Below are 56,649 nucleotides of genomic sequence, written 5' to 3' on the forward strand. Positions count from 1 at the left end.
CACGTCCAAGTCACCCGCAGCCAAGCGCCCCATCGCCGAGGTCATCGCACCCAGAGGACGTGTGATGCCGTAAAGCGTGATCACAGCGATGAGGCTGATTGCGAGGGTCAGGCCGACCGCCGAGGCAACGATCAACTGAACGGCGGTGAATGCGGCCAGATCGGCGGCATCGCGCTCTTCCTGCTCCAACGTCGCGGCATTGGCTTCGGCGCGCTCGTTGAGGATCCGCAAGGCCTTCTGACGCATGTCGCGTCCCTCACCGCTCGCAAGCTTGAAGGCTTCGTCGGCTTCGTTGAGCTGCGCGTGAGCAATGGTTCGGCCCATAATGGCAAAGTAATCTTCGACAATCTTCTTCAATTGCTCACTGCTCGTGCGGCCTTCCGGAGTATCGGCTAGTGCAATCAGATCATTGAGGCCCTTCAGAGCTTCCTCTTTCGCTTCCCGAAAGGCCTGCTCGTAAACGGCCATCTCCTGGAAGCGCGTCTCGATGATCAGGTTCTTCTCCTGGACGGCCGCCTCGTTAACCGAGGCCTTGATGTCCAACGCCAGGCTGCGCCGGGCTGCGTGCACGTCGACGATCTGGTGAGTTTCCTCAGCCAAAGTGTCCAGACCTGTTTTGGCGAAGATGATGAGACTAACAGTGACAGCCATCATCACGATGACTGGGATGGCCAGCTTTGTGATGATTTTGAGATTGTTCAAGGCGCGCATCGAATGTCTATGGCCCGCCCGCATCGCCGCGGGAGGCGCGCGCCCCCACGACGCGCTTATCCAGGCTGCTTATGTTTAGCCGGTTACAGATGCGCAAGCTATTTCGGTTAATACGTATCGACGAAGTAAGTCTTTGTTAATGGCTTCAGGAGGCATAGCAGAGGCAAAGGTGAATTTACGAATTGTTAATCATGCGTATCTTGTGCACGGCTTCCGACTACAGAACCACAATGCCGGAGTGCTTGGCCTTGTTGTCCGGCTCCACGTGAATCGTGATGAGTGCGTCCTTCACATCGGCCTTGAGCGCGCGTTCCAATCGGTCGCAGATGTCGTGGGCATCGGTCACGCTCATGGCGCCCGACACCACGAGATGGAAGTCGATGAAGGTCATCCGGCCCGCATGGCGCGTGCGCAAGTCATGCGCTTCGATGGCGCCTTCCGCATTCAACGCGATGATCTCGCGGACGCGGGCGAGCGTCGTTTCCGGCAACGCCTCGTCCATGAGGCCGCCTATGCTCTCCTTGATTAGTCCCCAACCTGACCAGAGGATGTTGACGGCTACCAGGGCAGCAAGCACCGAGTCGAGCCATGCCCATCCGGTGAGCGGCACGAGCAGGAGGCCGATGATGACGCCTGCCGATGTGACCACATCGGTCAGGAGATGGCGCCCGTCCGCCACCAGTGCAGGCGAGCGCAGTCGCCGTCCGCGGTGGATCAGGAGCCAGGACCAGATCGCGTTGATCACGCCGGCGAACGCATTGATGGCAAGCCCTTGCATGGGAGCGTCGATCACCCTCGGCGACAGGAACCCGAAATAGGCTTCCCGCAGGATCGCCAGGGCCGCGACGATGATCAGCACGCCTTCGAGCACGGCCGAGAAATATTCCACCTTGTGGTGGCCGTAAGGGTGATTGGCGTCCGCCGGTGCGGCGCTCAGGCGAACGGCCATGAAGGCCGCCACCGCCGTCACCACATTGATGATACTCTCAAGCGCGTCGGAATAGAGCGCAATGCTTCCCGTGATGTAATAGGCGGCATATTTCAGGACGAAAACAATGGTTCCGACGAATATGCTGCCGATGGCAAGTTTTTGAATCTTGTCCATGGCACGACACTTGAAAAATCTGGCTGAGCGGGAAACGAAGCGACCTTATAGAGCGTGTTTCTTCAAGCGCAAGCTTTCGTTTTTACTTGCTATTCGTTTGCAAAATCATGATGCGCAAGTGGGCTGGCGAGAGAATGTCAAGCCTCATTCAGGGATCGCCGCCGCCCTGCTCATCATCTTCTTGTAATAGGTCGACAGGGTTGGAGAGAGCGTCTGGCAGTGCTGAACGAGTGCCAGGGCTTCAGCGCGTTTGCCCGCACTGATGGTGTCGAGGAGCGCGGGATGCAACTCCGTCAATTGTGCCAGCGCCGGGTCGTGCTGGCGCTGCTCGAGGGGCGCCACGATGGTGAAGATCGCCGATTTCTCGCTGCGGCCCTTGACGGCGATGCGGTCGAGTTCGATCAGCACGAAATGCTCCTGCAGGGCCTTCGCGGTGGCAGGCCCCAGCACGATGGAGACCCCATATTCCTTCGACAGGCTTTCCAGGCGCGAGGCGAGGTTTACCGTGTCGCCGAGCACGGAATAATCGTAGCGCCAGCGCGATCCCACATTGCCGACCACACAGTCGCCAGTATTGATGCCGACGCCGATGGCGAAGCGAGGAGCGTCCTCACCCATTTCCTGCCGCAGCTCCGCATTCAGCACCTTGACGGCCTCCAGCATGCGCATGGCGGCGCTGGCCGCACGCAGGGGATGGTCTGGACTCGGCAGCGGCGCGTTCCAGAACGCCATCACGCAGTCGCCGATATATTTGTCGATGGTGCCGCCTTCCGCGAGCACCGCCTCCGACAGCGGATCGAGCAGGCGGTTGATGAGCGTGGTCAGCCGCTCCGGCTCGTCCTTCAGTTTCTCCGACAGGGTGGTGAAGCCGCGTACATCGCAGAACAGGATGGACAGGTTGCGGCGTTCGCCGCCGAGCTTCAGGGCGCTTGGATCGCGGGCGAGCTGCGCCACGAGATCAGGCGACAGGTAGCGCGAGAAGGCCTCCGATACGGTGCGGCGCAGATACCGCTCGCGGGCATAGTCGAGACCGAACCGGGCTCCGAACACCGCCAGCGCCGCAGCTGCGGGCAGAGCAGGCGGCGTCCAGACCCGTCCGAAGCGCAAGAGAGCCCAGGCGCCGACGATGAAGAAGGTTAGCACGAAGAAGGCGGCAAACCCCGTACGCCATGTGACGCCTTTCACGGAAAACGCAGCCGCCACGAAGGCAGCAGCGATGATGAGGAACACCATCAGGAGGGGAGAGACGGGAAGCACGTAGAGGCCGTGACGGAGATTGTCGAGGATGTTGGCCTGCACCTCCACGCCGGGCGTCAGAGTATTGGTCGTCAGCGTAAAGGGTGTCGGAAAGGCGTCGGGAGTGCCGATATCAGCGGAGGTCGCCTGCTTGAGGCTCAAGCCCACAAGAACGATCCGGTCTCTGAAAGTGCCGGGCGGCAGGAAATTTGCCGGATCCAGAGCCTGGTAATAGGAGACGCGGGGATAGGTATAAGCCGGCCCGACATATTGGATCAGCGCTCCCTCGGGAGCGGGCGGTTTCGGTTCTCCAGCCAGACGAAGCGCTTCACCGGCGAAACTGTCCCGCATCTCCGGCATGCGGCGCAGATAAGCATCCCCATCGAGATGAACCGAGGCGACGCCTGCCACGGCTCCTGCATCAAGAAACGGATCGAGCGGGTTGACCCGTGTAACCTGGACACCCTGATTCAGCATTGTGGTAACGTCGTCCGCTGCCAGCACCACGTCCGGACCAAGTGCCTTGATGAGGGCCGTGTCCGCCTCCTCGGTCGACGGATCGGCGAAAATGATGTCGAAGGCGATCACCTTCGCGCCAGCAGCACGCAGGCTTTCGACCAGTTTCGCATGGATCTCGCGCGACCAGGGCCAGCGCTGGCCGATCTCGCCGATCGACGGCTCGTCGATGGCCACCAGGACGGCCCCCGGCTGTGCCGGGCTCGGCGGTGCGATCACCGAGAGAAGGTCGTAGAGCCGCGCCTCGATCAAGCGGAAGGGTGAGAAGAACAGGAACGGGATCAGCAGGGCCGCGATGATCCCCGCCATGGAGAAGTGGCGCCAGACGGGTTCTCCGCCGCCATGATCCCGTGCTGTCTCAGAGCCCTTCACCTCAGAACCTGGCTTTCACACTCGCCTCGATGGTGCGCCCCGGCCCGCGGATGTCGGGGGCCAGTTCGAAATCCTCGTCGAGCATGTTGAGCACGCTTAGGCCGAAGAGGAAGCGGCGATCCGGGGTTTCCCAGGTCAACGCCGCATCGGCCGTCCAGTAATCATCGATCGCGCGCCCCTCCAGGTTGCCCGTGATGTCTCCCAGGAAGGTGCCGGCGAGGGTGAACTTGAGGCGGCTCGGATGGACGAAGGTGAGGCCCGCGCGGGCGAATTTGCCGGCGATGAAGGGCACGTCGGCTCCCAGCGCCTCCTCCGAGCGAATGTCCGACGAGATCGTCCCGACGGTGCCGAACACACCGATGCCATGGGTCAGCCAGAGGTTGGCCGTCGCGGCAAGCCGGTCGACGCGCGCCTTGCCGATACCGATGTCGGTGACGGAGTAAGCCAACGGAAGGTTTAGGTTCTCCGCATCCTGGCGCTGATACTCCACAGAGGTAAAGACATAGGGCGACCATTCCGCATCCCAACGAAGAGCCAGGGTTTTGGTCTCCCCGCCAAACCCAGTGGGAAGCTCATTGGGAACGAGGCCCACAGTTGTGACAGGAGCTAAGGTGAAGGGAATTGGCTGCCTTGTATCCTGTCTGTAAGCGGCCCGGAGCCAATGACCTTCGAAGGGAGCAATGCCGATCCCGACGCGCGGCGAGATTGCGTCGTTATCCTCACCCCCGATCTCGATGCTGCTGCGCTCGATTCCAGCCTGAGCCTCGAACCAGTCGAACGGACGCCAGAATGCGTCCGCATAGAGACGAGTAGCGGTGAAGTTTGAAGCAGTGCGCTCGTTCGAATCAAAGAAGTCGTCACAAAGTCGAGTGGCTAGATTGAAGATGCACCCACGCCCTATCGTACCCGAGACGGTTCGTCCCCGTTGTGCCTCAAGCCCATAGTGAAGCGTCACATCGCCAAAGCCGATCATATGGGACAGGGTCGCCGAACCACCCTCGACTCGCGTACGGGTCCAAGTACTGCCAACCACGGCGAAGAGAGGAGTGAGCGGGTTCGTTTGAAGCCCTTCCTGTCGAAGCCGATCAATCGAGTTGATCCCGAAGACAGCACCCGTCAGCACATTCCTGTCACCGAAGCTGTGACTCCATCCGGCACCGCCCAGTAGCGCTGTGCTGTTCTGGGTTGAATCAGTGAGGCTGTTCGCAGTGCGGGCCTGAGCGATGGCAGGATCGTTGTTCGCTCCGGCCCCGAACACCAGGAAGCGATCGGCGGCCGTGGGCGCCATGCCGATGAAGAACGAGCCGGCGTCGGCACTCTCCTGGTCGATGAGATTGCGTCCGTTCGTCTTGAGGCGGTTTGCCGTGAAATTGAAGGAGGTTGGAACCGGCTCGTTCGAGAAGCCCTGCACCGTTGCGTCCGCGCCCCAGCCAAAGCGGCCGTTATGGTGCAGCAGCGAGCCGCCGACCTGCGCGTCAACGAAGGGGCGGCGGTAGAAGTCGGGCCGCATGATGCGGCCGGACACGGCCAGCGGATCGAAGAAGAGGCCCTGGATGGTGAGATTAAGCGACGAGAGGTCCACACCGACGCCGCTTTCGATGTTCGAAACGTCCGGCCGGCCTGTGACGAGATTGGGGCGCTCCACGACCGATTGGTCGAAATAGCTCGATGCCTCGAAGGGATCGAACACCCGGTCGCCGTAGAAGCGGGACCACTCGTTGAGGTTCAGGAAGCGGTAGGCCTGGACCGGATAGGAGCCGCCGTCCTTGTTGATGGCGATACCGGCGAAGTCGCCGCCGCGCTGGCGGTAGCGCCGCAAGGTCTCACGAGCCGCGAGCACGGCCTGATCCGCCTGGTACTGATCGATGGCGATTCCCGTGCGCACGCTCGAGACGGCAGGATCGTTCGGATCGAGCCGGTCCGCATTGTCGAGCGCCTGGATGGCCAACTCGTCATCGCCGTTCTGGTAATAGGCCGCCGCCGCCAGGAGCAGGCCTTGCGACAGGCCGGGATTGGCGGCGGATCCCGCGAGAATGGCCTCGAGTCCTTTGACCGGATGGCCTGTCTGCATCAGGTAGCGGCCCCGGGCGAGATAGGCCACGTGAAAGCCGGGATCGAGGGCGAGCGCCTTGTCGATCATCGCGCCTGCTTCCTCGACTCGGTACTGGTCGAGCAGGAAAATCGCCAGGTTGGCATAAGCGACAGGGCTGAATGGATCTTCCGCGATGGCCCTGCGCATGGCTTCTTCGGCGGCAAGCGCCCGGTCCCGATCGGACTCGAGAAGGCCGAGCGTGTTCCAGAGGCCGGAATTGCCGGGCGCGATCTCGAGAGCCCTGCGCATGGCCTCGACGGCCGCGTTGACCTCGCCGTCGACGTCGCCGCGGATGCCGCTCTCGGCGGCGATCACGTTGGGATCATCCGGGTCGAGGGCTTTGGCCCGTGCGATCGAGGCCCGCATCTCTTCGCGCCGGTTCAGGACATAGGCCACCGTTGCGGCCGTTGTGGCAATCCGCGCATCGTTCGGGAAGCGCTTCTCCGCTGCCCTCAGGACCTCGGCCGCGGCATTCAGGTCCTGCTTGAACGCGACCACATAGGCATGGGCCAGGGCCGCGAACGGATCGTTGCCGGGAGCCTTGGGCTCCGCATGGATCCGGTTCGGATCGGCCAGCGACTGGGTGATGTAGCGCCCGTAGGAGGCCAGCACGCGCCGCTTGGGATCGACGCCCCGTTCGGCTCTTGCAAACAGGGCCGTGGCCTCGGACCAGCGGTGCTGCGATCCGAGAAGAGCCGCTTCGACCATGTCCGCACGGGCGCGTTGGGTGGCGCTCATGCTGCGGCTGCGGGCCTCGGCGAGTGCCTGCGCGGCAACGGCTATGCCGTCATAGGAGGGGGCGATCTCCGCAAGGGTCAGCCAATCCTCGGCGCTGCGCGCCTGCGGAGGAACGGCTTTGATCCTGGCGCGCTCCGCTCTTAAATCTGGTCCCGTCAGGGGTGTGGTCGACAGCGACGAGAAGGTCTCGCGCAGGCTCAGATAGAAGAGCATCTGCTCGCGATCGTTCGAATTCGTGATCACGAACTTGGTGGGAGCCTGCCCGATCGACACGACCGCACCCTCGCCCTGGCGGACCGTCACGGAGCCTTGGGCATTGCTGAGTTCGACCACGCCTTCGAGCACGATCAGGGAGGTTCGGCCACCCTCGACCGAGAGCGACCAGTCGGTGCCGCGGATGGCTGCGACTGCCGCCGGGGTCTTGACGTCCACGCCCGAGCCGCCGCGGGCCGCGCGGGCCCAGATGTTGCCGCCCTGAAGGCTGAGCTGTGTGTTGCCGGTCTGGCTGCCGGCAACGTCATTGACCGTCAGGGTCGAATTGCGCCCGACGCGGATCTGGGTCTGGTCGGAAAATAGAATCGCGAGATTACCGATCTCATTGGTGCGCAGGGTGTCGCCGCCAACCACGCTTTGCTGGACCGGGGCCGAGCGCCAGAGATCCTCGCGCACGAAGCGCATTTCCTCGCCGCCCTTGGCAGCCACGATGGCGCCCGCCGCCGGGACCGGACGCGGCACGGGAGACTGGGCCTGCGCATGCACGAGGCTCAGGACAAAAGCGCTCGTTGCACTCAGAAGGCGGAAAGATCGTACAAACATGACGGACCAGCTTGATCGGAAGCTACCTGCTCTAACGTTACCTGAGCTTAGCAGCAAGGGCCTCGGATCAAAGCCGATTCACATCTTGTCGGGTGTGTTTTGGAACACAGGGTAAATCACTGCAGCATATTGGCCACAGGTGGAGCCATGACGCTGCAGGAACTGGCTGAAATTACGCCGTCTTGCCGCGGGCCATGAGAAGCTTCTGCTTCAGGTCGTGCTGGGCAAAAGGCTTTTGCAGAACCGGGCGGTCGCGGAAGGTGTCGCGGATTCCGGCACTGCCGTAGCCCGTGGAGAACACGAAGGGAATCGAGCGCTGCGCCAAGGCCTCCGCCACCGGATAGATCGGTTCGCCGGCCACGTTCACGTCGAGGATGGCCAGATCAACCTGCTCGCGGGACACGGCGTCGAGAGCCGCGGACAGCCGGGCCGCCGGACCGATCACCTCGCAGCCGAAATCGAGGAGCATGTCTTCCAGCAGCAGGGAAATCGCAGCCTCGTCCTCGACGACAAGGATTCGCAGGCCATTGAGATCGCCGTCGCTCATTACGCTATCGGTCACGGTTTTGCTTTCTTTCGGCTAGGCGCTGGTAGATTGTTCCCTAGAGAACGGGACACATGCCCCGGATGTTGTGAACTTCAAGCCTTGGGACTCAGACGCTTCTATCACTTTTGCGTCTTCATGCAAAAGGGCCTGGAACCGTCCTGATCCATGATATCGTTATAGGGCTGGATCTTAGGGCCGGACAGCTCCATTTCCTAGCCCCGGATCTTCAAGGCGATTGGCTGACGTGACAGGAAAAATCAGACTTTCCGCAATCTTTAAGCGTCTTGCACCTCTTGGCGTCCTGCTCATGCTGTCGAATACGCCAAGTTTCGCTCACGGGCATCATCCCATCGTCATCGCCTCGAAGGCGGATACCGAAGGGGTCCTGCTGGGCAGCATGATCGCCATCGTGCTGGAGCGGGAGGGCATTCCGGTCGAGACCCGTCTTCAGCTCGGACCGACCCAGCAGGTGCGCAAGGCGATCCTCCAGGGAGAGATCGACATCTACCCCGAATACACGGGCAATGGCGCGTTCTTTCACAGCCTCGAAAGCGATCCGGCCTGGAAGGTGCCGGCCTCGGCCCATGAGCTGGTCAAGCGTCTGGATGCGGAGCGGCACCGGCTCGCCTGGCTTGATCGGGCTCCTGCCAACAACACGTGGCTGATCGCTGTCAGGGGTGATCTCGCCCGGCGCTCCAACCTTACGACCATGGATGATTTCGCCCAGGCCGTTCGGGCTTCCATGAACCTGCGGCTGGCCGCTTCCGCCGAGTTCGTCGGAAGCCCGGCGGCGCTCGCCTCCTTCGAGGCAACCTATGGCTTCCACTTTCCCCGGGACAGAATCGCGGTCCAGCCTGGCGGCAACACCATGACCACCATGCGCGCGGCGGCGCAGAACATCGGCGGGGTTAATGCCGCCATGGTCTATGGCACCGATGGGGCCATCGCGACCCTCGACCTTGTTGTCATGAAGGACACGAGAGGTGCCCAGATCGTCTACGAGCCCGCTCCCGTCGTGCGAGCCGAGGCTCTGGAGCGCTTCCCGAAAATCTCGAAAGCGCTGGCTGGCGTGTTCGCCTCTCTCAGCACGGCGAAGCTCCAGGCCCTCAATGCGGAGATCGTGGTCGAAGAACGGCCGGCCCGGGATGTGGCCGAGCGCTATCTGGACCAGCTCCATCGTCGTCCGGGAGGGTAGTCGCCCGTCTGGGCTCTTGCGGAGAGCAAGGCTTGTCCTGAATAATCGGCCCATGGTCTCGCGTATTTTTACCCTTTCTCCTGCTGACGCTTCCGCCCGGGGTCGCAACCATGCCTAGGCGGCGTTCCAATGCACCCATTCTCATTGTCCTGCACCAGGAGCATTCGACCCCCGGCCGGGTCGGACGCCTGCTCGTGGAGCGCGGCTACCCCCTCGACATCCGTCGCCCGCGGTTTGGCGATCCTCTGCCGGAGACGCTCGCGGAGCACGCGGGCGCCGTCGTGTTCGGCGGGCCGATGAGCGCCAACGATCCGGACGATTTCATCAAGCAGGAGATCGACTGGATCGGCGTGCCGCTCAAGGAGCGCAAGCCCTATCTCGGCCTCTGCCTCGGGGCGCAGATGATGGCCAAGCACCTGGGCGCCGGCGTCTGGGCGCACCCAGAAGGCCGGGCCGAGATCGGCTATTACCCACTTGTGCCGACACAGGCCGGCGAGGCCCTGAGCACCGATTGGGGCGTTCCGTGGCCGAGTCATGTCTATCACTGGCATCGGGAAGGGTTCGACTGCCCTGCGGGCGCCGAGACCCTCGCCACCGGCGACGATTTTCCGACCCAGGCCATTCGGGTGGGTGAGAAGGCCTTCGGCCTGCAGTTCCACCCGGAGGTGACCCATGCCATGCTCTGCCGCTGGACGGTCGTTGCCGAGGAGCGCCTGTGCATGCCGGGCGCCCAGGACCGGGTGCGACAGCTCGAAGGGCGCTTCCAGCACGACCCGCACGTCTCCCGCTGGCTCGACCGGTTCCTGGATCACTGGCTTGATGAAACACGATAGGGCCGACGATGGAGATTCCGGTTCTGGCGGGTGAGCGTCTGCGCTTCCACCCATGGGCGGCCGAGGATTTTCCGCTCCTCGCGGAGCTACACGCTGACCCCGAAGTGCAGCACTTTCTCCAGATGGGCGATCCGCCCTGGGACGAGGCGTTCCTGCGCGCGAAGTTCGAGGGCTTTCGCGCCGATTACGCGGCCCATGGCTGGACGAAGTTCAAGGTGCTGAACATACAGGGCCGGTTCCTCGGCCGCGCCGGATTCGGCTGCTTCGACGAGACCGGTGAACTCGAACTCGGCTACAGCTTCATGCGGCCGTTCTGGGGCCACGGTTATGCCAGCGAGGCTGCCCGCGCGCTCCTGGACTGGGTCTATCGCAGCGTCTCCGTTGATCACGTGATCGGCTTTGCGGTCGCCGACAATACCGCGTCACGCAGGGTGCTCGAGAAAGCCGGCATGAGGTTCACGGGCCTGCGTGATCTGCATGGCATCCCGAATGCGTTCTACCGGCACGAGAGACCCGCCTGAGGGTTTCATGTGGCGTCAAACTCGAAGGGCGAGACGCCGCGCTTCATCTCGTCCACGATGAGAGCATGCATCAGGGGCGGGGCGGCGCGCTGCGGGCAGGCGACGCGCTCGCACAGGCGGCAGTTGATCCCGATCGGCGTGGCCTCGGCGGACGCCAGGTCGAGGCCGCGCGCATAGACGAGGCGGTGGGCGTATTTCAGCTCGCAGCCGAGGCCGACCACGAATTGCGGGTCGGGCGCTCCCCAGGGATTGAAGGCGCGCTTGACGGTCCGCGCCATGGAGAACCAGCGCGAGCCGTCCGGTAGCGCGATGATCTGGGTCGCCATCTGGCCTGGGGTGCGGAAGGTGGAGTGCAGGTTCCAAAGTGGGCAGGTGCCACCGAACTGCGAGAACGGGAAGCGGCCGGACGAGAAGCGCTTCGACACGTTGCCGGCCGAATCCACCCGCACCAGAAAGAACGGAATGCCCCGCGCGCCGGGGCGGGCGAGCGTGGTGAGGCGGTGCGCCACCTGCTCGAAACTGGCGCCGAAACGGGCGCCGAGCACCTCCACGTCATAACCCAGCGCTTCCGCGGCCGCGTGGAACTTGGCATAGGGCATCATAAGGGCACCGGCGAAGGAATTGCCGAACGAGACCCTGAGCAGGCGCCGGGCCGGGCCGTCGACGGGCTCCAGGCGCGCGGCCAGCGCATCGATGGTCTCGCGCATCTCGGCGAAGGCCAATTGGTAGGCGGCCTGGAAGGTCCTGCCGGAAGGATCCACCAGTTCCGAAATCAGAAGCTGGCGCCGGTGGTGATCGTAGCGGCGCAGTGAATCCGGCATCACGTCGATGGGCATCACCCGCACCCGGATGCCGTGCTTGGCGTGCAGGCGCTCGCTGATGGCGAAGAACAGGTCGTGCCCGCTCGATGCGAGCTCCGAGGCGAGCGCCTCGGCGGCCTCGTCGAGCTCCGGAAAATGGTTCTTCGCCTCGTGGATCAGCTCGCGCACCCGGTCGACCGGGTTGACCTGCGGGGCGTCCTCGGCGCGGTCGCGGTCGTTGAGGCTGGGCGTCACCGCCTCCCTGGCGCCGCGCATCGCCTGATAGGCGCGGTAGAGGCGGTTGATGGCGTCGACCAGCGAGGGAGCGCTCTCCACGGTTTCACGCAGCTCGAGCCGGGCCACCGGCGTGGAGCGGAACAGCGGATCGGCGAAGACCTCCTCCAGCTCCGAGATGGTGCGCTCGTGATCGTCGTTGGCGAATTCGCGCGGGTCGAGGGCATAGGCATGGGCGAGGCGGATGAGCACCTGGGCCGTGATGGGGCGCTGGTTGCGCTCCATGAGGTTGAGATAGCTCGGGGACAGCCCGAGCTCCTCGGCCATGCGGGCCTGGCTCAGATTGAGGTCCCGCCGCAGGCGCTTGAGGCGCGGGCCGACGAAGAGTTTTCTGCTCTCATCCATGTGTAAATCTTTTTACAACTTTACTCGTCAGAGGCTGTCGGAGATTTACAAGGCGACTTTTCTTTCCAAATCAGCCGTTGAAACAAAAGCTTCTTCTGGAATTATATCTTTCAGACGCCCCGCCGATGCACAGACTTTGTGGGTTCAAAGGGCGCTTTGTCAACGGATGTAAACTTTATGATGAGGCTCAGACGCGTGACACGCGGAAGGTCCATCGCCTGACGAATGGAGATCGATCATGTTGAAGTCACGGTTCTGGGTGGTTGGCGGCGAGTACACCTCCTGCGATTGCGAGACCATCGTTCAGGGTACTGAACGCGTGGTCGGTCCCTTCGAGAGCCGCCACGAGGCCGAGCGCACCTGGCGCACCCTGTCCGAGGATCACCGGCCACAAGCCCAGGTCCGTTTCACCATTGCGCAGGAACCTCCGGCGACCCTGAGTGCCTGAAGAGGCCATAGACGGTGCTGAAAGGTCGCCCCGCCGGAGGACGAAAGTGCCCCGGCGGGATCTTTTGTGACAACACGAAGTTTTTATCCTTCGGCTCAAGTCTTCTTGAGACCCCCTCTGACTAAATCCCCGGGCTGTCCTAAAAACAGCAGGGCAAGATTTCGCAAGGGGGTTCACATGAAGTCCATCCTCAAGCCGGCGGCGTTCGCCGTCGCCCTCGGTCTGGCGGCGATGGGTGCCGCCAGGGCCGATGTGGTCGTCTCATCCAAGATCGACACGGAAGGCTCGGTTCTCGGCAACATCATCCTGCTTGCCCTCGATGCTGGTGGCATCAAGACCCAGGACCGGATCCAGCTCGGTGCGACCCCTGTCGTCCGCAAGGCCATCACGGCGGGCGAGATCGACATCTACCCCGAATATACCGGCAATGCGGGCTTCTTCTTCAACAAAGCGGACGATCCCGTCTGGAAGGATGCCGCCAAGGGTTTCGAAACCGCCAAGAAGCTCGACTACGATGCCAACAAGATCGTCTGGCTCGATCCGGCGCCCGCCAACAACACCTGGGCCATCGCTTTGCGCAAGGAGGTGGCCGAGGCCAACAAGCTGAAGACCATGTCCGATTTCGGCCAATGGATCGCCAAGGGCGGCAAGGTGGTGCTCGCAGCCTCGGCCGAGTTCGTGAATTCCGAATCGGCCCTGCCGGCCTTCCAGAAAACCTATGATTTCCGGATGAAGCCGGAGCAGCTCATCGTGCTGTCCGGCGGGGACACGGCGGCCACCATCAAGGCGGCGGCCGAGCAGACCAACGGGGCCAACGCGGCCATGGTGTACGGCACCGACGGTGGCATTGCTCCCTCGGGCCTCGTGGTGCTGGCGGACGACAAGGGCGTTCAGCCCGTCTATGCGCCTTCTCCCATCGTGCGCGAGGCGGCCCTGAAGGAAAACCCGAAGATCGCCGAGATCCTGAAGCCCATCTTCGCCTCCCTCGATCTCGCCACGCTCCAGCAGCTCAATGCTCGCGTGCAGGTCGGCGGCGAGCCCGGGAAGACAGTGGCGATGGATTACCTGAAGTCCAAGGGCTTCCTGAAGTGACCTGACGGCTCGACTCGAAGGACAGACTGCTCGACGAAGGCCGGACGCTTTGTGAATACGATCCCCTCCCGAACCGCTGCGCCCGGCACACCCACCCTGCGCCCCACCTTGCATCTGGACCGGCTCGGGAGCGTGATCGCCGGGCTCATCGGCCTTGCGCTGTTCTTGAGCCCGTTCGTGACGTATCGGGCCAACCGCATCGTCTCGGGCGAGGGTCGCCTGCTTGTCGATGCCCTGCCGCCGGCAGGTGCCCTCGGCACCATCGTCGTGGTGCTGGGCGTCGCGCTCTGCGCGGTGCTGGCACGCAGGCCACTCATCCGGCTGGCGGCAGCCTCCATGGGGCTTGGCGTGATCTTTCCCGCGGTCGGGTTTTCCGCCGGCTTCGTCACGCCGGCGGGCAACACCTTCGCCCGCGTGTCGCCTGCCATCGGCTTCTGGCTTCTTGCCTTGGCTTTTGCGCTTATTGCCGCCGATGCGCTGACACGCCTGCGGTTCGGACCCTGGGGGAGGCTTGTGGCGTTGGGCATCGCCGCGGGCGGACTGGCGCTTCTGCTCCTGTCGGGAGCCTGGAACGATCTCTCCCTGATGAAGGAATACGCCAACCGGGCGGAGAGCTTCTGGCGCGAGGCGCGCCAGCACCTGTGGCTCGCCTTCGGGTCGATGGCGGCCGCCTGTCTCGTGGGCTTGCCGCTCGGCCTTGCAGGCCATCGCATTCCCGCCTTGCGCAACGCGATCCTGCAGGGGCTCGGCGTCGTGCAGACGATCCCGAGCATCGCGCTCTTCGGTATCCTGATCGCGCCGCTCGGGTACCTCGCTGCCAATGTGCCGCTCGCCGCAGCCCTCGGCATCCGTGGCATCGGGGCGGCGCCTGCCTTCATCGCGCTGTTCCTCTATTCCCTGCTGCCGGTGGTGGCCAACACGATGGCGGGATTGGGTCAGGTGCCGGCCGATGTGATCGAGGCTGCGCGCGGCATGGGTCTGTCGCGACGGCAGCGCCTCTTTCAGGTCGAGCTGCCGCTGGCGCTTCCCGTGATTCTCGCCGGCATCCGCATTGTGCTGGTTCAGAACCTGGGACTCGCCACGATCGCCGCGCTGATCGGGGGAGGTGGCCTGGGCACCTTCGTGTTCCAGGGCATCGGCCAGTCGGCCATCGACCTGGTGCTGCTCGGGGCCCTTCCGACGGTGGCCCTGTCCTTTGCCGCGGCCATCATTCTTGACGCGATCATCGACCTGACACAACGAGGTGCTCATGATTGAGATTGAGCATCTCAGCAAGCGCTATGGCGACAATATTGTGGTCGACGACGTGTCCTTCACGGTCGGCGAGGGCGAGATCGCCGTGGTCGTCGGCACATCGGGGGCCGGCAAGTCGACCCTGCTGCGCATGATCAACCGGCTCGTCACTCCCAATGAGGGCCGCGTTCTCATCGACGGGCAGGACACGGCCACCATCCCGGAGGACGAGCTCCGGCATCGCATCGGCTACGTGATCCAGGGCTACGGCTTGTTCCCGCACCGCACGGTCGCCGAAAACATCGCCACGGTGCCGCGCCTTCTCGGCTGGGACAGGCGGCGCATCGCGGCCCGGGTCGAGGAGCTGCTCGATCTGTTCCAGCTTGACCCGGGCGAGTTCGCCCAAAAGTTTCCGCATCAATTGTCCGGCGGCCAGCAGCAGCGCGTGGGTGTCGCCCGCGCATTGGCGGCGAAACCTGCGCTTCTCCTGATGGACGAGCCTTTCGGGTCGCTCGATCCCGTCATTCGCGGCAAGGCGCAGGACGATCTCCTGGCGATCCAGCGCCGGCTCGGCACCACCATCGTGCTCGTGACCCACGACATGAACGAGGCCTTCCATCTCGGCGACCGGATCGCCGTCATGGACGGCGCTCGCCTCCTGCAATATGCCACGCCTGCCGATCTGCTGACGCATCCGGCCGAACCTTTCGTCGAGCAGCTCGTGGGAACGGCGGAGCGCCCCTTCCGTCTTCTCTCCCTCGTGACCGTGCAGGATGCGATGGAGCCCGGCCATGCCGAAGGGGAGCCGATCATCGTCTCGGCGACCTTACGCGATGCGCTGGCGCAGCTGATCTGGCATGGGCGGCAGGATCTTCCCGTGGCCGATGCATCGGGAACTCTCATCGGGCGCATCAGCGTCGATGGCATCCTCAAGCGCGGGCGGTCGCTCGCATGAGCACGCGCGCGCTCATCCTGCGCGCTGCGGCGCTCATCCTGCTCGTCGCCTTCGTGACAATGCCGCAGCTTTTTGCGTTCGCGTTCGCGCCGCTGACCGCCAACAACGCACCGGCGATCTACAACCAGGGCAGCCTGCTTGCCCTCACCCTGTCACATGTGCGCATCGTGGTGTTGGCGACGCTCGCCAGCACCCTTCTGGCACTTGCGCTCGGCATCTTCGTCACCCGGCCTGCGGGGCGCGAGTTCCTGCCGCTCTCGCGCAGCCTCGTGAATATCGGCCAGACCTTCCCGCCGATCGCCGTGCTGGCCATCGCCGTGCCGCTTGTGGGTTTCGGGGAGAAGCCCACCTTCATCGCACTCTTTCTCTACGGTCTCCTGCCGATCTTCGAGAACACGCTGGCCGGCCTGACGGAGGTCTCGCCGCGTACGCTTGAGGCCGCCAGGGGCATGGGCATGAATGCCCGCCAGCGCCTGTGGCAGGTGGAGCTGCCGCTCGCCCTGCCGTTGATCCTCGCGGGCATCCGGCTCTCGGTCATCATCAGCCTCGGCACCGCCACCATCGGCTCGACCGTCGCGGCCAAGGGATTGGGCGAGGTGATCATCGCCGGGCTTCAATCCAACAACGTGGCGTTCATCCTCCAGGGCGGATTGGTGGTTGCCTTGCTGGCCGTTCTGCTTCACGACGGACTGGGACTGATCGAGCGGGCGGCTGCCAGACGCCTGGGGCGTCCCGTGGACGAAATTGCATGACAATTCTGGCGAGGCTGAAGACAGAGACCCGGGCGGCGCACGACCGGATCGAAGCGGCGATGGATCTCGACCGCCGGATCGCCTCGCGCGATTGTTACCGGGACCTGTTGATCCGCTTCTACGGGTTCCACAAGGCCTGGGAGGAAGAGGCGGCCGGCCGGGTACCCGACCGGGACTTCTTCGAGCGCCGCCGCAAGACGCAGCTCCTGGTGCAGGATCTCGGCGCCTTAGGACTAAAATCGGAAGACATCATCCGTTTGCCACAATGCCGGCCTTTGATGTCGCTCTCGGGCCCGGAAGCCGTGCTCGGAAGCATGTATGTGGTCGAAGGCTCCACGCTTGGCGGCGCCATCATTGCCCGCGAGGTGGAGAACCGACTCGGATTCACCGCGGAGACGGGCTGCGCCTATTTCCGCAGTTACGGACGTGATATTGCCGCCATGTGGAAGTCGTTCGGCACGGTGCTTCTCGAAGCATCCTCGCCTGAGGCCGACGATCTGATCGTCGAGTCCGCACAAAAGACCTTCGATGTGATGCATGATTGGCTGTGCGAGACCCCATGACCCTGCAGACGCCCCAAGACATCGACCTGACCGCCTGCGAGCGGGAGCCGATCCACATTCCGGGCAGCATCCAGCCGCACGGGTTTCTTCTGGCGGTTCGGCTCGCCGACCGGACGCTGGTCTATGCCAGCACGAACATCGCGGACATCTTCGGGCTCGATCCGACCGATGCCCTCGGCCAGCCATTCGCCGAGGTTCTGCCGGTCCTGGCCAAGGAGTTCGAGGCACAACTCGCGGATCCGCCGCCGGCCGGGACCACGCGCTATGTCCGCACGATCAACGTTGCCACGGTAAGCGGCGAGCGGGCCTACGAGGCCGCGATCTCCCGCTCGGGCGAATGCGCCGTTCTGGAGCTTGAGGAGAGGCCGTCCGGGTCCGTCTCGAGTCTCGATGCGCTCTATCCCACCCTGCGCCGCTTCGTGGAACAGCTGCAGGGAGCCTCCAGCGTTGACATCCTGTACAGCCTCGCCGCGCAGGATATCCGCCGGATGACCGGGTTCGACCGGGTGCTGATCTATCGCTTCGACGAGCAATGGAACGGCACCGTCATCGCCGAGGACCGCAACGACGTGCTGCCGTCCTATCTCGACCTGCGCTTTCCGGCCTCCGACATTCCGGCCCAGGCGCGGGAGCTTTATCGACGCAATCGGCTGCGTATCATTTCCGATGCCAACTACATTCCGGTTCCGATCCAGTCGCGGAACCCCGAGCCGCTGGACCTGAGCGACTCGGTGCTGCGCAGCGTCTCGCCGGTGCATCTCGAATACATGCGCAACATGGGGACGCTCGCCTCCATGTCGATCTCGATCCTGCGCGACGGCCGGCTATGGGGCCTGATCTCCTGCCACAACAAGGAGCCGAAGCGGGTCTCGCTGCAGGTGCGCAACGCTTGCGACTTCCTCACCCAGATCTTTTCCCTGCAGCTCGAGGCGCGGGAGAACACCACGTTGGCCGAAAACCGGGTGCGCCTCGGCAGCGTGCAGACGCGGCTCCTCGCCCATATGGCGGCGGAGGACCATTTCATCGCAGGCCTCGTGAACCACCCGGACGACCTCATGCTCTTGGCGGGAGCCCAGGGTGCGGCCGTCCTCACGCAGGACCATTGCTGGCTGCTCGGCCAGACACCCGGCGAGGATCAGGTCAGGGCCCTGTTCGCCTGGCTCTCCCACCATCACCAGGAGGATGTCTTCGCGACGGACCGACTGTCTCAGGTCTACCCGGCAGCGAAAGCCTACACGGAGCGGGCCAGCGGTCTTCTGGCGATTTCGATCTCGAAGGCCCATTCGAGCTATGTGCTCTGGTTCCGCCCCGAGGTGGTCCAGACGGTGAAATGGGGCGGTAACCCGCAGAAGCCCGTGCAGGAGGAGGCCGGTTCCCTGCGTCTCCACCCCCGACGCTCCTTCGAGATCTGGAAAGAGACGGTGCGGGAGCGGTCGGTTGCCTGGGACCGGAGCGAGATCGAGGCGGCCAGGGAACTGCGCAACGCCATCGTGGGCATCGTGCTGCGCCGGGCCGAGGAGCTGGCGGCGATCTCCGAGGAGCTGCGCCGCTCGAACAAGGAGCTGGAGGCCTTCTCCTATTCGGTTTCCCATGACCTGCGCGCCCCGTTCCGGCACATCGTGGGCTATTCCGAACTCCTGAAGAAGCACGAGGCAAACGACCTATCGGAGAAGGGCAGACGCTACATCGACACGATCATCGATTCGGCCTACACGGCCGGGACCCTCGTGGACAACCTGCTGCGCTTCTCGCAGATGGGCCGCACGGCCCTGAAACCGCGCCGGGTCGACATGCACCACCTGATCGACGAGATCCGGCAGCAGCTTGCCGTGCATGCGGGTGATCGCCGGATCGAGTGGGTGATCGGCGACCTGCCCGAGGTGACGGCCGATCCGGTCCTGATCCGGCTCGTGTTTGAAAACCTTCTCGACAATGCCGTAAAATACACCCGGCCCCGGGAGAAGGCCCGTATCGAGATCGGCTCCACGCGCAGCGATGGGGAGACGGTGTTTTTCGTACGCGACAACGGCGTCGGATTCGATATGAAGTACATCGACAAGCTGTTCGGCGTCTTTCAGCGGCTGCACCGGATGGAAGATTTCGAGGGAACCGGCATCGGGCTGGCCAATGTGCGTCGCATCGTCGAACGCCATGGAGGCCGGGCCTGGGCCGAAGGCGCGCTCAACAAGGGCGCGACCTTCTCGATTGCCCTGCCGGATCACACAATGATTGAAGGAGCGGCGTGAATGCCGGATTTGAAACCGATCCTGCTGGTTGAGGACAACCCGAAGGATCTCGAACTGACCCTGGCGGCCCTCGAGCAGAGCCAGCTCGCCAACGAGGTCGTCGTGGTGCGCGACGGCGCCGAGGCGCTCGATTTTCTCTATCGCCGCGGCCCGCATGAGAGCCGCAACACCAGCGACCCCGCCGTGGTCCTGCTCGACCTCAAGCTGCCGAAGGTCGACGGGCTCGAGGTGCTGGAGAAGGTGAAGTCCGACCCGCATCTGAGGCAGACTCCGGTCGTGATGCTCACCTCCTCGCGGGAGGAAACCGACCTCGTGCGCAGCTACGAGCTCGGGGTGAACGCCTTCGTGGTGAAGCCGGTAGGTTTCCGTGAATTCTTCGATGCCATCCAGGACCTCGGCGTGTTCTGGGCCATCCTCAACGAGCCGCCGCCGCGGCGCAACGAGGGATAACATCACCGATGAGCCTGCAGGCCCGTCCCCAGTCCAGCCCGACGCTGCGCATCCTCCTCCTGGAGGACAGCGCGCTCGATGCTGAGCTGGTGACGGAGGCTCTGTCCTCCGCGCACCTCGCCGCCACGATCGAGCGCGTCGACACGGCGGCCGACTTCACGCGGGCGGTGCAGGAGAGCGGCTGGGACATCATCCTGGCCGATTACCGGCTTCCTGCGTTCGACGGCTTGAGCGCGCTGGAGATCGTGCAGGCGCGGGCGCCCGGCACGCCCTTCATCTTCGTGTCCGGAGCGCTCGGCGAAGAGGTGGCGGTGGAAGCGCTCAAGCGCGGCGCCACGGATTACGTGCTCAAACACAGCCTCGACCGGCTGCCCGGCACCGTCCTGCGGGCGCTGGCCGAAGCCCGCGAGCGGGCCGACAAGCGCCAGGCGCAGGACGCACTTCAGACGCTTCTCGAGCAGCAGACGGCGCTCCTGCACGAGCTCGACCATCGGGTGAAGAACAACCTCCAGCTCCTCCTGTCCCTGATCGGGATCGAGATCCGCCAGGCCGAGGACGATCAGGTGCGGCAGGTTCTCAGCCGCATGAGGGAGCGCCTCCAGGCGCTGGCCGCGGCGCACCGGGATCTTTACGACGGCAAGGGCGCGGCTCGCTTCGATGCATCCAGTTTCGCCAAGGGGCTCTGCGAGGAACTTACCGCCGCCATGCCCGAGGTGAGGATCGCGCCGGAATTCGAGATCGAGAACGTGGAGGTGGAGGCGTCCAAGGCGGCGCCCATCGCGCTCCTGTTCAACGAGATCATCGTCAACGCTCTGACCCACGCCTATCAGCAGCGCCACGGCAAGCTGAAGCTGGCTCTGCGCATCCGGGACGGGATTCTGCTGTTTCAGATCTCGGACGAAGCCTTCAGCCCCGAGGAGAAGGCGGCTGCGCAGAACAGCGCGTCCGGCACCATCCTGAAGGCCTTGTCGCGTCAGCTCGATGCCCATGTGGAATGGCCGTCGGGTGAGCCTGCAACCCTCGTGCGCGTTACCATGCCGGCGCAGGACGTGAGCTAGCCGATGGTAAGCGAACCCGTCGCCGGAACGAACACCGCACAAGCGGCCACCGGCCTTCCCGGAAGAGCCAGGATATCGCTGCGGCAGGTTCTGTGGGGGCTGGTGCTCGCCATCGCGCTGCCGATCCTCCTGGTGGCGGCCGGTGGCTTCTACTCCGGCTACAGGGCCGAGCAGCAGGCCGTCGATCAGCGCATGCAGGAAACCGCCCGGGCCTTGAGCCTGCTGCTCGACAGTGAGCTCGACAAATCGGTGCTGGCCATGCGGGTCCTGGCCCGATCCCCAACCCTTGCCAATGGCGACTTCGAAGGCTTCTACGAAGCGGTGAAGGATGCCGGTCTCGGTGCTCCATCCTGGATTGCCCTCTTCGAGCCGAGCGGCCGCGCCATCTTCAACACCCGCGTGCCTTATGGCGTTCGCCTGCCGGACAGCAACCGCCCGGATGTTCTTCGGCAGGTTCAGGAAACGCGCAAGCCCCATGTATCGGATCTCTATACCGGCTCCCTGACCGGACAACGCCTCATCACCATCGACGTCCCGGTCGTCATCGACGAGACAGTGGTCTACATCCTGTCGCTCGCCATCACCCCGGAGGCTTTTCAGAACATCATCCGCGATCAGCGGATCGTCGATGGCTGGAACGCCGCCGTGCTCGACCGCAGCAAGCGGATCGTGGCCCGGTCCCGCGCGCCGGAGCGGTTCGTCGGACAGCTGGCCAGCGCCAACGTTCAGGAGGCCCTTGCCGCGTCCTCCGAGGGCCTTCTCCAGAGCGTCACCCTCGATGGCATTGCGGTTCGTACCTATTTCAGCCAATCGCCCGCCTATGGCTGGTCCTTCGTCATCAGCATTCCGACCTCGGAGCTGGCGCAGTCGATCCAGCGCTCGCTTTTCTGGCTCATGGTTCTGGCTGGAGTCGCCATAGGCGGCCTCATCCTGGCGGCCCTGCTCTCGCGCGCGATTGCGCGGCCCGTCGACCAGCTCGTCGCGGCCGCCCAGGTGCTCGGCCGCCGGGAGGAGGTGACGGGCCAGGACACCACGCAGGTTGTGGAATTCGACACGATCAGGACGGCGCTGGCGGAAGCCTCGGCGGATATCCGCCGCCATGAGCGCGAGCGGGAGGACGTTCTGGCCCAGATTGCGGAGAGCGAGGCCCGCCTGCGGCTTGCGCTCAACGCCGGGCATTTCGGCTCCTGGGAACTCACGCCGGAGACGGGCGTCTTCATCACCTCGGCAAACTGCCGGGCCAATTTCGGCCGCGGCCGCGACGAGCCGTTCACTTACGCGGATCTGGTCTCGTCCATCCACCCCGACGACCGCGCCATGCAGGCCGAGGCCGTCGCGCAGGCCATTGCGACCAACACGGATCTTCATGTGGAGTACCGGGCGATCTGGCCCGACGAGAGCGAGCACTGGATCCGCGTCAGCGGGCGAAAGCGGATTGGCGCGAACGGCCAGCTGTCCATGGTGGGCGTGTCGCAGGAGATCACCGAGCGCAAGCTTGCCGACGAACGGCAGGCGCTCCTGCTGCGCGAATTGAATCACCGCGTGAAGAACACGCTGGCGACCGTGCAATCGGTGGCCTCGCTCACCCGCCGTTCGGCCGAGAACACGGATCCTGCGGCCTGGAACGCCTTCATGGATCGTCTGCACGGGCTCGCCAAGACTCACGATCTTCTGACGAACACCCAGTGGCAGGGCGCGCTTCTGGACGATGTGCTGAAGAACGAGCTCGATCCCTACCAGGACGCGATGCGTCAGCGCATCCGCCTGAGGGGGCCGAGGATCAACCTCCAGCCGGGCGCCGTGCTGGCCTTAGGCCTTGCCATTCACGAGATGGCTACGAATGCCGTCAAATACGGCAGCCTCTCGGTGCCGGACGGAAAGGTTCATGTGATGTGGGCCATCACGTCCGGGAGTGCGCCGCCCTCCTTGCTCGTCGAATGGGTCGAGAGCGGCGGTCCGACCGTGAAGAAGCCGGAGCGCCAGGGTTTTGGAACCAAGCTCATCCAGCGCGGCTTGGCGCAGCAGCTCGGGGGCGAGATCAAGCTCGATTTCGCGCCGACGGGCGTTCGCTGCGTGATCACCTTCCCGATCGCCACCATGGTGGACGATACAGACGAGGTCGACGACACCCGGCGACGCTATGCGTCGTGAGGTGGCGGAAGCGTCCTGCTTGACAGAAGGCCATGGCTCCGGTGCTCATCGTCCTGATGCTTTAAGTTGAACGATCCGGTGCCCCGATGACGACCATCCGCGATAAGCTCGAAACCATCCTGGAGCGTCTGGACGCGCGGGCCGCCGACGAGCGGGTGTTCGTCCGCCTGTACCAGGAGGCCGCCCGCGCCGCAGCGGACGCCGCAGATGCACGCCGACAGGCAGGTGTGTCCTTAAGCCCGCTCGATGGCACGATCGTGTCGATCAAGGACCTGTTCGACGTGGCGGGCGAAGCCACGCTCGCGGGCTCCGTCGCCATGCGCGACAGGTCTCCCGCAACGAGAGACGCCACAATCGTCCGCCGCCTGCGCCAAGCAGGGGCCGTCATTCTCGGCAAGACCAACATGGTGGAGTTCGCCTATTCGGGGCTCGGACTCAACCCGCATTACGGCACCCCGGGCAATGCGGCCGATCCCCTGCGCATTCCGGGCGGCTCGTCCTCGGGGGCCGGCGTCACCGTGGCCGAGGGCACGAGCGAGATCTCCATCGGCAGCGATACGGGCGGGTCGGTGCGCATTCCGGCGGCGCTCAACGGGGTGGTCGGGTTCAAGCCGACCGCGCATCGGGTGCCGCTGGACGGAGCCTTTCCCCTTTCGCCCTCGCTGGACTCGATCGGCCCGCTCGCGCTCTCCGTTCAGGACTGCGCCGACACGGATGCCGTCATGGCCGGCGAAGAGCCGTGGGCCGTCAACCCTCATCCTCTGGCAGGATTGCGAATCGGCGTTCCCCGGGGGCGTCTGTTCTCGGACCTCGAGCCGATGGTGGAGCAGGCCTTCGAGGGAGCCCTGAGCCGCCTGTCGCAGGCCGGAGCCAAGGTGTACGACCACAGCATCGAGGACCTGCTCACGGCGATGGCGGAAACGACCGCCGCGGCCTCGATCGCGTCCATCGAGGCCTCCGAGGTTCACGCGGACTGGCTGGAGACCAAGGCTGCGGAGATCGATCCACGCGTGCGATGGTCGATTGCGCGCAGCGGCACCGTTCCGGCCCCGGTCTATATCCGCATGATCCGCCACCGCCGGGCGCTCGCTGCCGCCATGGATGAGCGGCTGTCCCCGGTCGACGTGCTGGCGCTGCCGACGACGGCGATCTCAGCGCCCCTCATCGCGCCCCTGGAGGCCGACGACAGGCTCTACAACAAGACGGACTGGCATATCCTGCGCAATCCGATGTTCTGCAACCAGTTCGACCTCACGGCCATCTCGCTGCCTGTCCCCGGCTGCGAGCGCCCGGTGGGTTTCATGCTGGTGGCGCGCCACGGGCAGGATCGCAGGCTGCTGGCGATCGCGGCCGGCGTGGAGCGCGCATTGGTCGGCTGATCCGAGAGTTGCAGTTTCAGGAATGGTGGCGCATGCCGTCATTCCCCATCATGCGGACGCCTGTCTGTCCAAGGCGGGAAAGATCGCATACATCCGGACTGCTGGCACCGATCCTGCCGACAAGCGTTGATGATGCTTGCTGCCATCCTTGGAGAGCCCGAGCCGGATGATGCGTCAACTCTATCTCTGCCTGGGCTATGGCAGCCTTGCTCTCGGTGTGATCGGGATCTTTCTGCCCGTTCTGCCGACGACGCCCTTCGTTCTCCTGGCCGTATGGTTCTTTGCGCGCTCGAACCCGGCTCTGGCCGAGCGGCTCTACACCCATCCCCGTTTCGGTCATCTGCTGACCACGTGGCGCGATCAGAGGGCCATTCCCCGGCGTGCCAAGATCTATGCGCTGAGCATGCTTGCCGTCTCGTACGGCCTTGTCCTGTGGCTGACGGAGATCGAGTTGCTGCCCTTCATTCTCGCGATCATCATGGGAAGCGTCGCGCTCTACATCGCCACGCGCCCGGCGCCGCGCGAGAGGCCGGAGAGCCGGATCCCGGAAGCCTGAAGCCAGCGGGATCCAAGACCTTTCACATCTCGATCATTCAGGAAGATGCCCACAATCCGGCGCTTCTCGGATTTGGCCAAGGTTGCGCCATGTTGCGGTCATGGTTCCGGTTAGGCTGCTGGCATCTCAACGCATCCAACGATGCGCAGCTTGAAAAGTGGAGCATCGGAATGGCTCCCGAAAGTGCACAGCCACTTTCGGGTCCGAGGCTTTAACGAGGAGGGATGTGATGCGCAGTCTCAGTCTGTCGGTCTTTCTGCTTGCCTCGGCGGCGATGATCGCACCGATTCTGATTGCCCTGGCCTATGCCGCCAGCATCCTGACCTCAGCCCTTATGTTTCCCTGATATCTCACCACGCTTCGTCTGCGGAACAACATCCTTCCTTGCGGAGCATTCCGTTCAGGTCCGCGGATTCGCGATCTCCGCCGTCAGCTTCGGCAGTTCCTTGGTCATCCAATCGACCATCTGATCGCTCGTCTTCAGATGCGCCGGCATGGGAATGAAGGGTCCATGCGACTCATAGATGGCCGTGGGATCTCTGGCGCCCAGGATCGGGTCGAGATCGTCCTCGATCTCTGGTGTGATGCTTCTGCTGCCGAACCAGGTCAGGAGCAGGAGGAGCATCCCGACAGTGCCCGCAAGAACGATCAGCAAGGATATCGCCAAGTCTGCCACCTGTTCCTTCCCTGCAATGAGAGGCTCTTTCACTCGGCTCCGAGTTTATCATCGAACGATCTTTCGTCCAAAGATGCAAGCCGCAGTCTTGCGACATGATGTTCCCTGTTTGATGTCGGGCGATTGAGGTCTACAATTATCGCGTGGGCAGGCTTCACGGCCTCTCATAGGTTGAAGAAGGGGGCGTGATCGATACTGGTGCAGGGGAGGCGCTCATGCGAACCTATTACGTGTTCCAATCCAAGGCGGAGCCCGATCTCCGCGGATTTGTCGAGAGCTCCTCGGGCGAGGTTCTGCCGGCCGATTTGGGGCCATGGGCCCTCATGCAGCAGATCGGCCCCGATGAAGAGTGGAACCAGGGCGTCAGCCGTGCCGTGGTGGCGGCCGGAATCCTGGAGAACGGCTTCTATCTCTGGGGACCCGTCAACCGCGCGACCCCATCCCATCCGGTGATTGAAAGTGACCGCGTCGAAGGAACGGCCGTCTACGATCCGCACGGGACGCAGATCGGGACGATCAAGCGTCTTCTGATCGAGAAGGTGAGCGGCCGCGTGCTTTATGTCGATGTGACCTTCGGTGGCTTCTTCGGGCTGGGTGCTCATCACCACACGATCCCCTGGGACAAGCTCTCCTACGACAAGGAGCTCGAAGGCTACCGTACCGACGTGACCGAGGCTCAGGTCCAGGGCGCGCCGGCCTTCTACGGCGACGATACGGTCTGGCCCGACCGCAGGCGCGAGCAGGAGATGCGGGACTACTGGCATGACGTCCCGCGAGGGCCGATCTGAGATCGCCGGCCCGTCATATCCCGGAGGAACGCCATGATCGCGCATGTGTTCAAAGTCGGTGAGGTCGTGAGACCCCATCCATCCTGCCGCGCATTGCCGCACGATATCTTCAGGATCCTGCGCCTGCTCCCGACGACGGCCGGCGGCGTGCCGCTCTATTGCATCAAGAGCGAGACGGAGATGATCGAACGCGTCGTCGAGCAGAACGACATCGAGGCTGCGCTGCGTTGATGGGATGCGAGTTGAGTTCCAGTAAGCCTGCACCGGCCGGGAACCGTCCTGAGGCTTGGCCGTTGTCTCTTCGAATCCCTTCGTTCCCTCTGGCAACTCGATGGCCTGACGGTCTCTCCGCTCAGGCCTTTTCTTTGTCTCACGGCCTCGTTGCGTTGGTTGACGAGCACGATCTGCTCCTTAGGGATGGAGCATCGGTAGATCCCAAAAGTGCAAATCCACTTCTGGGTCCGATGCTCTAGGCGGCCTGATGGGTGATCGCCGGTGTCATCACGCGTCCGCGATTGATCAGGGTGGCCGCGCAGGCCGCGAGCGAGAGGGCGGCGCGGTCCGAGCGCCGCATCTGCAGGCAGACCACGTAAAGCCGCATCACTTCGACCGTGACATAGTGGAAGGCCACATCCGACCCTCGGGCAAGCTTCATGCGCCTTGAGGCCGTGTCGAGCTTGTCGAGGTAGAGCGCTTGGTCCGTCTGCGGCTCCGCGAGGAAGCCGCTCAAGCCGCCAAAGGTCTCCTCGAAATGAGCCCACAGGAGCGCCAGGTTCTTGGCAGCCTTGTCCTGCTGGTCCGGCGCGAGCGTCTTGAACTCCCCCAGGAGCTCCCAGACCGGGTCCTGCTCCAGGGCCTCTTCCTCGGCGGTTTTCACCAATGGAACGAAGGGAAGCAGGGTCCGGGCATTCGACACCAGAACGGGACGTAAACGGTCCCATTCGGCCATGACTTTCGGGAGCATGATCAGCGCTGTGGCTAAGGCCGTCTGATCGAGTGTCCGGCCGATGCGGCGAAGCAGCGGACGCGCCGCCTCGCCATAGTGCTCCACGATGCGCCAGCGCTGATGGCACAGCCTGTAGACCTGCTCGAGCTTTTCGATGAGCTCATGACGCGATTGATCGTCGGCGGACCACGGAAAGGTGAAATCGTTTCGGGATTGTGGCGAAGAACTCATGATGCTGACGATTCGATCCGCAAATCACGTTATGTGCGCAGCTCCGCTCATACCGGGGAAATCACGGCAACTTTGAGGCTCCGGTACGGGAATGACATGACTGGGGCGATGCCGGCGGTCTTGCGTCGACATGATAGGAAAAAGTCCCTGGATTGATTGGCGCGCCATCATCCGGGATGTCCCTACCCGACCTTGAACGGCGGTCGTCTATGCTTACGTTTCGGACAGACCCCTGATCCGGGCCCCTCTGACGCAAGAAGCGGTGGCGCTTGCGTGATGTCGGATCGTTCCCGATCCGGCCGCCGGCGCAGAGGCAAACATGTTGCAAGAAATCCTGGCTTCCCTCGTCAGCCTGCTGATCGTCGATCCGCTCCAGGCCGAGATCGGCGAGCGCCTGGCGCAGGCCCGCGCGCCTCAGGCCGTCATCGCGGATGTGAGAACCTGTGCCGAAGCCTCCCTGCCGGGGTTGGCGGACCGCGCCATGGCCGAGCCTCTCTGGGTTGTTTCGACAGCCCTGAACGTCTGGACCGGCCAGACCGCACCGGAAAGCATCCTCGGCGACACCCCTCAATGCGAGTCGGCGCTCAAATCGGCACGCGTGTATCTGGAGAGCCGCGGGGCGTAAGGGAACATATGAGGTCGGTCCCGCGGAAGCGCGGGACCGATGCAAAACGGACAGTGAGCAAGCGGCTCTTTCAATGAGCGATCGCTGGTTTCCCTTCGCCAGATGTAACAGACCCGCCGACTGTTACTTGGATCGGATCCGTCCTATGAGCCGATGGACGCACCACTTGTGTCGGCTCGAAGGCCTGCATGAACGAATGCGGCCGGTTGCGCAGATCCATCAGCGAGCGCAATTCTGTCGCCGGCAGATCCATCGGCTTCGCATCCCGCCAGCGCCGGCGAAACTTGGGCTTCCGTGAGAAGAGCCCCCAGGCGCTCTCCACTTCTTCTTCAACCTGCAAAATGATCCGTCCGGAAAAGGATTTCCGGAGATTAAAACGCCCCGTCAGAGCCATTGTTATGTCCTTTGATCTGGATCTTTGACCCGGACGGACTCTTAGCAACACAGTATCGACAAAGCCTTAAGACACAAGGTAAACGCCGTACATCCGGGCAAAACGGTATGTACCTTATCCGGTCATGCCATCGAGGCGCCGCGCAACCAGGGCTCAGAGAACGTTCCTCAGGGCGGGTTCGAGGTGGCTGGTTCGACGCTTGAAGCTAAAAAGCGCAAATCATTCTTGATCTGCAAAGGCTTGGTGGAGCTGAGGGGATTCGAACCCCTGACCTCTGCAGTGCGATTGCAGCGCTCTCCCATCTGAGCTACAGCCCCGGTCGATTGAATCGAGCCAAGTGCCGCAAGTTTTAGGCCTCCCGGCTTTGGTCTGTCAATCGGCCGGAGGAGGGGCTTCCGAGCCTTCCAGACTGGGAAGTGGCTGTTGTGTGAAGCTGTTATGGGTTGTTCAGCCCCGCTTCAATCGTTACATGAGCTAAGCCGATCCCTGACAGGTTTTCCATGCGCGCGCTCCTCAATGTCATTCTGCTGGCCCTGCAGCTCTATACCTACCTCATCATCGCGTCCGCGATCCTGAGCTGGCTTGTGGCCTTCAACGTGGTCAACACCCGTAACGATTTCGTCCGCTCGATCTGGAACTTCCTCGATGCGGTCACGCAGCCGGTCTTGCGGCCGATCCGGAACATCCTGCCCAATCTCGGCGGGGTGGACATTTCGCCCATCATCCTGATCCTGCTGATCATTTTCATCCAGAACCTGATCATCGACTACCTGATGCCGATCGCCTTTTAAGGGAAGATCATGCCCTGGCGCGTTCGCCCTGACAGCCTTGAGGTCCGGGTGCGCGTGACGCCCCGCAGCGGACGGGATGCCATCGACGGCATCGAGACCCTGTCGGACGGCAGGCCGGTGCTGAAGGTCCGGGTCAGGGCGGTGCCGGAGGACGGGGCGGCCAACGAGGGTGTCCGGCGTGTGCTTGCCAAAGCCTTGAGGGTTCCGGCCTCGGCGGTCAGCCTGGAGGCGGGCGCCACCGCCCGGCTGAAGACCTTTGTGATTTCGGGCGAGGGGGAGGCGTTGGCCGCAGCCCTTGCCACCGTGACAGGACGAGACCCATGAGCGCCAAGATCATCGATGGAAAAGCCTATGCGGAAGGTCTGCGCGGGCGCATCGCCGGAGCCGTGAGGACCTTGAGCGAGCAGGGCGTCACGCCCGGGCTCGCGGTGGTGATCGTCGGCGAGGACCCGGCGAGCCAGCTTTACGTGAAGAACAAGGCGCGCCAGACCGTCGAGGTCGGCATGCGCTCCTTCGAGCATGTGCTGCCGGCCTCCACGGGCGAGGCGGAGCTTCTCGAACTCGTGGCCCGGCTCAACGCCGATCCGGCCGTGGACGGCATCCTGGTGCAGCTGCCTCTCCCGAAACAGATCGACGCCCAGAAGGTGATCGAAGCCATCGATCCGACGAAGGACGTGGACGGGTTTCATCCCATCAATGCCGGCCGGCTCATGACCGGCGTGCCCGGCCTCGTGTCCTGCACGCCGCTCGGGTGCCTGTTGCTGGCGCAGTCGGTGCGTCGCGATCTCGCCGGCCTCAACGCCGTGGTGGTCGGGCGCTCCAACATCGTCGGCAAGCCCATGGCGCAATTGCTCATCGCCCAGAGCTGCACGGTGACGGTGGCGCATTCGAAGACCCGTGGCCTGCCTGAGGTCTGCCGGAGCGCGGATATTCTCGTGGCGGCGGTCGGACGGCCCGAGATGGTGCGCGGCGACTGGATCAAGCCCGGCGCTATTGTGATCGATGTCGGCATCAACCGGGTGCCGAACCCGGCCGCCGGCGAGGGCAAGACCCGGGTGGTGGGCGACGTGGCCTTTGCGGAAGCGGCCGAAGTCGCTTCCGCCATCACGCCGGTGCCCGGCGGCGTCGGCCCCATGACCATCGCGTGCCTGCTGCGCAACACGCTGGAGGCCGCGTGCCTGAGACGCGGGCTCACCATGCCGGCGGTGGATTTCGCCGCCTAATTTGCCGCGAAGCAGTAGAACAGCCCTGCGCCGCCGGTGCCGCGCAAGGCCTCCTGGCTGCAGCCGCCCCGCGTCGCGTGCGAGGAGTTCCAGGACTTGGCCGGCGGCGACTCGTCGAGGCCCATGCGGTCGTGGTGGCCCGTCATGGCGGCGCCCTCCGTGCCGCTCTTCGTCCAGTTGCCGCAGGTCATGTCCTGATTGCCCGCGAAGGCCGTGCCGTCGGGCTGCGATCCGGTGAGGATGTCATGCTGGTTCGGCTGGTCGCCCCGGCCCTTCACCGTCTCGCCCTTCTCTGTGAGCGCCGTCTGCTTGGTGAGATTGTTGTTGGGACCGTGCAGGTCGGCCACGTCCTTGGCGATCACGGTCCCCTTGACGTTCTGCCACGGCCCCCGTCCGATGCGATCCTTGGCGTTGACGGCGTTCGCGCCCTGGGTCGAGAGATAGGCGCGCCACATCTTGCCGCGAATGCCGGCGGCTTCGGCGAGCGTCTCGCAATGCCGGTCGGCGCCGTCGAGGCCGCCGAGATCCGCGCCCTTGCCGGATCCGGCGCTGGTCACGAAGAAGCTCGTGTCGGCCGAGGCCGTCTGGGCCTGGGCGATGCTGGAGCTGGCCAGGGTCAAAAGGCCGATGAAGGCCATGAGCGATACGCCATCCGTTCCACGCATTGTTTCCTCCAGAAGAATTGAAGCCCCGTGTAAGACTGACAGTTCCCCGGCGACAATCATCCCCTCTTCACGCGGATTTGAGCATTCGGCACCGGCAAATCATTGCCGGTCCTATGAGGGTTGTCTCAGGCGCTCTTGCGCAAATGCTCCACCAGCTGGCGCGCCGAAGCCGGCAGCTCCTTCAGGGCCCGGATGCACAGGGTAAGATCGCGGGTCGCCCACGGGTCGTCCAGATCGACCGCCTCGATCGCCATGGTGCGGGCGGCGCGGCGTGCCGTGGTCTCGGGCACGATGCCGAGGCCGACGCCTGCCTCGACCATGCGGCAGACCGCATCAAAGCTGCGCAGCTGAACCCGCAGGCGAATGGGCTTGCCGGTGCGGCTGGCCTTGCCGGCGAGGAAGCGCTGGAGGGCGCTCGCCCGGTCAAGGCCGACGAAATCGTGCTCCAGAACCTCGGCGAAGGGAATGCTCGGCCGGGAGGCGAGGGCGTGATCCTGAGGCACCACCAGCACGAAGCGGTCGCTGCGAAACGGATAGGTCTCAAGCTGCCCGGTCTCGACCGTGCCGGCCACGATGCCGATGTCGCCCACGCCCTCGGCGATGAGCCCGACGATCTCGTCGCTGAGGCGCTCCTCCAGATCGATGGAGACCTGCGGATGCCCAGCGAGAAAGGCGCTCAGCGCCTCGGGCAGGAACTCGGTGAGGGCATTGGTGTTGGAGAGGATCCGGATCTGGCCTGTCAGGCCGCCGGTATAGGAGCCCAGATCCTCCCGCAGGCGCTCGGCCTGGGCCAGGAGGGTGCGGGCATGCTGGAGCAGGGTCCGGCCGGCCGGAGTCGGGGTCACGCCCGCCCGGGTGCGCAGGAGGAGGGCGGCGCCGAGAGACTTTTCCATGTTGCGGATGCGCGTGCTGGCGGCGGCGAGCGCCAGATGGGCCCGCTCCGCCCCGTGGGTGATGCTTCCGGCCTCGACCACGTGGCGAAAGAGGCTCAGATCTGTCAGATCGAATTGCATCGGCTTCCTTCGTCATTGGCGAAGGGAGATAAGAATAATTAAAAATTGTCCGTTAAGCGAGGGGCGCTATATCTTCGCGGCTGACGAAGTATGCGCTTCTGTGGCCCGATTGGGCGGAAGGCGCATTGCGGTGTGGCCGCGCATCTTATACGAACCGTTCCAAACTAGGCGCGACCACCTGTCGCCGATCAGGAGTGAACATCATGGCTGAGGCGAAAGTGGCCCCAAGGCCCCTGTCCCCCCATCTTCAGATTTACCGGTGGAGCTGGACGATGGCGATGTCCGTCGCCCACCGCATCACCGGCCTTGCGCTCTATGGCGGCATCGCGCTGTTCGCCATCTGGCTCGTGGCGCTCGCCTCCGGGCCCTCGGCTTTCGATGCCGTGCAATGGTTCTTCGGCTCGCCCATCGGCTACCTGATCCTGTTCGGCTACACTTGGATCCTGATGCACCACATGCTCGGCGGCGTGCGCCACCTCGTGTGGGATTTCGGCCATGGCATGGAAGCGGCCCAGCGCATCAACATGGCCCGCTTCACCCTCGTCGGCTCGGTCGCGCTCACGCTGGCGATCTGGGTCGTCGCCTTCATCGCGTTCTAAGGAGACCGGACAATGGCCGACAACAGGGCTGACACCCGCGTTTCCATGCGCACCCCGCTTGCCCGCGTGAAGGGCCTCGGCGCCTCCGGGCACGGCGTCGAACATTGGTGGATCCACCGCATGACCGCGGTGTCGAACGTGCCCCTCATCATCGCCTTCGTGATCATCGTGGCGGCACTGGCCGCCTCGCCCTCCTATCAGGAGGCGATCAGCGTCATCTCGCATCCGCTGGTCGCGATCATCCTGATCCTGGCGGTGGTCTCGGTGACGAACCACATGCGCCTCGGCATGCAGATCGTCATCGAGGACTACGTGCACGACAAGGGCCTCAAGATCGCTGCCGTGATCGCCAACAATTTCTATGCCGTGATCATTGGAGTGGCCTGCCTCTACGCCATTCTCAAGGTCAGCCTCGGCCGCATCCTGGTTTAAGGACAACACACATGGCTCAAGCAACGAACGGCGCAGCCATCAACGGCAAGGCCTACAACATCATCGATCACACCTTCGACGTGGTGGTCGTGGGCGCGGGCGGCGCGGGTCTTCGCGCCACCGTCGGCTGTAGCCAAGCCGGCCTTCGCACCGCCTGTATCACGAAAGTGTTCCCCACACGCTCGCACACGGTGGCGGCCCAGGGCGGCATCTCGGCTTCGCTCGGCAACATGGGGCCGGACGATTGGCGCTGGCACATGTACGATACCGTGAAGGGTTCGGACTGGCTCGGCGACCAGGACGCCATCGAGTATCTCGTGCGCAACGCGCCGGCCGCCGTCTACGAGCTGGAGCACTGGGGCGTTCCCTTCTCCCGCACGGCCGAGGGCAAGATCTATCAGCGCCCCTTCGGCGGCATGACCACCGAGTTCGGCAAGGGCACGGCGCAGCGCACCTGCGCGGCCGCCGACCGCACGGGCCATGCGATCCTGCACACCCTTTATGGGCAGGCGGTGCGCAACCAGACCAATTTCTTCATCGAGTATTTCGCCCTCGACCTGATGATGGATTCCGATGGCCGCTGCATCGGCGTCGTGGCGCTGAACCAGTCCACCGGCGAGATCCACCGCTTCCGCGCCCACATGACGATCCTGGCGACAGGCGGCTATGGGCGCGCCTATTTCTCGGCGACCTCCGCGCATACCTGCACGGGCGACGGCAACGCCATGGTGCTGCGCGCCGGCCTGCCGCTGCAGGACATGGAGTTCGTGCAGTTCCACCCGACCGGCATCTACGGCTCGGGCTGCCTCATCACCGAGGGCGCGCGCGGCGAGGGCGGTTACCTGACGAACTCGGAAGGCGAGCGCTTCATGGAGCGCTATGCGCCCTCCGCGAAGGATCTGGCCTCCCGTGACGTGGTCTCGCGCGCCATGACCATGGAGATCCGCGCCGGGCGCGGCGTGGGCAAGAACAAGGACCACATCTACCTGCACCTCGACCACCTCGATCCGAAGATCCTGCACGAGCGCCTGCCCGGCATCTCGGAGAGCGCCAAGATCTTCGCGGGCGTGGACGTCACGAAGGAGCCGATCCCGGTCCTGCCGACCGTTCACTACAACATGGGCGGCATCCCGACGAACTATCACGGCGAAGTGCTGACGCTCAAAAACGGCAACCCCGACACGGTGGTGCCGGGCCTGATGGCGCTCGGCGAGGCGGCCTGCGTGTCCGTGCACGGCGCCAACCGCCTCGGCTCCAATTCGCTCATCGACCTCGTGGTCTTCGGCCGCGCGGCGGGCCTGCGCTGCGCCGAGATCCTGGAGCCGAACGCGCGCCATGCGGACCTGCCGAAATCTGCGGACGAACTCGCGCTCTCGCGCCTCGACAAGTTCCGCTACGCCAACGGCTCGACCTCGACCGCGGAGCTGCGCCTCCAGATGCAGAAGACCATGCAGAACAACTGCGCGGTGTTCCGCACCGGCGAGGTTCTCGACGAGGGCAAGAAGCTCATCCACGACGTGTGGAACGCGTCGGCCGACGTCAAGGTCACGGACCGCTCGCTGATCTGGAACACCGACCTTCTCGAGACGCTGGAGTTCGACAACCTGATCGGACAGGCCGTCGTCACCATGGAGGGCGCGGCCAACCGCCAGGAATCCCGCGGCGCCCACGCCCGCGAGGACTTCTCCGAGCGCGACGACAAGAACTGGATGAAGCACACGCTGGCATGGCTCGACGACACCTCGCACAAGGTGACCCTCGATTTCCGCCCGGTGCACACCTACACCATGTCGAACGACATCCAGTACATCGAGCCGAAGGCTCGCGTGTATTGATGAAAGCTGACATCACAAGAGCAGCTTTGGTGCTCATCGCTTCTTGCTGCTCTGTGTCAGCTTTTGCATCTCCTAAACCCTTGTCCCAGCAACTCGTTGGCTGCTGGGAAGCAGATGTGAGTTACGGCAAATATTCCATCTGTTTCGGGCGAAACAGAAAAGTCGTTACGACCTCATTTCTAGGGCGCCGCTTAGAGTCGTTCGTGTCTGGAGGAACTTACACTTTGAATGGAAGTGTATTGAGGCTGAAAGGTACAGATGGCGAAGGTTGGGCTGGCAGTGCATCGCAGGCCTGCAAGGTGGTTATAGATGAGACTGGTGAGCAGTTGACCTTGGAAGGCTGCGATACAGCAGAAACATACAAGAGACAGTGCAGAGAAATGACCAAGGAGCTTGAGTGTCGTTCGTGACACTCGCACCGATAGTGAAGAGAACCTGAAAATGGCCCAGTTCACCCTCCCGAAAAACTCCCAGTACACCGAAGGCAAAGCCTGGCCGAAGCCGGCAGGTGCCACCAATGTCCAGGAATTCCGCATCTACCGCTGGAACCCGGATGACGGTGCCAATCCGCGCATCGACACGTATTATGTCGACCGCGACGATTGCGGTCCGATGGTTCTCGACGCGCTGTTGTGGATCAAGAACAACGTCGACTCGACGCTGGTCTTCCGCCGCTCCTGCCGCGAGGGCATTTGCGGCTCCTGCGCCATGAACATCATGGGCGGCAACACGCTGGCCTGCACGCTCGGCATCGACGATTGCGGCTCCGACACCATCAAGATCTATCCGCTGCCGCACATGCCGGTGCTGAAGGATCTGGTGCCGGACCTCACGAGCTTCTTCGCCCAGCACGCCTCCATCGAGCCCTGGCTCCAGACGGTCACGGCGGAACCCGAGACCGAGTGGCGCCAGACTCCCGAGGAGCGCTCCAAGCTCGACGGCCTCTACGAGTGCATTCTCTGCGCCTGCTGCACCACCTCGTGCCCGAGCTACTGGTGGAACGGTGACCGGTTCTTAGGACCGGCAGCCCTGCTGCAGGCCTATCGCTGGCTCATCGACAGCCGCGACGAGGCCACGGGCGAGCGTCTCGACAACCTGCATGATCCGTTCCGGCTCTACCGCTGCCACACGATCATGAACTGCGCAAACACCTGCCCGAAGGGCCTGAACCCGGCCAAGGCCATCGCCGAGGTGAAGAAAATGATGATCGCGCGCGCCGTCTGAGGCGTCCTCGCAACACTTTGATCAAAAGGCGCCTCCGGCGCCTTTTTTTATGGTGGGGGATCCCATATGTCGAAGCCGGAACCATGTTGGTCTAGGTTCATATTCCTCATGATAGCCTGAGCCGACGATCAAGCCGTTCTTCTATAAGACGGTACCGTATAAGAGGACCACGATGAAGACTTACCACTGGCTTGCGACGGCCGTGATGGGCTCCGCTCTCGCTCTCGGCGCGTGCTCCTCCACGCGCCTCGGCGGTCCGCCGGCCCGCAGCGCGAACGCGGCTTCTATCGTCGAGGCGCCGCCCGTCGAGGCGGTGCCGTCCGGCCCCATCGAGGCGGCTCCCCTGCCGCCCGTCGCCGGTGCGCCGCTTCCCACCGACCCCATGGCTCCACCGGCCGGAGGCACCGACATCGCAGGCCTTCCACCCGCACCCCCACCGCCGACCGTGGCAGCACCCGCGCCCGCGGCGGCCCCGGCTCCCTCCAGCCGCACCGCGATGGTCGGCAACTGGAGCGCCCAGACGTCCGGCGGCAGCTGCCGCATCCAGTTGTCGAGCTCGCCCTCGCTCGACCTCTACCGCGCCACGGCCTCCGGCTGCTCCAACCAGGACCTGTCGCGGGTCAATGCCTGGGATTACCGCGACGGCGAGGTCTATCTCTACCAGACCGGCGGCGCCGTGGCGGCGCGCCTGCGCGGCTCGTCCGGGTCGCTCAGCGGCGTCCTGGCAAAGTCGGGCGCCCCGCTGTCGCTCTCGCGCTGATCGCGCGTTCCCTCCCCTTGCGGGGAGGGTGGCCGCGCCAGCGGCCGGGTGGGGGTCCAAAAGTCAGGATGCTGTGCTTCGTCCAGTGAGCGCAGAGGCTGATAGAACAGAACTTGGTTGGCTGCTCGCCCGGTCGTTCCACCCATACCCCTGCCCCTCCCCGCATGGGGGAGGGGAAAAAGCAGTCTCAAGACGTTTGCGCTCAACGCTCCGGAACGGTATCGATCATCCCGTGAACGACACCTCCTTCTCCTCGCCCCGCTCCATCACGGCCCATTACAACGCCCTGGTCACGTCCGGCGCCATCGAGCGCGATCCGGCGCAGGTGGCGCTGCTCAAGCGCCTGGAGGCGCTGGCGGAAAACCTCGCCAACCACCGCCTTGCCCGCAAGCCCAGCGCGCTCGGCTGGCTCTTCGGCAAGAAGAGCAAGGACCATGCGCCGCCGAAGGGGCTCTATGTCTGGGGCTCGGTCGGGCGCGGCAAGACCATGCTCATGGACCTGTTCTTCGAGGCGCTCCCCGTGCGGCGCAAGCGGCGGGTTCATTTCCACGCCTTCCTGTCGGATGTGCACGAGCGCATCCATGCTTACCGGCAGAAGCTTAAAAGCGGTGAGGTCTCGGGCGACGATCCCATCGCACCGGTGGCGGAGGCGCTGGCGAACGAGGCCTGGGTGCTCTGCTTCGACGAGTTCACCGTCACCGACATTGCCGATGCGATGATCCTCGGGCGCCTGTTCACGGCCTTGTTCCGTCATGGTGTCGTGGTGGTGGCGACGTCCAACGTGGAGCCCGACAGGCTCTATGAGGGCGGCCTCAACCGCTCGCTCTTCCTGCCGTTCATCGGGCTCCTGCAGGAGCGGATGGCCGTGGTGAGGCTCGAATCCCGCACGGATTTCCGGCTGGAAAAGCTCGCCGGAAGCCCGGTTTTCTACACACCCGCCGACGAGTCCTCGCACGCGGCCCTGACCCGTGCCTTCCGGAGCCTGACGGGTCGTGAGCACGGCAAGCCCATGACCCTGACCGTCAAGGGCCACCCGGTGGAGGTGCCGCAAGCGGCCGGCGGCGTGGCGCGCTTCTCCTTTGAGGATCTCTGCTCCAAGCCCCTGGGCGCCGCCGATTATCTCAGCCTTGCCGAGGAGTTCCACACAATCATCCTGGAGAATATCCCCAAGATGACCCTTGAGCGTCGCAACGAGGCCAAGCGCTTCATCATGCTCATCGACGCCCTCTACGATGCCCATGTGAAGCTGCTGGCCTCCGCGGAGGCCGAGGCGCCGGAACTCTACCATGCGGATTCCGGTCGCGAGGCCTTCGAGTTCGACCGCACGGTCTCCCGCCTCATCGAAATGCGCTCCGAGGAATACCTGTCCCTGCCGCACGGGCGCTCGGATTCGGAAGCCTCCGGCAGCACGACGGGATTGGCCGAGACATGAAGCGGCCGGCCGGTAGCCTGGGAAAGGGGCCGGACTCCGCCCCGGCCGACACCCGGCTCCTTGCCATTGCCGCCGACCAGTTGAAGGAGTTCGGCCCCAGGCACATCACCGTCGTGGGCATTGCGGATGCGGCGGGCATGACCCACGCCAATGTCTACCGCTACTTCACCAACAAGGCGGCTCTCATCGATGCGGTCGCCGGCCAGTGGCTGCGGGGGATGGAGGCGACCATCGCCGATATCGCGGATTCTCCTGACCCCGCCGACGACAAGCTCGAGCGCCTGATCCAGGCCTGGGCGCGGGTTCACCGGGATCTCCTGAAGGAAGACCGCCACCTCTTCGACGTCTATTGCACGGCTACCGAAACCTCCCGGCCCCTCGTCCGCAAGCATCGGGCGCGCATGCGCCAGCTCATCGAGCGGGTGCTGGACGAAGGGATCGTGACGGGCAAGTTCGACCCCCGGGACCGGGAGAAGGCCCATGCCTTCATCAGCGATGCCGTCTACCGCTTCATCAATCCGCTGACGGTACGCCTCGATGCGGAGGTGCCCCAGGACATCCTCGACCAGCGTCTCGCCACTATGATCCGGGTGGTGCTGAGGGCCCTGGCGAACGGCAGCGTTTAGCGTCAGTTACAAATTTCAGGAAATGTAACAGGAAAATTCCGGACCGTTCAGCCCAGCAAGCTCCTGTAATCACGAAGTATTTCCGAATTGTTAAGCTTGAGAAGACTTTTCCGGGGTCTCAAAGCCCGACCTGTTAACCTTTTGATCGCTTGATGGCGGCCCATTTCTGGTGTCATACAGCGCCACCTCAAAAAGGCTCATGCCAACCATCCAAGGCAAAACCCAAGGACACACTATGGCCCGGAAAAAGATCGCGCTCATCGGTGCAGGCCAGATCGGCGGAACGCTCGCCCATCTCGTCGGCTTGAAGGAACTCGGCGACGTCGTTCTCTTCGACATCGCGGAAGGTATCCCCCAGGGCAAAGGTCTCGACATTGCGGAATCCGCGCCGGTCGACGGGTTTGACGCCAAGTACAAGGGCGCCAACGACTACGCCGATATTGCGGGCGCCGACGTGATCATCGTCACCGCAGGCGTGCCGCGCAAGCCCGGCATGAGCCGCGACGACCTCATCGGCATCAACCTGAAGGTCATGGAAGCGGTCGGCGGCGGCATCAAGCAATATGCCCCGAACGCCTTCGTCATCTGCATCACCAACCCGCTCGACGCCATGGTGTGGGCGCTCCAGAAGTTCTCCGGCCTGAAGCCTGAGAAGATCGTCGGCATGGCCGGCGTGCTGGACTCGGCCCGCTTCCGCCACTTCCTGGCCGAGGAGTTCAACGTCTCGGTCGAGGACGTGACCGCCTTCGTGCTCGGCGGCCACGGCGACGACATGGTGCCGCTGGTGCGCTACTCCACCGTTGCCGGCGTTCCGCTCCCCGACCTCGTGAAGATGGGCTGGACCACCCAGGAGAAGCTCGACGCCATGGTCGAGCGCACCCGCAAGGGCGGTGGCGAGATCGTCAACCTGCTCAAGACCGGCTCCGCCTTTTACGCGCCGGCGGCCTCCGCCATCGCCATGGCCGAGAGCTATCTCAAGGACAAGAAGCGCGTTCTCCCCTGCGCGGCCTATCTCAACGGCCAGTACGGCGTGAAGGACATGTTCGTGGGCGTTCCGATCGTGATCGGCGAGAATGGCGTCGAGCGCATCGTCGAGGTCGCGTTCTCCGGCGAGGAGAAGGCCATGTTCGAGAAGTCGGTTGCCTCGGTGCAGGGCCTCGTGGACGCCTGCAAGCAGATCAACTCGACCCTCGCTTAATTATTTCACGTCATGGCCGGCCTCGTGCCGGCCATCCACGTCTTCAACCGCTGATGCGGAGAGAAACGAATGAACATCCATGAATATCAAGGCAAAGCGGTTCTGAAGGAGTTCGGCCTTCCCGTCTCCAACGGCGTTGCCATCTTCTCCGCCGACGAGGCGGAAGCCGCCGCCAAGCAGCTCGGCGGCCCGCTCTGGGTCGTGAAGTCCCAGATCCACGCGGGCGGCCGCGGCAAGGGCAAGTTCAAGGAAGCCGATGCCGGCGAGAAGGGCGGCGTGCGTCTCGCCAAGTCCGTCGACGAGGTGAAGCAGTTTGCCCAGCAGATGCTCGGCAAGACGCTGGTCACGATCCAGACGGGCGAGGCCGGCAAGCAGGTCAACCGCCTGTATATCGAGGACGGCTCCGACATCGAGAAGGAGTTCTACCTCTCCATGCTCGTCGACCGCGAGACCGGCCGCGTCGCCTTCGTGGTCTCCACCGAAGGCGGCATGGATATCGAACAGGTCGCCCATGACACCCCTGAGAAGATCCTGACCTTCTCGGTCGATCCCGCGACCGGCGTGATGCCCCATCACGGCCGCACCGTCGCCAAGGCGCTCGGCCTCACCGGCTCGCTCGCCAAGGAAGCCGAGGATGTGGTCGCCAAGCTCTACAAGGCCTTCGTGACGAAGGACATGGAGATGCTGGAGATCAACCCGCTTATCGTCACCAAGGACGGGCACCTCAAGTGCCTCGACGCCAAGATCTCCTTCGACGGCAACGCCCTTTACCGTCACCCTGACGTTGTGCAGCTGCGCGACATCACGGAAGAGGACGAGAAGGAAATCGAGGCCTCCAAATACGACCTCGCCTATATCGCGCTGGACGGCACCATCGGCTGCATGGTCAACGGCGCGGGCCTTGCCATGGCGACGCTGGACATCATCAAGCTCTACGGCGAGGAGCCGGCGAACTTCCTCGATGTTGGCGGCGGCGCTTCGGAAGAGAAGGTGACGGCGGCGTTCAAGATCATCACGGCCGATCCGAACGTGAAGGGCATCCTGGTCAACATCTTCGGCGGCATCATGAAGTGCGACGTCATCGCCCGCGGCGTGATCGCCGCCGTGAAGGCGGTCGGCCTGCAGGTTCCGCTGGTGGTGCGCCTCGAAGGCACCAACGTGGAAGAGGGCAAGCAGATCATCCGCGAGTCCGGCCTCAACGTGATCCCGGCGGACGACCTCGACGACGCCGCCCAGAAGATCGTGAACGCCGTGCGCGGCGGAAAGTAAGGTTTCGACCCGATGTCCATCCTCATCACCAAAGACACCAAGGTCATCTGCCAGGGCTTCACCGGCAAGAATGGGACCTTCCATTCCGAGCAGGCCATTGCCTACGGCACCAAGATGGTCGGCGGCACGTCGCCCGGCAAAGGCGGCTCCACGCATCTGGGCCTGCCCGTGTTCGACACGGTCATGGAAGCGCGCGAGAAGACCGGGGCCGATGCGTCCGTGGTCTACGTTCCGCCTCCGGGCGCGGCGGACGCCATCTGCGAAGCGATCCAGGCCGAGATCCCGCTCATCGTCTGCATCACGGAAGGCATTCCGGTGCAGGACATGGTGCGCGTGAAGCGCTCGCTCCAGGGCTCCAAGTCGCGCCTCATCGGCCCGAACTGCCCCGGCATCGTGACGGCGGGCGAGTCGAAGATCGGCATCATGCCGGCCAACATCTTCAAGCCCGGCTCGGTCGGCATCGTGTCGCGCTCCGGCACGCTCACCTACGAGGCCGTGTTCCAGACCACCAATGAAGGCCTCGGCCAGACGACGGCGGTGGGCATCGGCGGCGACCCGGTGAAGGGCACCGAGTTCATCGAGATGCTCGACATGTTCCTGTCCGACCCGAAGACCGAGTCGATCGTCATGATCGGCGAGATCGGCGGCTCGGCCGAGGAAGAGGCGGCCGAGTTCATCGCCCGCGAGGCCAAGAAGGGCCGCAAGAAGCCGATGGTTGGCTTCATCGCCGGCCGCACGGCACCTCCCGGACGCCGCATGGGCCATGCCGGCGCGATCATCTCCGGCGGCAAGGGTGGCGCGGAAGACAAGATCGCCGCCATGGAGGCCGCGGGCATCCGCGTGTCGCCATCGCCGGCCCGCCTCGGCAAGACCCTCGTCGAGGTCCTGAAGGGCAAGTAACCGACAAAAAAGGCCGCCCCGCCCGGGGCGGCCCATCGTCATTTTTCAATCGAGTATTGTCATGGCACGCCAAGACGCCAACGAAAAGCTTCTCAACACCGCCTTCCTCTATGGGGCGAACGCACCCTATATCGAGGACCTTTACGCCCGCTACGAGCAGGATCCGTCCTCGGTCGATGCCGAGTGGCAGGCCTTCTTCGGCGCGTTGAAGGACGACAAGCAGGCTGTCGAGAAAGCCGCCAAGGGCCCGTCCTGGGAGAAGGCGAACTGGCCGATCCACGCCAATGGCGAGCTCGTCTCGGCGCTCGACGGCAACTGGGCTCAGGTCGAGAAGGCGGTCGGCGACAAGATCAAGGCGAAGGCGCAGGCCAAGGGCGCCGAGATCAGCCAGGCCGACGTGCAGCAGGCGACCCGCGATTCCGTGCGCGCCATCATGCTGATCCGCGCCTATCGCGTGCGCGGCCACCTGCATGCCAAGCTCGATCCGCTCAACATCAATCCGCCCCCGAACGATCAGGAACTGCACCCGTCCCATTACGGCTTCACGGAAGCCGACTGGGACCGCAAGATCTTCCTCGACAACGTGCTCGGCCTCGAATTCGGCACGATCCGCGAGATCGTGGCGATCCTGGACCGCACCTATTGCCAGACGCTCGGCGTCGAGTTCATGCACATCTCCGATCCGGTCGAGAAGGCGTGGATCCAGGAGCGCATCGAGGGTCCCGACAAGGAGATCACCTTCACCAAGGAAGGCAAGCGCGCCATCCTCAACAAGCTCGTCGAGGCGGAAGGCTTCGAGAAGTTCCTGGATGTCCGCTATACCGGCACCAAGCGCTTCGGCCTCGACGGTGGCGAGTCGCTGATTCCGGCGCTCGAGCAGATCATCAAGCGCGGCGGCAATCTCGGCGTGAAGGAGATCGTGTTCGGCATGGCCCATCGCGGCCGCCTCAACGTGCTGACCCAGGTGATGGGCAAGCCGCATCGCGCCCTGTTCCACGAATTCAAGGGCGGGTCCTTCGCGCCCGACGACGTGGAAGGCTCCGGCGACGTGAAGTACCATCTCGGCGCGTCCTCGGACCGCACTTTTGATGGCAACAACGTCCACCTGTCCCTCACCGCGAATCCGTCCCACCTGGAGATCGTCAATCCGGTGGTGCTCGGCAAGGTCCGCGCCAAGCAGGACCAGCACGGCTGCACGCCGGAGAACCGCACGGCGGTCATGCCGCTCCTCATCCATGGCGACGCGGCCTTCGCCGGCCAGGGCGTGGTGGCGGAATGCTTCGGGCTGTCCGGCCTGCGCGGTCACCGCACCGGCGGCTGGATCTCCGTCATCATCAACAACCAGATCGGCTTCACCACCGATCCGCGCTTCTCGCGCTCCTCGCCCTATCCGTCGGATGTGGCGAAGATGGTCGAGGCGCCGATCTTCCACGTGAACGGCGACGATCCGGAGGCCGTGGTCTTCGCGGCCAAAGTCGCGGCCGAGTACCGGCAGAAGTTCCAGAAGCCTGTCGTCATCGACATGTTCTGCTACCGCCGCTTCGGCCACAACGAGGGCGACGAGCCGGCCTTCACCCAGCCGCTCATGTACCGCAAGATCCGGTCGCATCCGGCCATCGTCGAGCTCTACTCCAAGAAGCTCCTCGCCGAGGGCGTGATCACCGAGGTCGAGCTCGAGGAGATGAAGTCGAGCTGGCGCTCGAAGCTCGATGCCGAGTTCGACATCGCGGCGAACTACAAGCCCAACAAGGCCGACTGGCTCGATGGCCGCTGGTCGGGCCTCAAGGCCGTGCGCGAGGACCAGGACGATCCGCGCCGCGGGCAGACCGGCGTGTCCGTCGAGACCCTGCAGCAGATCGGCAAGGCGCTCACCACCATCCCTGAGGGCTTCCACCTCCACCGCACGATTCAGCGCTTCCTCGACAACCGCAAGAAGATGCTGGAAACCGGCGAGGGCTTCGACTGGGCCATGGCCGAGGCCATGGCGTTCGGCTCGCTCCTGCTCGAAGGGCACCGCGTGCGCCTCTCCGGCCAGGACGTGGAGCGCGGCACCTTCTCGCAGCGCCACTCGGTTCTCACCGATCAGGAGAACGAGGAGCGCTACACCAACCTCAACCACATCAGCGAAACCCAGGCCCGCTACGAGGTCATCAACTCGATGCTCTCGGAGGAGGCGGTGCTCGGCTTCGAATACGGCTATACGCTGTCCGAGCCGAATGCCCTGACCCTGTGGGAAGCGCAGTTCGGCGACTTCGCCAACGGCGCGCAGGTGGTGTTCGACCAGTTCGTGTCCTCGGGCGAGCGCAAGTGGCTGCGCATGTCGGGCCTCGTCTGCCTGCTGCCGCACGGCTATGAGGGCCAGGGTCCGGAGCACTCCTCCGCCCGCTTGGAGCGCTTCCTCCAGATGTGCGCCGAGGACAACATGCAGGTGGGCTACTGCTCCACGCCGGCGAACTACTTCCACATCCTGCGCCGGCAGCTGAAGCGCGACTTCCGCAAGCCCCTGGTCCTGATGACGCCGAAGTCCCTGCTGCGCCACAAGCGCTGCACGTCCACGCTCGCGGACATCTCGGAAGGCACGTACTTCCACCGCGTCCTGCAGGACGACGCTCAGACCGGGCGCGACGTCACCAAGCTGGTGAAGGACGACAAGATCCGGCGCGTGGTGATCTGCACGGGCAAGGTCTATTACGACCTGCTCGAAGAGCGCGAGAAGCGGGGCATCGACGATGTCTACCTGCTGCGCGTGGAGCAGCTCTATCCGTTCCCGGCGAAGTCGCTCGCGGCCGAGATCGCCCGCTTCAAGAAGGCCGACGTGGTGTGGTGCCAGGAAGAGCCCAAGAACATGGGCTCCTGGATGTTCGTCGAGCCCTATCTCGAGTGGGTGCTCAAGACGGCCGGCTCCAAGGTGGACCGTCCCCGCTATGTGGGCCGCCCTGCTTCTGCTGCCACCGCCACCGGCCTCATGTCCAAGCATCAGGCCCAGCTGCAGGCTTTCCTCGACGAGGCTTTCGCGGCTTAAAACCCGCGAAATCCCTCATCCGATTCCGAGGGGCCGGGCAACCGGCCCCGCAAAGACCCGAAGACGATCATGGCAACCGAAATCCGCGTACCCACCCTTGGCGAATCCGTATCAGAGGCCACCATCGGCCGCTGGTTCAAGAAGCCCGGCGATCCCGTGAAGGCCGATGAGCCCGTGCTCGAGCTCGAGACCGACAAGGTCACCCTCGAGGTCAACGCGCCGGCAAGCGGCACGCTGGGCGACATCATCGCTAAGGACGGTGAGACGGTGAGCCCCGGCGCGGTGCTCGGCTCCATCGTCGATGGCGGTGCGGCGGCGGCTCCTGCCGCAGCCCCGAAGGCCGAGGCTCCGAAACCCGCTCCGGCCCCCGCGGCTGCGCCTGCTCCGGCGGCTGCCGCTCCCGGCGCGGCCCAGGATCACGGCCCGGCCGTCGCCCGTTTGGCCGCCGAGAGCGGCGTGAGCCCGGCGAATGTCGGCGGCACGGGCAAGGATGGCCGCGTGACCAAGGGCGACATGCTGGCGGCGATCGCCACCGGCGGTGCTGCGGCCCAGGCTCCTGCGACTCCGGTCCAGGTCCGCGCTCCTTCCGCCCCGGTCGATGCCGAGCGCGAAGAGCGCGTGAAGATGACGAAGCTGCGCCAGACCATCGCGCGCCGCCTCAAGGACGCCCAGAACACCGCCGCCATGCTCACCACGTTCAACGACGTGGACATGAGCGCGGTGATGAACATGCGCGCCCAGTACAAGGACGTGTTCGAGAAGAAGCACGGCACCAAGCTCGGCTTCATGGGCTTCTTCACCAAGGCGGTGATCCAGGCGCTGAAGGACGTGCCGGCGGTGAATGCCGAGATCGACGGCCAGGACCTTGTCTACAAGAACTACTACCACATCGGCATCGCGGTCGGCACCGAGAAGGGCCTCGTGGTTCCTGTGGTGCGCGACGCGGACGACCTGTCGGTTGCCGGCATCGAGAAGAAGATCGCCGATTTCGGCAAGCGCGCCCGCGACGGCAAGCTCTCCATCGACGAGATGCAGGGCGGCACCTTCACCATCACCAATGGCGGCATCTACGGCTCGCTCATGTCGACGCCGATCCTCAACGCGCCGCAATCGGGCATTCTCGGCATGCACCGCATCGAGGACCGTCCGGTGGTCCGCAACGGTCAGGTGGTCGTGCGCCCGATGATGTATCTCGCGCTGTCCTACGACCACCGCATCGTCGACGGCAAGGAAGCCGTGACCTTCCTCGTGCGGGTCAAGGAAGCCCTGGAGGATCCGGCGCGCCTCGTGCTGGATCTGTAAGAACAATCTTTCAGCGTCATGGCCGGGCTCGCCCCGGCCATCCACGCCTTCAAACTCACAGCAAAGACGTGGATGCCCGGATCAAGTCCGGGCATGACGTTAAGTGGAGACAAACAATGTCCTACGATCTCATCGTCATCGGCACCGGCCCCGGCGGCTATGTGTGCGCCATCCGGGCCGCGCAGCTCGGGTTGAAGACCGCCGTGGTGGAGAAGCGCAAGACCCATGGCGGCACCTGCCTGAACATCGGCTGCATCCCGTCGAAGGCCCTGCTGCACGCCTCGCATATGTTCCAGGACGCGCAGCACTTCGCCGATATGGGCATCGGCGTGAGCGCGCCGACCCTCGACCTCAAGAAGATGCTGGAGTTCAAGCAGGAGGGCGTCGACGGCAACACCAAGGGCGTCGAGTTCCTGCTCAAGAAGAACAAGATCGATGCCTTCATCGGCACCGCGCGCATTTCCGCTCCGGGCCAGGTCGAGGTGACCGCCGAGGACGGCTCGAACCAGGTGCTCGAGACGAAGAACATCGTCATCGCGACCGGCTCCGACGTCACCCGCCTGCCGGGCATCGAGATCGACGAGAAGGTGGTGGTGTCCTCCACCGGCGCTCTTGAACTCGAGACCGTGCCGAAGCGCCTCGTGGTGATCGGCGCCGGCGTCATCGGCCTGGAGCTCGGCTCCGTGTGGCGCCGTCTCGGCTCCGAGGTGACGGTGGTGGAATATCTCGACCGCATCCTGCCCGGCATGGACGGCGAGGTGGCCAAGAACTTCCAGCGCATCCTGTCCAAGCAGGGTTTTGCGTTCAAGCTCGGCGCCAAGGTGACCAAGGTCGAGAAGACCGGCAACGGCGCGACCCTGACCTTCGAGCCCGCCGCCGGCGGCACGCCTGAGACCATCGAGGCCGACGTGGTGCTCGTGGCCATCGGCCGCGTGCCCTACACGCAAGGCCTCGGGCTCGACAAGGTGGGCGTCCAGCTCGACAACCGCGGTCGCATCCAGACCGACGCGCATTTCTCCACCAACGTCACCGGCATTTACGCCATCGGCGACGTGATCGTCGGCCCCATGCTCGCCCATAAGGCCGAGGACGAGGGTGTCGCCGTTGCGGAAATTCTCGCCGGCAAGGCAGGCCACGTGAACTACGACGTGATCCCGAGCGTGGTCTACACGTTCCCGGAGGTCGCCTCCGTGGGCAAGACCGAGGAGGAACTGAAGGCTGCGGGCATCGCCTATAACAGTGGCAAGTTCCCCTTCACGGCCAATGGCCGCGCCAAGGTCAACAAGACCACGGACGGATTCGTGAAGATCCTGGCCGATGCCACCACCGATAAGGTGCTCGGCGTTCACATCGTCGGGCCGGAAGCCGGCAACCTCATCCACGAGGCGGCGATCGCCATGGAGTTCGGTGCCTCGTCGGAAGATATGGCCCGCACCTGCCATGCGCACCCGACCCTCGCGGAAGCTGTGAAGGAAGCAGCCCTCGCGGTGGAGAAGCGCGCGATCCACATGTAATATGGATTCATGGCAAAGCTCCACTTCATCTACTCGGTAATGAATGCAGGCAAGACGACCCATCTCCTGCAGGTTCGCTACAATTACATCGAGAACGGCGGCAATGTGCTGCTGTTCACGAGCCTGATCGACGACCGGTTCGGCGTCGGCAAGGTGAAGTCGCGCATCGGCCTCGAGGCCGATGCGACCCCATTGAGGAAGAGCGACGATATCGGCGCCATCGTGGCGGCCGAGCATGCGAAGCACCCGGTCACGGTGGTGCTGATCGACGAAGTTCAGTTCATGACCGCCGATCAGGTCCGCCAGCTCGCCTGGATCGTCGACGAGCTGAACGTGCCCGTCATGGCCTATGGGCTGAAGAACAACGTCTACGGCACGCTGTTCAGCGACGCGATCATCGCCATGATGGCGCTGGCGCAGGACTTCCAGGAGATCAAGCAGCTCTGCCATTGCGGCCGCAAGGCGACGATGATCTTGAAGTATGACCCTAATGGCGAAGCCGTCCGTTCAGGCCCGGTTGTCGAGATCGGCGGCGAAGGCCGCTACGTCTCCGTCTGCCGTCCGCACTGGACGGCAGGAGATATCGGTCCCGCGGCACGGCAGCTGCTGGCCGAGGCAGTCGTGGCGGCGGAATAGGCCCCGAGGGCACGGTGTCATCCCCTGCGGCCGTGGGGCGGGAAGGGGATCCATGGCGCTGAGGGTGTGAGTAGATTCCCTTCCGCTCCTACGCTCCGGCCGGGAATGACACTCGCCAATCCCAACACCTTCCTCGTCGTCCCTGGACCTGATCCGGGGATCCACGTCTTTCTGTGCCACCCCTCCGCCCTCATCCTGAGGAGCAGCCGCGAGGCTGCGTCTCGAAGGAGGTTCCAGTGCTCTCTGGAGCCTCCTTCGAGACGGTCACTCAAGCGACCTCCTCAGGATGAGGGCTGCGGGTATGAGGGCAGGTGGTCGAGTAATGTTCTCATTTTGTTCTTGACAGCGGCTGCAACCTTAGCTATAAAATCACCCATCCTCGCCCGACGAGGGGCGCGTTCGCGAGGCGTCGCAAGAGTGGGGCAAGGAGCGGTCCCGCCGCAGGCCTCGCAAGCCTGTGATCGCGGGTGGCCGATCCTGGCTCAGATCCAGGTCCGCTGAAACAAACCGCGCGTGACGAGCAGTCTGGCTCTCACCTTCCACACCATAGCATCGAGCCGGGCTGCCATTCGCGCCACCCTCGACTGACCTGACGGCTCGGAGCAACCCTCCGGGCCCGAAGGTGCTGCCTCATGCACCGTCATCCCGGACGGCGCAGCCGATCCGGGATGACGGTTGAACGCTACTTCACCCTTGCCCGCGGATGCGCCGCGTTGAACGCATCCATCAGCCGCGCCGCATCCACCTTCGTGTAGAGCTGCGTCGTCGAGAGCGAGGCGTGGCCCAGAAGTTCTTGTATGCCGCGCAGGTCGCCGCCTTTGGCCAGCAGGTGCGTGGCGAAGGAATGGCGCAGGGCATGGGGCGTGGCGCTGTCGGGCAGGCCAAGCGCACCGCGCAGCTCCTCGACGGCCAGCTGGATGATCCGGGGCGAAAGCGGCCCGCCGCGGGCTCCGACGAACAGCGGTCCCTCGGGCGGGATCGCATAAGGGCAGAGCGCCAGATATTCCTCCACCGCCCGCTGAATCGGCGGAATTACCGGCACGCTGCGCATCTTGCCGCCTTTGCCCGTCACGGTGATGGCGTCGAGCCCATTCACCGGCGCGTCCCGCCGCTGCAGGCCCAGCGCTTCCGAAATGCGCAGGCCCGCCCCATAGAGCAGCGACAGCACGGCGGCATCCCGGGCCAGGATCCAAGGCTTGCGGTTCTCCGACGCCCGCGTCTGCGCATCCGTCACGGCGACGGCCGAGGAGGCGGACAGCGGGCGCGGGAGGTTCTTCTCCACCTTGGGAGTGCGAATCGCCGCGAAGGCCGACGCCGTGCCAAAACCCTCCCGCTCCAGGTGGCGGGCAAAGGAGCGCAGGGCCGCGAGCTGGCGCATGAGCGAGCGGCTGCCTACCGAGTCCATCCGCCTTGCCGCCAGGAAGGCCCGGATGTCGAGGGGTTTCAAGCCCAGGATGCCTTTGACGGAAGGCGGCTCGCCGAGATGGTTGGTCAGGAAGGCCAGGAATTGGCGCAGATCCCGCGCATAGGCCTCGACGGTCTTCCCCGAGAGCCGCCGCTCCTTGGCCAGCGAGGCGAGCCACGTTATCGCTTCCCGGCGGGTATCGTCGGCGCCGGGGAGGACCAGATCGAGAACATTTTGTGTGGCGCTGCTTGACATGAGTCCCATTTATGCAAGGGCAGTATCCTAAACAGCCACAGGTTAACCTCTCCCGAATGACAAGCCGCATCGCCGATGTCCTCATCCCGCTGGCGCTGGACACGGCCTATTCCTATGCCGTGCCGGACGGCCTCGGCCTTGAGGAGGGCGACGTGGTGCAGGTGCCGCTCGCCAACCGCGAGGTGGCGGGCGTCGTCTGGTCCATGCGCGAAGGGCAGGGCGGTAATCTTAAAAAGGTGACAGGCGTCATCGATGCGCCGAACCTGTCGGCGAAGATGCGCAAGTTCCTGGACTGGATCGCCTGGTACACCCTGGCGCCCAAGGGCTCGGCGCTGGCCATGGGCCTCAAGATCCCGGATGCCGACCGGCAGGAAGTGGCGCGGGTCGGCGTAAAGCTCGCGGGCGCTCTGCCCAAGCGCATGACCCCCGCGCGGCAGAAGGTGGTCGAGGTCGCCCAGGATGGAGCCGTGCGGCTCAAGAGCGAGCTGGCGCACGCGGCCGGCGTCAGCGCCGGGGTCATCAACGGACTGATCGACGAAGGGGCTCTCGAGACCGTGGCCCTGCTGGCCGAGCCGGTGGCCGAGATGCCCGATCCCAGCTTCGGCGACACTGCCCTCTCGGACGGCCAGGGCGAGGCGGCCGAGACGCTCGTTGCCGCCATGGGCGAGGAGCATCCGCCCGTGATCCTGCTGGAGGGCGTCACAGGGTCGGGCAAGACGGAGGTCTATTTCGAGGCGGTGGCCGAAGCGGTCCGCAAAGGCCGGCAGGCCCTGATCCTCATGCCCGAAATCGCCCTGACCGCCCAGTTCCTCGACCGGTTCGCCGCCCGCTTCGGCGTGAAGCCTGCTACCTGGCATTCCGGCGTGACAGGCCGCAAACGCGAGCGGCTCTATGCGGCCATCGCGTCGGGCGACGTGAAGGTGGTGGCCGGTGCCCGCTCGGCCCTGTTCCTGCCCTATGCGGATCTCGGCCTCATCGTGGTCGATGAGGAGCACGAGACGGCCTACAAGCAGGACGACGGAGTGCATTATCATGCCCGCGACATGGCGGTGGTGCGTGGCAAGATCGAGAACGCGCCGGTGATCCTCGCTTCTGCGACGCCCTCCATCGAGAGCCGGGTCAATGTGGAGCGCGGGCGCTACCGCCATGTGCGCCTGCCGGAGCGATTCGGCGGCCGGTCCATGCCGCAGATCCGGGCCGTCGACCTGCGCAAGGAGGCGATCCCGAAAGGCCGCTGGCTTTCGCCGACCCTGGTGACGGCGGTGGAGCAGACGGTGGAAAGGGGCGAGCAGGCGCTGCTCTTCCTCAACCGGCGCGGCTATGCGCCCTTAACGCTCTGCCGCGCCTGCGCCCACCGCTATGAATGCCCGAACTGCTCGTCCTGGCTGGTGGAGCACCGGTTCCGGCGCTCGCTGGTCTGCCACCATTGCGGCCATGTGGAGCGCACCCCGCATGCCTGCATCGAATGCGGCAGCGTCGATTCCCTGGTGCCCTGCGGGCCCGGCGTCGAGCGGATTGCCGAGGAGGCGGCGGAGCTGTTTCCCGACAAGCGCTGCATCGTGCTCTCCAGCGACTTTCCCGGCGGCACGGAGCGACTGCGGGCGGAGCTCGCGGCCATCGCGGCGGGCGAGTTCGACATCGTTATCGGCACCCAGCTCGTGGCCAAGGGGCACAACTTCCCGCTCATGACCCTGGTGGGCGTGCTCGATGCCGATATCGGCCTCACCTCCGGCGATCCCCGCGCCGCCGAGCGCACCTTCCAGATGCTGCAGCAGGTCACGGGCCGCGCCGGGCGCGGCGAAAAGCCCGGACGAGCGCTGGTTCAGACCTGGCAGCCGGACCATCCGGTGATCGCTGCCCTGATTTCGGGTGATGCGGAACGGTTCTACGAAGAGGAGACCCGGGTGCGCGAGATGGCGGGCCTGCCCCCCTTCGGGCGCCTGGCCTCCCTCATCATCTCGGCGGAGCAGCGCGAGGCGGCGGAGGCCCATGCCCGCGCCATGGCCCTGGTGGCCGAACCGCCGCCCGGCGTCACCGTGCTCGGGCCTGCCGAAGCCCCGCTCGCCTTGATCCGAGGGCGTTATCGTTTCCGCCTTCTCGTCAAGACCGAACGGGAGGTGGATCTCCAGGCTTATCTGCGGAGTTGGATGGCCCGGTGCCCCAAGATCCGTGGGAACACGCGGGTGTCCATCGATGTGGACCCGCAGAGCTTTCTGTGACCAAACAGAGAAACTTCATTTAGACAGGTACCATGCCCAAGATCGTCCATTGCATCCGCCACGGCCAATCCACCTTCAATGCCCACTGGGCCGAGCACGGCGAGGATCCGGGGCATGTCGATGCGCCCCTCACGGAGCTTGGCCGGCAACAGGTCGCCGAGCGTGCCCCGGAACTGCGGGAGCACGCTTATGAACTTGTCGTGACCTCGCCGCTCACCCGGGCGATCCAGACCACCATGGGGCTGTTCGGGACCCATCCCGCGTCTCCGACGATCCTGGTGGAGTGCCTCCACCGGGAGCATCTGGAGAGCAGCTGCGACGTCGGCCGGGCGGTCTCCCATCTGGCCCAGGACTTCCCCCATCTGCATTTCGGCCATCTGGACGAGGTCTGGTGGCACAACGAGGGCGAAGTGAACGAGCGTGGCTTCGTCTACGAGCCGGCCCACCTGTTCGAGGAGCGGGTCGAGCGGTTCCGGGGCTGGCTGGCGGAGCGGCCCGAGACCATCATCGCCGTCGTGGGGCATGGCACCTTCTTCAGCCGGCTGACCGGCCGGTTCCTCGCCAACTGCGAAGTCGCCACCCTGGAACTTTAGGCCCGCCTCGACCGGCACCCGGTTTTTCCCGACCGAACAGGGCTCAGCTCGCCTTGCGCCTCAGAAAAACCCATGCTAGTGCACCCTCGCCTGACGGGCGGAGAAGGCTCCCGTCCCGGGCTCATTTCCACACCTGACGGGTCTCCCGGATGCCGCGTTCGCAGGCCTTCCCGGTCCGAGGCACGTTATGACACGAGAGAGATGGTTACGTGGCGCAAAGCGGTTCCCAAGAAGGACCCCTCCTGTCGGGCGTAGCGTTGCGCTATGCTTCGGCGCTGTTCGAACTCGCCCGCGAAGCGAAGTCCGTGGACGCTGTCGCCGGCGATCTTGCTCGCTTCGACCAGCTGATCCGCGGCAGCGACGACTTGCAGCGCCTGATCTCCAACCCCATTTTCACGGCTGAAGAGCAGTCGAACGCGATCGGCGCGATCCTCGACAAGGCCGGCATCTCGGGCCTTGCAGGCAATTTCATCCGGCTCGTGGCCTCGAAGCGCCGCCTCTTCGCCCTGCCGGACATGATCCGCGCCTTCCAGAACCTGGTGTCCGATGCCAAGGGCATCGTCCGGGCACAGGTCACACTGGCGGAGGCGCCGTCCGATACCGTTCTGAACGAAATCAAGGCGGCGCTGCGCGACGTCGCCAAGGCTGACGTCGCTGTCGACGTCAAAATCGACCCGAGCCTCATCGGCGGTCTCATCGTGAAGATGGGCTCCCGCATGGTGGATGCCTCGGTGCGCACCAAACTCAATTCCATTCGTCTAGCGATGAAAGAGGTCCGCTGATGGACATTCGAGCCGCTGAGATCTCCGCGATCCTCAAAGAGCAGATCAAGAACTTCGGTACCGAAGCTGAAGTCACCGAAGTCGGGCAGGTTCTGTCCGTCGGTGACGGTATCGCCCGTTGCTACGGCCTCGACAAGGTCCAGGCCGGTGAGATGGTCGAATTCGAGAGCGGCGTGCGCGGCATGGCCCTCAACCTCGAGACCGACAACGTCGGCGTCGTGGTGTTCGGCTCCGACCGTGAGATCGCCGAAGGCCAGACCGTGAAGCGCACCGGCGCCATCGTGGACGTGCCGGTCGGCAAGGGCCTGCTCGGCCGCGTCGTCGACGCGCTCGGCAACCCCATCGACGGCAAGGGCCCGATCCAGTCCACCGAGCGCCGCCGCGTGGACGTGAAGGCTCCCGGCATCATTCCGCGCAAGTCGGTGCACGAGCCGATGGCCACGGGCCTCAAGGCGATCGACGCCCTGATCCCGGTCGGCCGCGGCCAGCGCGAGCTGATCATCGGCGACCGCCAGACCGGCAAGACCGCCGTCGTGCTCGACACGATCCTCAACCAGAAGCCGCTCAACCAGGGCAACGATGAGTCGCAGAAGCTCTACTGCGTGTACGTCGCAGTCGGTCAGAAGCGCTCCACGGTCGCCCAGTTCGTGAAGGTTCTCGAAGAGCAGGGCGCTCTTGAGTACTCGATCATCATCGCGGCCACCGCGTCGGACCCGGCTCCGATGCAGTTCCTGGCGCCGTTCTCGGGCTGCGCCATGGGCGAGTTCTTCCGCGACAACGGCATGCATGCCGTGATCGTGTACGACGACCTGTCCAAGCAGGCCGTCGCCTACCGTCAGATGTCGCTGCTGCTCCGCCGTCCGCCGGGCCGCGAGGCTTACCCGGGCGACGTGTTCTACCTGCACTCCCGTCTGCTGGAGCGCGCCGCGAAGCTCAACGACAGCCATGGCGCGGGCTCGCTCACCGCTCTGCCGGTCATCGAGACGCAGGCCAACGACGTGTCGGCCTATATCCCGACCAACGTGATCTCGATCACCGACGGCCAGATCTTCCTTGAGACGGACCTGTTCTACCAGGGCATCCGCCCGGCGGTGAACGTCGGTCTGTCCGTGTCGCGCGTGGGCTCCTCGGCCCAGACGAAGGCGATGAAGAAGGTCGCGGGCAAGATCAAGGGCGAGCTGGCGCAGTACCGCGAGATGGCGGCCTTCGCGCAGTTCGGCTCCGACCTCGACGCCACCACCCAGCGCCTGCTGAACCGTGGTTCGCGCCTGACCGAGCTCCTGAAGCAGCCGCAGTTCTCGCCGCTGAAGATGGAAGAGCAGGTCGCCGTGATCTACGCCGGCGTGAACGGCTACCTCGACAACCTGCCCCTCAACCGGGTGCGTGCGTTCGAGGACGGTCTGCTCTCGCTCCTGCGCAGCAAGCACGCCGATATCCTTGAGGCTGTTCGCGCTTCGAAGGACCTGTCGAGCGACTCGGAAGCGAAGCTCAAGGACGTCGTCCAGAACTTCGCCAAGTCTTTCTCGTAAGATCCAGCCGGTTTTCCGGAGAGGGTAGGGCGCTCGATGCCGAGCTTAAAAGACCTTCGTAACCGCATCGCCTCGGTCAAGGCGACGCAGAAGATCACCAAGGCCATGCAGATGGTGGCCGCCGCGAAGCTGCGCCGCGCGCAGACCGCGGCGGAAGCCGCGCGTCCTTACGCAGAGCGCATGTCCGCGGTGCTCGGCAATCTCGCGTCCGGTATCACCGTCGGACCCGAGACGCCGCGCCTGCTCGCCGGGACCGGCTCCGACCGGGTTCACCTGCTGATCGTCTGCACCGCCGAGCGCGGTCTCTGCGGTGCCTTCAACTCATCGATCGCACGTCTTGCCCGCGACCATGCCACCCGGCTCATGGCCGAGGGCAAGACGGTCAAGATCATCTGCGTCGGCAAGAAGGGCTACGACATCCTGCGTCGTCAGTTCGCCGAGCAGATCATCGAGCTCATCGACCTGCGGTCCGTGCGCCAGATCGGCTTCGAGCAGGGCGACATGATCGCCCAGAAGGTGCTCGCCCGCTTCGACGCCGGCGAGTTCGATGTGGCGACCTTGTTCTACTCGCGCTTCCGCTCGGTGATCGCCCAGATCCCGACCGCGCAGCAGATCATCCCGGCTCAGATCGAGGCCACCGGAGCGTCCTCCGACGCGGTCTACGATTACGAGCCCGAGGAAGGCGAGATCCTGACGACGCTCCTGCCGCGGAACCTCACCGTGCAGATCTTCCGCGCGCTGCTCGAGAACGCCGCTTCCGA

Annotated in this window: 52 protein-coding genes and 1 tRNA gene (1 of these 53 only partly in view); 40 read left to right on the top strand and 13 right to left on the bottom strand. The window is 64.5% G+C overall.

Features of this window, described 5'->3' with window-relative positions:
* From FHR70_RS00005 to FHR70_RS00025, 5 genes are all read right to left on the bottom strand, one after another.
* The coding region (locus FHR70_RS00005; RefSeq protein ID WP_183445840.1) for an MCP four helix bundle domain-containing protein at positions 1-711 on the bottom strand (711 nt) is incomplete at its 3' end.
* Positions 712-928: 217 nt separating this feature from the next.
* The gene (locus FHR70_RS00010) at positions 929-1,816 is read right to left on the bottom strand and encodes a cation diffusion facilitator family transporter (protein WP_183445842.1); all 888 of its coding nucleotides are present in this window, start codon (positions 1,814-1,816) and stop codon (positions 929-931) included.
* A gap of 144 nt (positions 1,817-1,960) precedes the next feature.
* Entirely contained in the window at positions 1,961-3,940 is a 1,980-nt protein-coding gene (locus tag FHR70_RS00015; RefSeq protein ID WP_343058692.1) for a CHASE2 domain-containing protein, read from the bottom strand.
* 1 nt (position 3,941) lies between these two features.
* Positions 3,942-7,586 (bottom strand): FecR domain-containing protein, encoded by a 3,645-nt coding sequence (locus FHR70_RS00020; protein ID WP_183445846.1) that lies wholly within the window; start codon positions 7,584-7,586, stop codon positions 3,942-3,944.
* Between the two features lie 172 nt (positions 7,587-7,758).
* Positions 7,759-8,133, bottom strand: coding sequence for a response regulator (locus FHR70_RS00025; protein WP_183448404.1), 375 nt, complete (start codon positions 8,131-8,133; stop codon positions 7,759-7,761).
* A 307-nt stretch (positions 8,134-8,440) separates the two neighbouring features.
* Here FHR70_RS00025 and FHR70_RS00030 point away from each other — a divergent pair, with 307 nt between their 5' ends.
* From FHR70_RS00030 to FHR70_RS00040, 3 genes are all read left to right on the top strand, one after another.
* A complete protein-coding gene (locus FHR70_RS00030; RefSeq protein WP_183445848.1) occupies positions 8,441-9,328 on the top strand; it encodes a glycine betaine ABC transporter substrate-binding protein in 888 nt (295 codons plus the stop codon).
* A gap of 110 nt (positions 9,329-9,438) precedes the next feature.
* Positions 9,439-10,161, top strand: coding sequence for a glutamine amidotransferase (locus FHR70_RS00035; RefSeq protein ID WP_183445850.1), 723 nt, complete (start codon positions 9,439-9,441; stop codon positions 10,159-10,161).
* A gap of 8 nt (positions 10,162-10,169) precedes the next feature.
* On the top strand, positions 10,170-10,682 hold the full coding sequence (locus FHR70_RS00040; RefSeq protein WP_183445852.1) for a GNAT family N-acetyltransferase: 513 nt from the start codon (positions 10,170-10,172) through the stop codon (positions 10,680-10,682).
* Between the two features lie 5 nt (positions 10,683-10,687).
* Here FHR70_RS00040 and FHR70_RS00045 read toward each other — a convergent pair whose 3' ends face one another.
* Entirely contained in the window at positions 10,688-12,121 is a 1,434-nt protein-coding gene (locus tag FHR70_RS00045) for a helix-turn-helix domain-containing protein (RefSeq protein ID WP_183445854.1), read from the bottom strand.
* A gap of 238 nt (positions 12,122-12,359) precedes the next feature.
* On the opposite strand from FHR70_RS00045, the gene FHR70_RS00050 reads away from it, so the two are divergent.
* From FHR70_RS00050 to FHR70_RS00105, 12 genes are all read left to right on the top strand, one after another.
* Positions 12,360-12,569 (top strand): DUF4170 domain-containing protein, encoded by a 210-nt coding sequence (locus FHR70_RS00050; RefSeq protein WP_183445856.1) that lies wholly within the window; start codon positions 12,360-12,362, stop codon positions 12,567-12,569.
* Between the two features lie 177 nt (positions 12,570-12,746).
* Positions 12,747-13,661, top strand: a complete 915-nt coding sequence (gene osmF / locus FHR70_RS00055; protein ID WP_183445858.1) for a glycine betaine ABC transporter substrate-binding protein OsmF — start codon at positions 12,747-12,749, stop codon at positions 13,659-13,661.
* Positions 13,662-13,721: 60 nt separating this feature from the next.
* A complete protein-coding gene (locus FHR70_RS00060; protein WP_343058740.1) occupies positions 13,722-14,918 on the top strand; it encodes an ABC transporter permease in 1,197 nt (398 codons plus the stop codon).
* Positions 14,911-15,849, top strand: coding sequence for an ABC transporter ATP-binding protein (locus FHR70_RS00065; RefSeq protein ID WP_183445862.1), 939 nt, complete (start codon positions 14,911-14,913; stop codon positions 15,847-15,849). Before FHR70_RS00060 ends, FHR70_RS00065 begins: the two co-directional genes overlap by 8 nt.
* Entirely contained in the window at positions 15,846-16,601 is a 756-nt protein-coding gene (locus FHR70_RS00070; protein WP_183445865.1) for an ABC transporter permease, read from the top strand. The genes FHR70_RS00065 and FHR70_RS00070 overlap by 4 nt, the downstream gene beginning before the upstream one ends.
* Positions 16,598-17,164: a biliverdin-producing heme oxygenase gene (locus FHR70_RS00075; RefSeq protein ID WP_183445867.1), complete on the top strand. Its 567-nt coding sequence runs from the start codon at positions 16,598-16,600 to the stop codon at positions 17,162-17,164. The genes FHR70_RS00070 and FHR70_RS00075 overlap by 4 nt, the downstream gene beginning before the upstream one ends.
* Complete coding sequence (locus FHR70_RS00080; protein ID WP_183445874.1) at positions 17,161-19,410, top strand: ATP-binding protein; 2,250 nt, start codon at positions 17,161-17,163, stop codon at positions 19,408-19,410. Before FHR70_RS00075 ends, FHR70_RS00080 begins: the two co-directional genes overlap by 4 nt.
* Positions 19,411-19,860, top strand: a complete 450-nt coding sequence (locus FHR70_RS00085) for a response regulator (RefSeq protein WP_183445876.1) — start codon at positions 19,411-19,413, stop codon at positions 19,858-19,860. It abuts the gene before it with no gap.
* Between the two features lie 8 nt (positions 19,861-19,868).
* Complete coding sequence (locus FHR70_RS00090; protein ID WP_183445878.1) at positions 19,869-20,918, top strand: sensor histidine kinase; 1,050 nt, start codon at positions 19,869-19,871, stop codon at positions 20,916-20,918.
* Positions 20,919-20,921: 3 nt separating this feature from the next.
* Positions 20,922-23,069: a sensor histidine kinase gene (locus FHR70_RS00095; protein ID WP_183445880.1), complete on the top strand. Its 2,148-nt coding sequence runs from the start codon at positions 20,922-20,924 to the stop codon at positions 23,067-23,069.
* Between the two features lie 86 nt (positions 23,070-23,155).
* Positions 23,156-24,448: an amidase gene (locus tag FHR70_RS00100; protein WP_183445883.1), complete on the top strand. Its 1,293-nt coding sequence runs from the start codon at positions 23,156-23,158 to the stop codon at positions 24,446-24,448.
* Positions 24,449-24,617: 169 nt separating this feature from the next.
* A complete protein-coding gene (locus FHR70_RS00105) occupies positions 24,618-25,004 on the top strand; it encodes a YbaN family protein (protein ID WP_183448406.1) in 387 nt (128 codons plus the stop codon).
* 400 nt (positions 25,005-25,404) lie between these two features.
* Here the strand turns inward: FHR70_RS00105 and FHR70_RS00110 are convergent, their stop codons facing one another.
* On the bottom strand, positions 25,405-25,671 hold the full coding sequence (locus FHR70_RS00110; protein ID WP_183445885.1) for a hypothetical protein: 267 nt from the start codon (positions 25,669-25,671) through the stop codon (positions 25,405-25,407).
* Between the two features lie 194 nt (positions 25,672-25,865).
* Here FHR70_RS00110 and FHR70_RS00115 point away from each other — a divergent pair, with 194 nt between their 5' ends.
* Together FHR70_RS00115 and FHR70_RS00120 are read left to right on the top strand one after the other, a co-directional pair.
* On the top strand, positions 25,866-26,468 hold the full coding sequence (locus FHR70_RS00115) for a PRC-barrel domain-containing protein (protein ID WP_343058693.1): 603 nt from the start codon (positions 25,866-25,868) through the stop codon (positions 26,466-26,468).
* A 33-nt stretch (positions 26,469-26,501) separates the two neighbouring features.
* Positions 26,502-26,699 (top strand): hypothetical protein, encoded by a 198-nt coding sequence (locus FHR70_RS00120; protein ID WP_183445887.1) that lies wholly within the window; start codon positions 26,502-26,504, stop codon positions 26,697-26,699.
* A gap of 238 nt (positions 26,700-26,937) precedes the next feature.
* On the opposite strand, the gene FHR70_RS00125 is transcribed toward FHR70_RS00120, so the two are convergent.
* Positions 26,938-27,645 carry a hypothetical protein gene (locus FHR70_RS00125; RefSeq protein WP_183445889.1) on the bottom strand — a complete coding sequence of 236 codons (708 nt, stop codon included), beginning with the start codon at positions 27,643-27,645 and terminating at the stop codon, positions 26,938-26,940.
* 319 nt (positions 27,646-27,964) lie between these two features.
* Here FHR70_RS00125 and FHR70_RS00130 point away from each other — a divergent pair, with 319 nt between their 5' ends.
* On the top strand, positions 27,965-28,270 hold the full coding sequence (locus FHR70_RS00130) for a hypothetical protein (protein ID WP_183445891.1): 306 nt from the start codon (positions 27,965-27,967) through the stop codon (positions 28,268-28,270).
* A gap of 70 nt (positions 28,271-28,340) precedes the next feature.
* Here FHR70_RS00130 and FHR70_RS00135 read toward each other — a convergent pair whose 3' ends face one another.
* Together FHR70_RS00135 and FHR70_RS00140 are read right to left on the bottom strand one after the other, a co-directional pair.
* Positions 28,341-28,664, bottom strand: a complete 324-nt coding sequence (locus tag FHR70_RS00135) for a hypothetical protein (protein ID WP_183445892.1) — start codon at positions 28,662-28,664, stop codon at positions 28,341-28,343.
* Positions 28,665-28,905: 241 nt separating this feature from the next.
* Positions 28,906-28,981: transfer RNA gene (locus FHR70_RS00140), tRNA-Ala, on the bottom strand.
* 183 nt (positions 28,982-29,164) lie between these two features.
* On the opposite strand from FHR70_RS00140, the gene FHR70_RS00145 reads away from it, so the two are divergent.
* From FHR70_RS00145 to folD, 3 genes are read left to right on the top strand one after another with little or no spacing between them, the layout of a single operon-like run.
* Positions 29,165-29,455, top strand: coding sequence for a YggT family protein (locus FHR70_RS00145; protein ID WP_036358112.1), 291 nt, complete (start codon positions 29,165-29,167; stop codon positions 29,453-29,455).
* 9 nt (positions 29,456-29,464) lie between these two features.
* Positions 29,465-29,779 carry a DUF167 family protein gene (locus FHR70_RS00150; RefSeq protein ID WP_183445894.1) on the top strand — a complete coding sequence of 105 codons (315 nt, stop codon included), beginning with the start codon at positions 29,465-29,467 and terminating at the stop codon, positions 29,777-29,779.
* Positions 29,776-30,678, top strand: coding sequence for a bifunctional methylenetetrahydrofolate dehydrogenase/methenyltetrahydrofolate cyclohydrolase FolD (gene folD, locus FHR70_RS00155; protein WP_183445896.1), 903 nt, complete (start codon positions 29,776-29,778; stop codon positions 30,676-30,678). Before FHR70_RS00150 ends, folD begins: the two co-directional genes overlap by 4 nt.
* Here the strand turns inward: folD and FHR70_RS00160 are convergent.
* Together FHR70_RS00160 and FHR70_RS00165 are read right to left on the bottom strand one after the other, a co-directional pair.
* Positions 30,675-31,343, bottom strand: coding sequence for a hypothetical protein (locus FHR70_RS00160; protein ID WP_183445898.1), 669 nt, complete (start codon positions 31,341-31,343; stop codon positions 30,675-30,677). The genes folD and FHR70_RS00160 overlap by 4 nt on opposite strands.
* Before the next feature lie 125 nt (positions 31,344-31,468).
* Positions 31,469-32,356, bottom strand: coding sequence for a LysR substrate-binding domain-containing protein (locus tag FHR70_RS00165; protein WP_183445900.1), 888 nt, complete (start codon positions 32,354-32,356; stop codon positions 31,469-31,471).
* Positions 32,357-32,559: 203 nt separating this feature from the next.
* On the opposite strand from FHR70_RS00165, the gene sdhC reads away from it, so the two are divergent.
* From sdhC to FHR70_RS00235, 14 genes are all read left to right on the top strand, one after another.
* Entirely contained in the window at positions 32,560-32,955 is a 396-nt protein-coding gene (gene sdhC, locus FHR70_RS00170; RefSeq protein ID WP_183445902.1) for a succinate dehydrogenase, cytochrome b556 subunit, read from the top strand.
* Between the two features lie 12 nt (positions 32,956-32,967).
* Complete coding sequence (sdhD, locus tag FHR70_RS00175; RefSeq protein ID WP_183445904.1) at positions 32,968-33,387, top strand: succinate dehydrogenase, hydrophobic membrane anchor protein; 420 nt, start codon at positions 32,968-32,970, stop codon at positions 33,385-33,387.
* 11 nt (positions 33,388-33,398) lie between these two features.
* On the top strand, positions 33,399-35,222 hold the full coding sequence (gene sdhA, locus FHR70_RS00180) for a succinate dehydrogenase flavoprotein subunit (RefSeq protein ID WP_183445906.1): 1,824 nt from the start codon (positions 33,399-33,401) through the stop codon (positions 35,220-35,222).
* A 441-nt stretch (positions 35,223-35,663) separates the two neighbouring features.
* Complete coding sequence (locus tag FHR70_RS00185) at positions 35,664-36,446, top strand: succinate dehydrogenase iron-sulfur subunit (RefSeq protein WP_183445908.1); 783 nt, start codon at positions 35,664-35,666, stop codon at positions 36,444-36,446.
* Between the two features lie 172 nt (positions 36,447-36,618).
* Positions 36,619-37,206 (top strand): AprI/Inh family metalloprotease inhibitor, encoded by a 588-nt coding sequence (locus FHR70_RS00190; RefSeq protein WP_183445910.1) that lies wholly within the window; start codon positions 36,619-36,621, stop codon positions 37,204-37,206.
* Between the two features lie 232 nt (positions 37,207-37,438).
* Positions 37,439-38,638: a cell division protein ZapE gene (gene zapE, locus FHR70_RS00195; RefSeq protein ID WP_343058694.1), complete on the top strand. Its 1,200-nt coding sequence runs from the start codon at positions 37,439-37,441 to the stop codon at positions 38,636-38,638.
* Positions 38,635-39,264, top strand: a complete 630-nt coding sequence (locus FHR70_RS00200) for a TetR/AcrR family transcriptional regulator (RefSeq protein WP_183445912.1) — start codon at positions 38,635-38,637, stop codon at positions 39,262-39,264. The genes zapE and FHR70_RS00200 overlap by 4 nt, the downstream gene beginning before the upstream one ends.
* A 235-nt stretch (positions 39,265-39,499) precedes the next feature.
* The gene (mdh, locus tag FHR70_RS00205) at positions 39,500-40,462 is read left to right on the top strand and encodes a malate dehydrogenase (RefSeq protein WP_183445914.1); all 963 of its coding nucleotides are present in this window, start codon (positions 39,500-39,502) and stop codon (positions 40,460-40,462) included.
* 69 nt (positions 40,463-40,531) lie between these two features.
* Positions 40,532-41,731 (top strand): ADP-forming succinate--CoA ligase subunit beta, encoded by a 1,200-nt coding sequence (gene sucC, locus FHR70_RS00210; protein WP_183445916.1) that lies wholly within the window; start codon positions 40,532-40,534, stop codon positions 41,729-41,731.
* Between the two features lie 12 nt (positions 41,732-41,743).
* The gene (sucD, locus tag FHR70_RS00215; protein WP_036358148.1) at positions 41,744-42,631 is read left to right on the top strand and encodes a succinate--CoA ligase subunit alpha; all 888 of its coding nucleotides are present in this window, start codon (positions 41,744-41,746) and stop codon (positions 42,629-42,631) included.
* 61 nt (positions 42,632-42,692) lie between these two features.
* Positions 42,693-45,653 (top strand): 2-oxoglutarate dehydrogenase E1 component, encoded by a 2,961-nt coding sequence (locus tag FHR70_RS00220; protein ID WP_183445918.1) that lies wholly within the window; start codon positions 42,693-42,695, stop codon positions 45,651-45,653.
* Positions 45,654-45,722: 69 nt separating this feature from the next.
* Positions 45,723-46,955, top strand: coding sequence for a 2-oxoglutarate dehydrogenase complex dihydrolipoyllysine-residue succinyltransferase (odhB, locus tag FHR70_RS00225; protein WP_183445921.1), 1,233 nt, complete (start codon positions 45,723-45,725; stop codon positions 46,953-46,955).
* A 116-nt stretch (positions 46,956-47,071) separates the two neighbouring features.
* On the top strand, positions 47,072-48,469 hold the full coding sequence (lpdA, locus tag FHR70_RS00230; protein ID WP_183445923.1) for a dihydrolipoyl dehydrogenase: 1,398 nt from the start codon (positions 47,072-47,074) through the stop codon (positions 48,467-48,469).
* Between the two features lie 9 nt (positions 48,470-48,478).
* The gene (locus FHR70_RS00235; RefSeq protein ID WP_183445925.1) at positions 48,479-49,105 is read left to right on the top strand and encodes a thymidine kinase; all 627 of its coding nucleotides are present in this window, start codon (positions 48,479-48,481) and stop codon (positions 49,103-49,105) included.
* Positions 49,106-49,787: 682 nt separating this feature from the next.
* On the opposite strand, the gene FHR70_RS00240 is transcribed toward FHR70_RS00235, so the two are convergent.
* Entirely contained in the window at positions 49,788-50,774 is a 987-nt protein-coding gene (locus FHR70_RS00240; protein ID WP_183445927.1) for a tyrosine recombinase XerC, read from the bottom strand.
* Positions 50,775-50,821: 47 nt separating this feature from the next.
* Between FHR70_RS00240 and FHR70_RS00245 the strand changes: the two genes are divergently transcribed.
* From FHR70_RS00245 to FHR70_RS00265, 5 genes are all read left to right on the top strand, one after another.
* Positions 50,822-52,984, top strand: coding sequence for a primosomal protein N' (locus FHR70_RS00245; RefSeq protein WP_183445929.1), 2,163 nt, complete (start codon positions 50,822-50,824; stop codon positions 52,982-52,984).
* 32 nt (positions 52,985-53,016) lie between these two features.
* Positions 53,017-53,577: a histidine phosphatase family protein gene (locus tag FHR70_RS00250; RefSeq protein WP_183445931.1), complete on the top strand. Its 561-nt coding sequence runs from the start codon at positions 53,017-53,019 to the stop codon at positions 53,575-53,577.
* A 209-nt stretch (positions 53,578-53,786) separates the two neighbouring features.
* Positions 53,787-54,359, top strand: a complete 573-nt coding sequence (locus FHR70_RS00255) for a F0F1 ATP synthase subunit delta (RefSeq protein ID WP_183445933.1) — start codon at positions 53,787-53,789, stop codon at positions 54,357-54,359.
* Positions 54,359-55,888, top strand: a complete 1,530-nt coding sequence (atpA, locus tag FHR70_RS00260; protein WP_183445935.1) for a F0F1 ATP synthase subunit alpha — start codon at positions 54,359-54,361, stop codon at positions 55,886-55,888. The genes FHR70_RS00255 and atpA overlap by 1 nt, the downstream gene beginning before the upstream one ends.
* Before the next feature lie 36 nt (positions 55,889-55,924).
* A protein-coding gene (locus tag FHR70_RS00265; protein ID WP_183445937.1) for a F0F1 ATP synthase subunit gamma crosses the window boundary here: on the top strand, positions 55,925-56,649 show its 5' portion. 148 nt of this gene lie beyond the right edge of the window; the window shows 725 of its 873 coding nt (coding positions 1-725); it begins with the start codon at positions 55,925-55,927; its stop codon lies off the right edge, out of view.

The organism is Microvirga lupini (assembly GCF_014191055.1).
In the GTDB taxonomy this organism is placed as follows: Bacteria; Pseudomonadota; Alphaproteobacteria; order Rhizobiales; family Beijerinckiaceae; genus Microvirga; species Microvirga lupini_A.

Excerpts from the sequence above, each read along its gene's own strand:
- FHR70_RS00190 (WP_183445910.1), top strand. The coding sequence starts at position 36,619 with ATGAAGACTTACCACTGGCTTGCGACGGCCGTGATGGGCTCCGCTCTC.
- osmF (WP_183445858.1), top strand. The coding sequence starts at position 12,747 with ATGAAGTCCATCCTCAAGCCGGCGGCGTTCGCCGTCGCCCTCGGTCTG.
- FHR70_RS00090 (WP_183445878.1), top strand. The coding sequence starts at position 19,869 with ATGAGCCTGCAGGCCCGTCCCCAGTCCAGCCCGACGCTGCGCATCCTC.
- sdhC (WP_183445902.1), top strand. The coding sequence starts at position 32,560 with ATGGCTGAGGCGAAAGTGGCCCCAAGGCCCCTGTCCCCCCATCTTCAG.
- FHR70_RS00150 (WP_183445894.1), top strand. The coding sequence starts at position 29,465 with ATGCCCTGGCGCGTTCGCCCTGACAGCCTTGAGGTCCGGGTGCGCGTG.
- mdh (WP_183445914.1), top strand. The coding sequence starts at position 39,500 with ATGGCCCGGAAAAAGATCGCGCTCATCGGTGCAGGCCAGATCGGCGGA.
- FHR70_RS00105 (WP_183448406.1), top strand. The coding sequence starts at position 24,618 with ATGCGTCAACTCTATCTCTGCCTGGGCTATGGCAGCCTTGCTCTCGGT.
- FHR70_RS00070 (WP_183445865.1), top strand. The coding sequence starts at position 15,846 with ATGAGCACGCGCGCGCTCATCCTGCGCGCTGCGGCGCTCATCCTGCTC.
- FHR70_RS00075 (WP_183445867.1), top strand. The coding sequence starts at position 16,598 with ATGACAATTCTGGCGAGGCTGAAGACAGAGACCCGGGCGGCGCACGAC.
- sucD (WP_036358148.1), top strand. The coding sequence starts at position 41,744 with ATGTCCATCCTCATCACCAAAGACACCAAGGTCATCTGCCAGGGCTTC.
- FHR70_RS00030 (WP_183445848.1), top strand. The coding sequence starts at position 8,441 with ATGCTGTCGAATACGCCAAGTTTCGCTCACGGGCATCATCCCATCGTC.
- odhB (WP_183445921.1), top strand. The coding sequence starts at position 45,723 with ATGGCAACCGAAATCCGCGTACCCACCCTTGGCGAATCCGTATCAGAG.
- FHR70_RS00045 (WP_183445854.1), bottom strand. The coding sequence starts at position 12,121 with ATGGATGAGAGCAGAAAACTCTTCGTCGGCCCGCGCCTCAAGCGCCTG.
- FHR70_RS00040 (WP_183445852.1), top strand. The coding sequence starts at position 10,170 with ATGGAGATTCCGGTTCTGGCGGGTGAGCGTCTGCGCTTCCACCCATGG.
- FHR70_RS00145 (WP_036358112.1), top strand. The coding sequence starts at position 29,165 with ATGCGCGCGCTCCTCAATGTCATTCTGCTGGCCCTGCAGCTCTATACC.
- FHR70_RS00200 (WP_183445912.1), top strand. The coding sequence starts at position 38,635 with ATGAAGCGGCCGGCCGGTAGCCTGGGAAAGGGGCCGGACTCCGCCCCG.
- FHR70_RS00240 (WP_183445927.1), bottom strand. The coding sequence starts at position 50,774 with ATGGGACTCATGTCAAGCAGCGCCACACAAAATGTTCTCGATCTGGTC.
- FHR70_RS00165 (WP_183445900.1), bottom strand. The coding sequence starts at position 32,356 with ATGCAATTCGATCTGACAGATCTGAGCCTCTTTCGCCACGTGGTCGAG.
- lpdA (WP_183445923.1), top strand. The coding sequence starts at position 47,072 with ATGTCCTACGATCTCATCGTCATCGGCACCGGCCCCGGCGGCTATGTG.
- FHR70_RS00095 (WP_183445880.1), top strand. The coding sequence starts at position 20,922 with ATGGTAAGCGAACCCGTCGCCGGAACGAACACCGCACAAGCGGCCACC.
- FHR70_RS00245 (WP_183445929.1), top strand. The coding sequence starts at position 50,822 with ATGACAAGCCGCATCGCCGATGTCCTCATCCCGCTGGCGCTGGACACG.
- FHR70_RS00125 (WP_183445889.1), bottom strand. The coding sequence starts at position 27,645 with ATGAGTTCTTCGCCACAATCCCGAAACGATTTCACCTTTCCGTGGTCC.
- FHR70_RS00035 (WP_183445850.1), top strand. The coding sequence starts at position 9,439 with ATGCCTAGGCGGCGTTCCAATGCACCCATTCTCATTGTCCTGCACCAG.
- sdhD (WP_183445904.1), top strand. The coding sequence starts at position 32,968 with ATGGCCGACAACAGGGCTGACACCCGCGTTTCCATGCGCACCCCGCTT.
- FHR70_RS00020 (WP_183445846.1), bottom strand. The coding sequence starts at position 7,586 with ATGTTTGTACGATCTTTCCGCCTTCTGAGTGCAACGAGCGCTTTTGTC.
- FHR70_RS00185 (WP_183445908.1), top strand. The coding sequence starts at position 35,664 with ATGGCCCAGTTCACCCTCCCGAAAAACTCCCAGTACACCGAAGGCAAA.
- FHR70_RS00130 (WP_183445891.1), top strand. The coding sequence starts at position 27,965 with ATGTTGCAAGAAATCCTGGCTTCCCTCGTCAGCCTGCTGATCGTCGAT.
- sdhA (WP_183445906.1), top strand. The coding sequence starts at position 33,399 with ATGGCTCAAGCAACGAACGGCGCAGCCATCAACGGCAAGGCCTACAAC.
- atpA (WP_183445935.1), top strand. The coding sequence starts at position 54,359 with ATGGACATTCGAGCCGCTGAGATCTCCGCGATCCTCAAAGAGCAGATC.
- FHR70_RS00160 (WP_183445898.1), bottom strand. The coding sequence starts at position 31,343 with ATGCGTGGAACGGATGGCGTATCGCTCATGGCCTTCATCGGCCTTTTG.
- FHR70_RS00220 (WP_183445918.1), top strand. The coding sequence starts at position 42,693 with ATGGCACGCCAAGACGCCAACGAAAAGCTTCTCAACACCGCCTTCCTC.
- FHR70_RS00120 (WP_183445887.1), top strand. The coding sequence starts at position 26,502 with ATGATCGCGCATGTGTTCAAAGTCGGTGAGGTCGTGAGACCCCATCCA.
- FHR70_RS00080 (WP_183445874.1), top strand. The coding sequence starts at position 17,161 with ATGACCCTGCAGACGCCCCAAGACATCGACCTGACCGCCTGCGAGCGG.
- FHR70_RS00135 (WP_183445892.1), bottom strand. The coding sequence starts at position 28,664 with ATGGCTCTGACGGGGCGTTTTAATCTCCGGAAATCCTTTTCCGGACGG.
- FHR70_RS00100 (WP_183445883.1), top strand. The coding sequence starts at position 23,156 with ATGACGACCATCCGCGATAAGCTCGAAACCATCCTGGAGCGTCTGGAC.
- FHR70_RS00250 (WP_183445931.1), top strand. The coding sequence starts at position 53,017 with ATGCCCAAGATCGTCCATTGCATCCGCCACGGCCAATCCACCTTCAAT.
- FHR70_RS00025 (WP_183448404.1), bottom strand. The coding sequence starts at position 8,133 with ATGAGCGACGGCGATCTCAATGGCCTGCGAATCCTTGTCGTCGAGGAC.
- FHR70_RS00085 (WP_183445876.1), top strand. The coding sequence starts at position 19,411 with ATGCCGGATTTGAAACCGATCCTGCTGGTTGAGGACAACCCGAAGGAT.
- FHR70_RS00010 (WP_183445842.1), bottom strand. The coding sequence starts at position 1,816 with ATGGACAAGATTCAAAAACTTGCCATCGGCAGCATATTCGTCGGAACC.
- FHR70_RS00050 (WP_183445856.1), top strand. The coding sequence starts at position 12,360 with ATGTTGAAGTCACGGTTCTGGGTGGTTGGCGGCGAGTACACCTCCTGC.
- FHR70_RS00065 (WP_183445862.1), top strand. The coding sequence starts at position 14,911 with ATGATTGAGATTGAGCATCTCAGCAAGCGCTATGGCGACAATATTGTG.
- sucC (WP_183445916.1), top strand. The coding sequence starts at position 40,532 with ATGAACATCCATGAATATCAAGGCAAAGCGGTTCTGAAGGAGTTCGGC.
- FHR70_RS00235 (WP_183445925.1), top strand. The coding sequence starts at position 48,479 with ATGGCAAAGCTCCACTTCATCTACTCGGTAATGAATGCAGGCAAGACG.
- folD (WP_183445896.1), top strand. The coding sequence starts at position 29,776 with ATGAGCGCCAAGATCATCGATGGAAAAGCCTATGCGGAAGGTCTGCGC.